At 72.5% G+C, this 50510-nt stretch carries 46 protein-coding genes and 1 pseudogene; 22 read left to right on the forward strand and 25 right to left on the reverse strand.

The features are described 5' to 3' along the window. Nucleotides 1–161 precede the first annotated feature (161 nt). Entirely contained in the window at nt 162–1751 is a 1590-nt protein-coding gene (locus ACWFR1_RS08105; protein ID WP_453547849.1) for a glycoside hydrolase family 53 protein, read from the reverse strand. Nucleotides 1752–1964: 213 nt separating this feature from the next. Then, the gene (locus ACWFR1_RS08110) at nt 1965–3998 is read right to left on the reverse strand and encodes a beta-galactosidase (RefSeq protein WP_453547851.1); all 2034 of its coding nucleotides are present in this window, start codon (nt 3996–3998) and stop codon (nt 1965–1967) included. A gap of 207 nt (nt 3999–4205) precedes the next feature. On the opposite strand from ACWFR1_RS08110, the gene ACWFR1_RS08115 reads away from it, so the two are divergent. After that, a complete protein-coding gene (locus ACWFR1_RS08115; RefSeq protein WP_453547853.1) occupies nt 4206–5522 on the forward strand; it encodes an ABC transporter substrate-binding protein in 1317 nt (438 codons plus the stop codon). A 46-nt stretch (nt 5523–5568) separates the two neighbouring features. On the opposite strand, the pseudogene ACWFR1_RS08120 reads toward ACWFR1_RS08115, so the two are convergent. Next, nucleotides 5569–6098, reverse strand: a pseudogene (locus tag ACWFR1_RS08120) (zinc ribbon domain-containing protein). Nucleotides 6099–6242: 144 nt separating this feature from the next. Here ACWFR1_RS08120 and ACWFR1_RS08125 point away from each other — a divergent pair. The 5 genes from ACWFR1_RS08125 (at nt 6243) to ACWFR1_RS08145 (ending at nt 10983) form a co-directional block, all read left to right on the forward strand. Beyond that, nucleotides 6243–7175, forward strand: coding sequence for a carbohydrate ABC transporter permease (locus ACWFR1_RS08125; RefSeq protein WP_453547855.1), 933 nt, complete (start codon nt 6243–6245; stop codon nt 7173–7175). Beyond that, nucleotides 7172–8110: a carbohydrate ABC transporter permease gene (locus ACWFR1_RS08130; RefSeq protein WP_453547857.1), complete on the forward strand. Its 939-nt coding sequence runs from the start codon at nt 7172–7174 to the stop codon at nt 8108–8110. Before ACWFR1_RS08125 ends, ACWFR1_RS08130 begins: the two co-directional genes overlap by 4 nt. A gap of 30 nt (nt 8111–8140) precedes the next feature. Next, nucleotides 8141–9166, forward strand: coding sequence for a LacI family DNA-binding transcriptional regulator (locus tag ACWFR1_RS08135; protein WP_453547859.1), 1026 nt, complete (start codon nt 8141–8143; stop codon nt 9164–9166). 243 nt (nt 9167–9409) lie between these two features. Beyond that, the gene (locus ACWFR1_RS08140) at nt 9410–9742 is read left to right on the forward strand and encodes an L-rhamnose mutarotase (protein ID WP_453547861.1); all 333 of its coding nucleotides are present in this window, start codon (nt 9410–9412) and stop codon (nt 9740–9742) included. A 95-nt stretch (nt 9743–9837) separates the two neighbouring features. After that, entirely contained in the window at nt 9838–10983 is a 1146-nt protein-coding gene (locus ACWFR1_RS08145) for a LacI family DNA-binding transcriptional regulator (RefSeq protein WP_453547863.1), read from the forward strand. 14 nt (nt 10984–10997) lie between these two features. Here the strand turns inward: ACWFR1_RS08145 and xylA are convergent, their stop codons facing one another. Next, the gene (gene xylA / locus ACWFR1_RS08150) at nt 10998–12167 is read right to left on the reverse strand and encodes a xylose isomerase (RefSeq protein ID WP_453547866.1); all 1170 of its coding nucleotides are present in this window, start codon (nt 12165–12167) and stop codon (nt 10998–11000) included. 206 nt (nt 12168–12373) lie between these two features. Between xylA and xylB the strand changes: the two genes are divergently transcribed. Together xylB and ACWFR1_RS08160 are read left to right on the forward strand one after the other, a co-directional pair. After that, nucleotides 12374–13924, forward strand: coding sequence for a xylulokinase (gene xylB, locus ACWFR1_RS08155; RefSeq protein WP_453547868.1), 1551 nt, complete (start codon nt 12374–12376; stop codon nt 13922–13924). An 80-nt stretch (nt 13925–14004) separates the two neighbouring features. Next, entirely contained in the window at nt 14005–14235 is a 231-nt protein-coding gene (locus tag ACWFR1_RS08160; RefSeq protein ID WP_453547870.1) for a hypothetical protein, read from the forward strand. A 67-nt stretch (nt 14236–14302) separates the two neighbouring features. On the opposite strand, the gene ACWFR1_RS08165 is transcribed toward ACWFR1_RS08160, so the two are convergent. After that, nucleotides 14303–15634 (reverse strand): outer membrane protein assembly factor BamB family protein, encoded by a 1332-nt coding sequence (locus ACWFR1_RS08165; protein ID WP_453547872.1) that lies wholly within the window; start codon nt 15632–15634, stop codon nt 14303–14305. Between the two features lie 239 nt (nt 15635–15873). On the opposite strand from ACWFR1_RS08165, the gene ACWFR1_RS08170 reads away from it, so the two are divergent. Beyond that, nucleotides 15874–16260: a VOC family protein gene (locus ACWFR1_RS08170; protein ID WP_453547874.1), complete on the forward strand. Its 387-nt coding sequence runs from the start codon at nt 15874–15876 to the stop codon at nt 16258–16260. Between the two features lie 68 nt (nt 16261–16328). On the opposite strand, the gene ACWFR1_RS08175 is transcribed toward ACWFR1_RS08170, so the two are convergent. Next, nucleotides 16329–16991, reverse strand: a complete 663-nt coding sequence (locus ACWFR1_RS08175; protein ID WP_453547876.1) for a response regulator — start codon at nt 16989–16991, stop codon at nt 16329–16331. Further along, the gene (locus ACWFR1_RS08180; RefSeq protein ID WP_453547878.1) at nt 16966–18138 is read right to left on the reverse strand and encodes a sensor histidine kinase; all 1173 of its coding nucleotides are present in this window, start codon (nt 18136–18138) and stop codon (nt 16966–16968) included. Before ACWFR1_RS08180 ends, ACWFR1_RS08175 begins: the two co-directional genes overlap by 26 nt. Nucleotides 18139–18313: 175 nt before the next feature. On the opposite strand from ACWFR1_RS08180, the gene ACWFR1_RS08185 reads away from it, so the two are divergent. Continuing rightward, nucleotides 18314–20599 carry an MMPL family transporter gene (locus tag ACWFR1_RS08185; RefSeq protein WP_453547880.1) on the forward strand — a complete coding sequence of 762 codons (2286 nt, stop codon included), beginning with the start codon at nt 18314–18316 and terminating at the stop codon, nt 20597–20599. A 279-nt stretch (nt 20600–20878) separates the two neighbouring features. On the opposite strand, the gene ACWFR1_RS08190 is transcribed toward ACWFR1_RS08185, so the two are convergent. The 3 genes from ACWFR1_RS08190 to ACWFR1_RS08200 form a co-directional block, all read right to left on the reverse strand. After that, nucleotides 20879–21754: a GNAT family N-acetyltransferase gene (locus ACWFR1_RS08190; protein WP_453547882.1), complete on the reverse strand. Its 876-nt coding sequence runs from the start codon at nt 21752–21754 to the stop codon at nt 20879–20881. Nucleotides 21755–21840: 86 nt separating this feature from the next. Further along, entirely contained in the window at nt 21841–22767 is a 927-nt protein-coding gene (locus tag ACWFR1_RS08195; RefSeq protein WP_453547884.1) for a ketopantoate reductase family protein, read from the reverse strand. Further along, nucleotides 22764–23333: a winged helix-turn-helix transcriptional regulator gene (locus tag ACWFR1_RS08200; RefSeq protein ID WP_453547886.1), complete on the reverse strand. Its 570-nt coding sequence runs from the start codon at nt 23331–23333 to the stop codon at nt 22764–22766. Before ACWFR1_RS08200 ends, ACWFR1_RS08195 begins: the two co-directional genes overlap by 4 nt. A 90-nt stretch (nt 23334–23423) precedes the next feature. Between ACWFR1_RS08200 and ACWFR1_RS08205 the strand changes: the two genes are divergently transcribed. Next, nucleotides 23424–24641 carry an ROK family protein gene (locus ACWFR1_RS08205; protein ID WP_453547889.1) on the forward strand — a complete coding sequence of 406 codons (1218 nt, stop codon included), beginning with the start codon at nt 23424–23426 and terminating at the stop codon, nt 24639–24641. 43 nt (nt 24642–24684) lie between these two features. Here ACWFR1_RS08205 and ACWFR1_RS08210 read toward each other — a convergent pair whose 3' ends face one another. Beyond that, the gene (locus ACWFR1_RS08210; protein ID WP_453547892.1) at nt 24685–25509 is read right to left on the reverse strand and encodes an MBL fold metallo-hydrolase; all 825 of its coding nucleotides are present in this window, start codon (nt 25507–25509) and stop codon (nt 24685–24687) included. Nucleotides 25510–25704: 195 nt separating this feature from the next. On the opposite strand from ACWFR1_RS08210, the gene ACWFR1_RS08215 reads away from it, so the two are divergent. Together ACWFR1_RS08215 and ACWFR1_RS08220 are read left to right on the forward strand one after the other, a co-directional pair. Next, on the forward strand, nt 25705–27213 hold the full coding sequence (locus tag ACWFR1_RS08215) for an ABC transporter permease (protein ID WP_453547894.1): 1509 nt from the start codon (nt 25705–25707) through the stop codon (nt 27211–27213). A gap of 34 nt (nt 27214–27247) precedes the next feature. Then, nucleotides 27248–27934 carry an ABC transporter ATP-binding protein gene (locus tag ACWFR1_RS08220; RefSeq protein ID WP_453547897.1) on the forward strand — a complete coding sequence of 229 codons (687 nt, stop codon included), beginning with the start codon at nt 27248–27250 and terminating at the stop codon, nt 27932–27934. 50 nt (nt 27935–27984) lie between these two features. Here ACWFR1_RS08220 and ACWFR1_RS08225 read toward each other — a convergent pair whose 3' ends face one another. After that, on the reverse strand, nt 27985–29094 hold the full coding sequence (locus ACWFR1_RS08225; RefSeq protein ID WP_453547899.1) for a M23 family metallopeptidase: 1110 nt from the start codon (nt 29092–29094) through the stop codon (nt 27985–27987). Between the two features lie 8 nt (nt 29095–29102). Next, nucleotides 29103–30329 (reverse strand): SPFH domain-containing protein, encoded by a 1227-nt coding sequence (locus tag ACWFR1_RS08230; RefSeq protein ID WP_453547902.1) that lies wholly within the window; start codon nt 30327–30329, stop codon nt 29103–29105. A gap of 175 nt (nt 30330–30504) precedes the next feature. Between ACWFR1_RS08230 and ACWFR1_RS08235 the strand changes: the two genes are divergently transcribed. Both ACWFR1_RS08235 and ACWFR1_RS08240 read left to right on the forward strand, forming a co-directional pair. Beyond that, nucleotides 30505–30987 carry a hypothetical protein gene (locus tag ACWFR1_RS08235; protein ID WP_453547904.1) on the forward strand — a complete coding sequence of 161 codons (483 nt, stop codon included), beginning with the start codon at nt 30505–30507 and terminating at the stop codon, nt 30985–30987. Between the two features lie 63 nt (nt 30988–31050). Next, nucleotides 31051–32079: a S66 family peptidase gene (locus ACWFR1_RS08240; protein ID WP_453547907.1), complete on the forward strand. Its 1029-nt coding sequence runs from the start codon at nt 31051–31053 to the stop codon at nt 32077–32079. 67 nt (nt 32080–32146) lie between these two features. Here ACWFR1_RS08240 and ACWFR1_RS08245 read toward each other — a convergent pair whose 3' ends face one another. The 3 genes from ACWFR1_RS08245 to ACWFR1_RS08255 all read right to left on the reverse strand — a co-directional run bounded on the left by ACWFR1_RS08245 (nt 32147) and on the right by ACWFR1_RS08255 (nt 34775). Then, nucleotides 32147–32569: a DUF350 domain-containing protein gene (locus ACWFR1_RS08245; protein WP_453547909.1), complete on the reverse strand. Its 423-nt coding sequence runs from the start codon at nt 32567–32569 to the stop codon at nt 32147–32149. Between the two features lie 146 nt (nt 32570–32715). Further along, on the reverse strand, nt 32716–33318 hold the full coding sequence (locus tag ACWFR1_RS08250) for an HdeD family acid-resistance protein (protein ID WP_453547912.1): 603 nt from the start codon (nt 33316–33318) through the stop codon (nt 32716–32718). 80 nt (nt 33319–33398) lie between these two features. Beyond that, nucleotides 33399–34775 carry a M20/M25/M40 family metallo-hydrolase gene (locus tag ACWFR1_RS08255; protein ID WP_453547915.1) on the reverse strand — a complete coding sequence of 459 codons (1377 nt, stop codon included), beginning with the start codon at nt 34773–34775 and terminating at the stop codon, nt 33399–33401. Between the two features lie 177 nt (nt 34776–34952). Between ACWFR1_RS08255 and ACWFR1_RS08260 the strand changes: the two genes are divergently transcribed. The 3 genes from ACWFR1_RS08260 to ACWFR1_RS08270 all read left to right on the forward strand — a co-directional run bounded on the left by ACWFR1_RS08260 (nt 34953) and on the right by ACWFR1_RS08270 (nt 37011). Next, on the forward strand, nt 34953–35483 hold the full coding sequence (locus ACWFR1_RS08260; protein WP_453547917.1) for a DoxX family membrane protein: 531 nt from the start codon (nt 34953–34955) through the stop codon (nt 35481–35483). A gap of 125 nt (nt 35484–35608) precedes the next feature. After that, on the forward strand, nt 35609–36520 hold the full coding sequence (opcA, locus tag ACWFR1_RS08265; protein WP_453547919.1) for a glucose-6-phosphate dehydrogenase assembly protein OpcA: 912 nt from the start codon (nt 35609–35611) through the stop codon (nt 36518–36520). Between the two features lie 59 nt (nt 36521–36579). Continuing rightward, nucleotides 36580–37011, forward strand: coding sequence for a cytochrome P450 (locus ACWFR1_RS08270; RefSeq protein ID WP_453547921.1), 432 nt, complete (start codon nt 36580–36582; stop codon nt 37009–37011). Nucleotides 37012–37136: 125 nt separating this feature from the next. Here the strand turns inward: ACWFR1_RS08270 and ACWFR1_RS08275 are convergent, their stop codons facing one another. Further along, nucleotides 37137–37967 (reverse strand): aldo/keto reductase, encoded by an 831-nt coding sequence (locus ACWFR1_RS08275; protein WP_453547923.1) that lies wholly within the window; start codon nt 37965–37967, stop codon nt 37137–37139. A 92-nt stretch (nt 37968–38059) separates the two neighbouring features. Continuing rightward, on the reverse strand, nt 38060–39280 hold the full coding sequence (locus ACWFR1_RS08280) for an MFS transporter (protein ID WP_453547925.1): 1221 nt from the start codon (nt 39278–39280) through the stop codon (nt 38060–38062). A gap of 690 nt (nt 39281–39970) precedes the next feature. Here ACWFR1_RS08280 and ACWFR1_RS08285 point away from each other — a divergent pair. The 3 genes from ACWFR1_RS08285 to ACWFR1_RS08295 all read left to right on the forward strand — a co-directional run bounded on the left by ACWFR1_RS08285 (nt 39971) and on the right by ACWFR1_RS08295 (nt 41826). Then, nucleotides 39971–40210 (forward strand): hypothetical protein, encoded by a 240-nt coding sequence (locus ACWFR1_RS08285; protein ID WP_453547927.1) that lies wholly within the window; start codon nt 39971–39973, stop codon nt 40208–40210. A gap of 1 nt (nt 40211) precedes the next feature. Then, nucleotides 40212–40778, forward strand: coding sequence for a hypothetical protein (locus tag ACWFR1_RS08290; protein WP_453547929.1), 567 nt, complete (start codon nt 40212–40214; stop codon nt 40776–40778). Nucleotides 40779–40872: 94 nt separating this feature from the next. After that, entirely contained in the window at nt 40873–41826 is a 954-nt protein-coding gene (locus ACWFR1_RS08295) for an endonuclease/exonuclease/phosphatase family protein (protein ID WP_453547949.1), read from the forward strand. Between the two features lie 97 nt (nt 41827–41923). Here the strand turns inward: ACWFR1_RS08295 and ACWFR1_RS08300 are convergent, their stop codons facing one another. The 3 genes from ACWFR1_RS08300 to ACWFR1_RS08310 all read right to left on the reverse strand — a co-directional run bounded on the left by ACWFR1_RS08300 (nt 41924) and on the right by ACWFR1_RS08310 (nt 46747). Continuing rightward, nucleotides 41924–43153: an FUSC family protein gene (locus ACWFR1_RS08300; protein WP_453547932.1), complete on the reverse strand. Its 1230-nt coding sequence runs from the start codon at nt 43151–43153 to the stop codon at nt 41924–41926. 406 nt (nt 43154–43559) lie between these two features. After that, nucleotides 43560–45725 (reverse strand): SpoIIE family protein phosphatase, encoded by a 2166-nt coding sequence (locus ACWFR1_RS08305; protein WP_453547935.1) that lies wholly within the window; start codon nt 45723–45725, stop codon nt 43560–43562. 50 nt (nt 45726–45775) lie between these two features. Next, nucleotides 45776–46747 (reverse strand): acetylxylan esterase, encoded by a 972-nt coding sequence (locus ACWFR1_RS08310; protein ID WP_453547937.1) that lies wholly within the window; start codon nt 46745–46747, stop codon nt 45776–45778. 251 nt (nt 46748–46998) lie between these two features. On the opposite strand from ACWFR1_RS08310, the gene ACWFR1_RS08315 reads away from it, so the two are divergent. After that, a complete protein-coding gene (locus ACWFR1_RS08315; RefSeq protein WP_453547940.1) occupies nt 46999–47280 on the forward strand; it encodes a hypothetical protein in 282 nt (93 codons plus the stop codon). An 18-nt stretch (nt 47281–47298) separates the two neighbouring features. On the opposite strand, the gene ACWFR1_RS08320 is transcribed toward ACWFR1_RS08315, so the two are convergent. The 4 genes from ACWFR1_RS08320 to ACWFR1_RS08335 form a co-directional block, all read right to left on the reverse strand. Next, the gene (locus tag ACWFR1_RS08320) at nt 47299–47712 is read right to left on the reverse strand and encodes an STAS domain-containing protein (RefSeq protein ID WP_453547942.1); all 414 of its coding nucleotides are present in this window, start codon (nt 47710–47712) and stop codon (nt 47299–47301) included. 91 nt (nt 47713–47803) lie between these two features. Continuing rightward, complete coding sequence (locus ACWFR1_RS08325; RefSeq protein WP_453547951.1) at nt 47804–49465, reverse strand: SulP family inorganic anion transporter; 1662 nt, start codon at nt 49463–49465, stop codon at nt 47804–47806. A gap of 56 nt (nt 49466–49521) precedes the next feature. After that, nucleotides 49522–49863: an ArsR/SmtB family transcription factor gene (locus ACWFR1_RS08330; protein ID WP_453547953.1), complete on the reverse strand. Its 342-nt coding sequence runs from the start codon at nt 49861–49863 to the stop codon at nt 49522–49524. Between the two features lie 150 nt (nt 49864–50013). Then, a complete protein-coding gene (locus ACWFR1_RS08335) occupies nt 50014–50373 on the reverse strand; it encodes a zinc ribbon domain-containing protein YjdM (protein ID WP_453547944.1) in 360 nt (119 codons plus the stop codon). Nucleotides 50374–50510: the final 137 nt, after the last annotated feature.

Genomic DNA, 50510 nt, shown 5'->3' on the forward strand with positions numbered 1-50510 from the left:
CGGCGGCGGCCGCCCCTGGCGCGGGGGGGCGGGGGGGGGCCCCCGGGGCCCCACCCCGGCGGGGCGCGGGGCCGCGGCCCCGCCCGCGTTGGGGTCGGGGGCCGGGCTGGCGGGGGGGGGGGGCCCGTGAACGGGCCCGCCCCTTCCGCCGGTTGGCGTGATCAGCGGTGTGCGAGCCAGCTCGCCGCCGGGAGCAGCTTGTCGTCGTAGCCGAACAGGGCCTGGTTCTCCCAGCCGTTGCCCGAGGAGGAGTCGGCGGGGTCCCAGCCGTTGCCCGCGACGGCCGTCCAGGTGGGCTCCCAGTAGACGACCCCGAGCCCGCGGCCGTTCGGCACGGCCTCGACGACGTTCATGATGTCCCGCAGCCAGGCCGACTGGCCCGCGCTGCTCGCCGGGTACCCGGACACCAGCTCGCTCGACAGGTCGATGATGTTCTCGTGGGAGTCCTCGCTGTCGAGGCGGAACGGGTAGGCGGTCTCGACGACCATGACCTTCTTGCCGTAACGGGCCGAGATGTCGTCGAGGTTGGTCTGGAGCGCGGACAGCGCGCCGTGCCAGTAGCCGTAGAAGGACAGGGCGATGACGTCGTAACTCACGCCCTGCGCGGTCGCGTTGTCGAACCACGTCCGGTAGAGGGCGTTGTCGCCGCCGTTCGCGAGGTGGAGGGCGATCTGCGTGTTCGACGAGACGGCCTTGGCCGCGTTGATACCGGACTTGAGCAGCCCGCCGAGCTGTGACCAGTTGGACGTCGAGCCCTCCGGCCAGAGCATCCCGGTGTTGATCTCGTTGCCGATCTGCACCATGTCGGCCGTGGTGCCCTGCGCCTTCAGGGCGTTGAGCACGTCGTAGGTGTGGTTGTAGACGTCCGTGGTGAGCTGGGAGTACGAGTGGCCTGCCCAGGCAGCGGGCTTGCTCTGGGCGCCCGGGTCGGCCCAGATGTCCGAGTAGTGGAAGTCGACGAGGAGCTTCATGCCCTGCGCCTTGATCTTCTGGGCGGTGGCGAGGACGCGCGCCTTGTTGTTGTAGCCGTCGGCCGGGTTCACCCACACCTTGAGGCGGCCGTACGTGGCGCCCGCGTTCTTGAGGATCGCGACCGGGTCGCCGGTGGCGCCGGCGGCGGTCCGGTAGGTTCCGCCGAGGTCCTCGCTCTTCTTGAGCGTGGACAGGTCGACGCCCCTGACCGCGAGTCCGGTCGTGCCCGAGGCGAAGGTGAGGTCGTCGACGTTCAGCCAGTTCCCTGCCCTGGCATCGGAGTTGACGCTGACGGTGCAGGCGCCGCCGGTGACCTTCACGGAGGTGACGAGCCGTATCCAGGCGCCGTTGGACGTCACCGGCAGGTCGGTGCGCTGCTCGGCGGAGCCGCAGTTGCGCAGGGCCAGGTAGGCGGCGTTCTGGCCGCCGCCGGAGCGGACCCAGGCGCTGAGCGTGTACGTGCCGTCGGTGAGCCCGGAGAGGTACTGGTACGTCTCCACCTTGTAGGCGGACGCCGACCAGTGGCTGAGGCGGTAGCCGCCGCTGTGGCCCCCGGCCTCGGTGAAGGAGGCGGCGTTCTGGCCGGCGGCCGAGTAGGTGGACCAGCCGGCGGGCGTGGCGGTCCCGGTGGCGCCGCTCTCGAACCCGGCGTTGGTGAGGGTGGCGGCGGCCTCGGCCCGAGGCGCGGCAGGCAGCGGAGCGAGGAGCAGGGCTCCCAGCGCCGCGGCGACGGCGGCGGCGCGCAGGCGGATGCGGCTTCTGACGGTGGTGGGGTGCATCGTCGAGTCCCTTCGACGGTGGCCGATGTGAGGTGTGGTGCGGGTGGTTCCTTACGGGTGGTGCAGCTCACCCGGGGGCGGCGCAGCGGGGCGCTGCCGCCCCCGGGGAGATCGGGGGTCCGGCCAGAAGCCAGAAGCCAGAAGCCGGAAGCCGGAAGCCGGAAGCCAGGAGGCGGAAGGCAGAAGGCAGGGGCCGGAGGGGGAGCGGTGCGGTCAGGCGTCCAGGCGGACGACCGCGACGGCACCGGCCGGGACGGTGAGCTTCCCGTCGACCGGCGTGCCGCCGAGGAGCTCCGTACCGGGGCCGTCCAGCGGCACCACGGCGTCCTCGGCGGAGTGGTTGAGCGCGAAGAGGTACCGCTGCCCGCCGTCCCCGGCGCGGCGCACGACCTCCACATCGCGCGGGAGCGCGGCGTGCGCGGCCCGGGCCGGGACTCCGGCGTCCTCGGCGGCGGCGGCGACGATCGCGTCGAGCGAGGCCGCGTCGAGCCGGGTGGAGACGTACCAGGCGGTGCCCCGGCCGAGCCGGTGCCGGGTGACCGCGGGCCCGCCGGCGGCCGGCCCGTCGGCGTACGACCACACGGTCTCGGCGCCGCACGGCCGGACGAACTCCGTCCAGACGTCGCCGGTGAGCGAGGCGCCGTCCGGCCCCGTGATCCGTACGCGCTGCTCGTCTAGGAGCGGGGACCACTCCTCGACCGTGAGGCCGAGGACGTCCCGCAGGGCGCCCGGGTAGGCGCCGGGGTGCACGGCGTCGTGTTCGTCGACGATGCCGGAGAAGTACGAGACGACGAGCGTGCCGCCGTTCTCGACGTACTCGCGGAGGTTCTGCCCGGCGGCCTCGGTCATCAGGTAGAGCGCGGGCACGACGACCAGCGGGTACGCGGAGAGGTCGGACTCGGGGTGCGCGAAGTCGACCGTGAGGTGCCGGTCGTAGAGGGTCTCGTAGAAGCTGTCGGCGCGCTCGCGGGCGTCGTGCGCCGCGTTCGGCCGCCACTCCAGGTTCTGCGCCCACCAGGAGTGCCAGTCCCAGAGCACGGCGACGTCCGGGACCGTCCGGGTGCCGCGCACCTCCTCCAGGGCCTCGAGGCCGGCCCCGAGGGCGACGACCTCACGCCAGACCCGAGTGTCGGTGCCGCCGTGCGGGACCATCGCGGAGTGGAACTTCTCGGCGCCGCGCCGGGACTGGCGCCACTGGAAGAACATGGCGCCCTCGGAGCCGCGGGCGACGTGGGCGAGGGAGTTGCGGGCCATCTCGCCGGGGCGCTTGGCGGGGTTGCGGGCCTGCCAGTTCACGCCGGACGTGGAGTGCTCCAGGAGCAGCCAGGGCGCGCCGCCCGCGACGGAGCGGGTGAGGTCGGCGGCCATGGCGAGGTTGACATGGGTGCGGCGGCCGTCGGTCATCAGGTAGTGGTCGTTGGTGACGAGGTCGACCTCGCGGCCCCAGGCCCAGTAGTCGATCGAGTCGCACTGGCTGAGGGCGGTCATGAAGTTGGTGGTGACGGGGACGCCGGGGGCGAGCCCGTGCAGGATGTCCCGTTCCGTCCGGAAGTTCTCCCGGATGGTGGTGTCGGCGAAGCGGCGGTAGTCGAGCTGCTGGGCCGGGTTGCCGACGGTCGGGGTGACCCGGGGCGGGTCGATCTCCTCGTACGAGCCGTAGCGCTGCCCCCAGAAGGCGGTGCCCCAGGCCTCGTTCACGGCCTCGACCGAGCCGTACGTCCGGTCCAGCCAGTGGCGGAAGTAGGCGGCGCAGTTGTCGCAGTAGCAGGCGCTGACGGGCACGCCGTACTCGTTGTGGACGTGCCAGAGCGCGAGCGCCGGGTGGCTGCCGTAGCGGCGGGCCAGCTCGGTGGTGATGCCGGCGGCGGCCGCGCGGTAGGCGGACGAGCTGTGACAGATCGCCCCGCGCGAACCGTACGAGTAGCGCACGCCCTCGGCGGTGACGGGCAGTGCCTCGGGGTGGGCGCGGTAGAACCAGGCGGGCGGTGCCACGGTGGGCGTGCCCAGGTCGACCCGGATGCCGTGCGCGTGCAGCAGGTCGAGGAGCCGGTCGAGCCAGCCGAAGTCGTACCGGCCCCGCTCGGGTTCCAGGAGCGCCCAGGAGAAGATGCCGACGCTCACCATGGTGACGCCGGCCTCGCGCATCAGCCGAACGTCCTCCTGCCAGACGCTTTCCGGCCACTGCTCGGGGTTGTAGTCCCCGCCGAACGCGAGCCGGTGCAGGCCCTTGGGAGTGGTCTGCGGCATGAGTCTCTCCTGAAGCGTCGGAAGATAAAAGCTTTGTTCATTTGGGAACGTGCACACACATGATCTCGATGTGACAACGCAACATAACCGCACACGAACAACCATTGACAAGTGTCCGGAACGTTTCTCTACTGTGAACGCTCACAGATGCATGGTCGGCCTCTCCGTCTGCGAGAGAGGCCCCTTTCGGTCAGGGAGAAGTACCCCATGCCCCACATCACGCGCCGCAGCCTCGCCGCCGCCATCGCCGTCCTCCTCGGCGCCACCGCGCTCACCGCCTGCGGTTCCTCCGACTCCGGCTCGGACTCCGGCGGCGAGGGCTCCGGCCCGGTCTCGCTCACCTACTGGGCCTGGGCGCCCGGCATGGACAAGGTCGCGGCCCTCTGGAACGCCAAGCACCCCGACATCAAGGTCACCGTGCAGAAGCAGGCGTCCGGCGACGACCTCGTCACCAAGATCATCACCGCGGCGAAGGCCCACAAGGCGCCCGACCTGGTGCAGGCCGAGTACCAGGCCCTGCCGACGCTCGTCAGCAACGACGCCCTCGCCGACATCGCCCAGGACGTCCAGGGCGTCAAGGACAAGTTCGCCCCCGGCATCTGGCAGCAGACCACCTTCGGCGGCGAGGCCGTCTACGCCCTGCCGCAGGACTCCGGGCCGCTGATGTTCTTCTACCGCGAGGACCTGTTCAAGCAGTACGGCCTGACCGTCCCCACCACCTGGGACGAGTTCGCCGAGACCGCCCGCGCCGTCAAGAAGAAGGCACCGAAGAAGTCCCTGACCACCTTCTCCGCCAACGACGCGGGCCTCTTCGCCGGCCTCTCCCAGCAGGCCGGCGCCAAGTGGTGGACCTTCGAGGGCGACACCTGGAAGGTCGGCATCGACGACGCCGCCACCAAGAAGGTCGGCGACTTCTGGGGCGGCCTGGTCGCCGAGGGCGCCATCGACAACCAGCCCATGTACACCCCCGCCTGGAACAAGGCCCTCAACACCGGCGAGCAGATCGCCTGGGTCAGCGCCGTCTGGGCCCCCGGCACCCTCACCACCGCCGCCCCCGACACCAAGGGCAAGTGGGCCATGGCCCCCCTCCCGCAGTGGAACAAGGGCGAGAACACCACCGGCAGCTGGGGCGGCTCCTCCACCGCCGTCACCACCGACTCGAAGCACAAGGCCGCCGCCGCCCGGTTCGCCACCTGGCTGAACACCGACCCCGAGGCCCTCGCCGCCCTCGTCAAGGAGAGCGGCATCTACCCCGCGGCCACCGCCGCCCAGACCAGCGGCGCCCTCGCCAAGGCCCCCGACTACTTCGCCAACCAGCCCGACTTCTACACCCGCGCCGCCGAGATAGCGAAGACCACCGCCCCCGCCGCCTGGGGCCCCAACGTGAACGTCGCCTACACCTCCTTCAAGGACCAGTTCGGCAAGGCCGCCAAGGCCAGGAGCGGCTTCGCCGAAGCCCTCACCGCGATGCGGGACGCCACCGTCGCCGACCTGGAGAAGCAGGGCTTCGAGGTCGCCAATTGACTCCTTCCCCTCGTGAACGAGGGGAAGGAGTCAATTGGCCTGCCACCTAGCAGGCGGCAGGTCTTACAAGATCGACACCAGCCGGGTTGAGACCAGCCCGGACGAGCATCACGCGGGCGGAGTTCTTGTCCCTGGGGGACACCGCTCCGCACGCGGTGCACGTGAAGGTTCTCTCGGAAAGGGGAAGTGCGTGCTTGGCTCTCGCTCCGCACCGTGCGCAGTCCATGGTGGTATGCGCGGGGTGGACCGGTTGAACGGCCCGGCCGTGCTTTCGTGCCATTTCGAGAAGTCCCGGATGGTCTGCTGCTGAGGTACCGAGGAACCCTCCCGCAGCCAGGCCGTCGACCGGCGTGCTTCGGTCAGCAACTTGTCCAGCTGCGCCGGACCGCAGGTCGTGTCCTCCCCCGCCGTCCGGTTGAGGGCATGGACCTTGCGGGACATGGCCACGCAGTCATTCCATACCCACCGACACCGCGCCCACTCGCCCTCCAGAGCCGTACGCGCAGTGGACGAGACCCGCAGCCGGTACGTGTACCGGGCGTGCCCGCCTCCGTCCACCCCCGCCGTCGTCGTCATACAGATCAAGCTAACGGCCACCACTGACAACGGAAGAATGCACAGGTCACCACAGATGCGCAGCAGACTCCGCCACTACGCGGTTCCGCCTCAAGTCCCCATTCCTCCCCGGCCCGACGGCCCGGGCCTCCGGGGAGACGGCCAGTGACGCAGCCCCCCCAGGGCGTGCGCCGGTCGTACGGGGTCAAAGCGGCCCCGTATGGCTTCCTCCTGCCCGCCGCCATTCTCTTCGCGCTCTTCTTCGCCCTGCCCATCGGCTACGCGGTCCGGCTCAGCTTCCACAAGATCGAGATCAAGGGCCTCGGCCTCGGCAAGGGCGCCAAGTCCGAGGTCTGGGCGGGCCTGGACAACTACACCTCCGCCCTCACCGACCCCGAACTGCTCGCGAGCGCCCTGCGCGTCCTCGGCTACGGCGCCGTCGTCGTCCCCGTCATGCTCGGCCTCGCCCTCTTCTTCGCGCTCCTGCTCGACTCCGAGCGCGTCCGCGCCCGCTCCTTCGCCCGGCTCGCGATCTTCCTCCCGTACGCCGTCCCCGGCGTCATCGCGGCCGTCCTCTGGGGCTTCCTCTACCTCCCCGACGTCAGCCCCTTCCACTACCTCCTCGACAAGGCCGGCCTCCCGCAGCCCGACCTCATGGACGGCGGACCGCTCTACCTCGCGATGGCCAACATCGCCGTCTGGGGCGGCACCGGCTTCAACATGATCGTCATCTACACCGCGCTGCGCGCCCTGCCCACCGAGGTGTACGAGGCGGCCAAGCTCGACGGCTGCTCCGAGCTCCAGATCGCGCTCCGCATCAAGATCCCGATGGTGGTGCCCTCGCTGGTGCTCACCTTCTTCTTCTCGATCATCGCGACCCTCCAGGTCTTCAACGAGCCCATGACGCTCAAGCCGCTCACCAACGGCATCCCCTCCACCTGGAGCCCCCTGATGAAGGTCTACAGCGACGCCTTCACCGGCGGGAACATCCACGCCGCATCGGCCACCGCCGTCGTGCTCGCCTTCGCCACCTTCGCGCTGTCCTTCGCGCTCCTCAGGATCTCCAACCGCCGCACCACACAAGGAGCAGGCCGATGACCGGGCTCGCCTCCCCGAAGCTCCGCAAGGCGGCCCCCGCGGCCGGCAGCACCCCCGGCACCTCCCAGGGCCCGCCCCCCGCCTCCGCCGCGGGAACCCCCGGCCCCCGCCGCACCGCCCTGCTGCCGACGGCCGCCCTCGTCCTCGGCGCGCTCTACTGCCTGCTGCCCGTCGCCTGGGTCCTCGTCGCCGCCACCAAGGCCGACGACGAACTCTTCTCCACCTTCACGTTCCTGCCCGGCAGCGGCCTCGGCGACAACATCGGCGACCTCACCGGCTACCGCGACGGCATCTACTGGCGCTGGATGGCCAACTCGGTGCTGTACGCGGGCCTCGGCGGGATCCTGTCCACCGTGGTCTCCGCGTTCGCCGGCTTCGCCCTCGCCGTCTACCGCTTCCGCGGCCGCGAGGCGTTCTTCAACATCATGCTCGCGGGCGTCCTCATGCCCCCGGTCATCCTCGCCATCCCGCAGTACCTGCTCATGGCCGAGGCCGACCTGACGGACACGTACGTCTCCGTCCTGCTGCCGCTCGTCCTCTCCCCGTACGGCGTCTACCTCGGCCGCATCTACGCCGAGGCCGCCGTCCCGATGGAGCTCGTCGAGGCGGCCCGCGTGGACGGCGCGGGCGAGTGGCGGATCTTCCTCAGGATCGCCGTCCCGATGATGGCCCCGGGCCTGGTGACGATCTTCCTCTTCCAGTTCGTCGCCATCTGGAACAACTTCCTCCTGCCGTTCATCATGCTCGGCGACGACGAGAAGTTCCCCATGACCGTAGGCCTGTTCACCCTTCTCAAGCAGGGCGCCAGCCAACCCGCCCTCTACACCCTGGTCATCACGGGAGCGCTGCTGGCCGTCGTCCCGCTGATCGCCCTGTTCCTTCTCATCCAGCGCTTCTGGAGCCTCGATCTGCTCTCCGGCGCCGTAAAGTCCTGAACCGCAGGGGATCGAGGGGAAACACACAGCATGAGCACAGCAGCGGCAAGGCGCCGCCCGGCGACCATCCACGACGTGGCCCGCGAGGCCGGCGTCTCGCGCGGCACCGTCTCCCGTGTCCTCAACGGCGGCCACTACGTCAGCCCGTCGGCGAAGGCCGCCGTCGACGCGGCGATCCGCAGAACGGGATACGTCGTCAACCGGCACGCCCGCTCGCTGATCACCGGCAAGTCCGACTCGGTCGCCTTCCTCCTCACCGAGCCGCAGGAGCGCTTCTTCGAGGACCCCAACTTCAACGTCCTGCTGCGCGCCTGCACCCAGGCACTCGCCGCCCAGGACATCCCGCTCCTCCTGATGATCGCGGGCACCGAGGACGAACGCCGCCGCAACCTCCGCTACATCGAGGCCGGCCACGTCGACGGTGTCCTCCTCGTCTCCAGCCACTCCGGCGAACCCGTCGTGGCCCGGCTGCACGAGGCCGGCGTGCCCGTCGTCGCCTGCGGCAAGCCGCTCGGCCAGACCGCCAGGATCGGCTACGTCGCCGCCGACGACCGCGAAGGCGCCCGCGACATGGTGCGCCACCTGTACGCCTCCGGGCGCCGCCGCATCGCCACCGTCACCGGTCCGCTCGACACCCCGGGCGGCGTCGAGCGCCTCGCCGGCTACCGCGAGACGCTCGCCGAGGTCGGACTGCCGGTCGACGAGACGCTCGTCGCCACCGGTGACTACAGCCGGGCGAGCGGCGAGGACGCGGCCGTCGCCCTCCTGGAGCGCGCCCCCGACACCGACGCGATCTTCGTGGCCTCCGACCTGATGGCGCAGGGCGTCCTCGACGCCCTCGCCCGCGCGGGCCGGCGGGTCCCCGAGGACATCGCGGTCGGCGGCTTCGACGACTCCCCGGCGGCCGTGTCCAGCCGCCCCTCGCTCACCACCATCCGCCAGCCCTGGGACCGGATCAGCACCGAGATGGTGCGGACGCTCCTGGCTCGGATAGCGGGCGAGGAGCCGGCGACGGTCATCCTGCCCACGGAGCTCGTCCGCCGGGAATCGGCGTAACGGAACCCTTGCGAGGAGCGGCCGGTCCCTGACGGGGGACCGGCCGCTCCTTCGTCATGTCAGGGCCCGGGGCCACGATCTGGGCGGTGACATGCGACCATGAGGTGAATCGATTCACTTCACCGGGGAGGTCCGGCCACCAGATGGGGAGCGGTCAAGACTCTTGACCGTGATCATGTCGACGCCCTAGCGTCGCGTCCTGCTGCATGGAAATGAAACATTTCAGTCGAACGAAGGGGCCGGATGTCCACGCATGAGCGGCGGGTCTGCTTCCTGCTGAAGGTCCGGGCCGAGCGGATCGAGGAGTACCGCGAGCGGCACCGGCACGTCTGGGCCGACATGCTCGCCGCGCTCTCCGCCGCCGGCTGGCACAACTACTCCCTCTTCCTGCGCGAGGACGGCCTGCTCGTCGGCTATCTGGAGACCCCGGACTTCGACCGGGCGCTCGCCGCGATGGAGGCGGCGGAGGTCAACGCCCGCTGGCAGGCGGAGATGGCGGAGTTCTTCGAGGACCTCGACGGGCGCGCCCCGGACGCCGCGATGCGCCCGCTGACCGAGGTCTTCCACCTGGCGTGAAGGGGACGGATCCGGGGGCCGCATAGGATGAAACGCGGGGCGGAAGCCCACCCGGACCGGGTGGCGGCAGGGGCAGGACGGACCAGGTGGGACGGATGACGGACACCGCGCGGACGGTCGGGAACGCCGGCGACGAGGCAGACGACGACGCCGACAGCACGGCAGGCGCCGACGGCGGCGCCAAGTCCGGCGTCAAGACAGGCACCAACGCCGGCGGCAGCAACGTCGGCATCAAGGACGTGGCCCGCGAGGCGGGAGTATCCGTCGGCACCGTCTCCAACGTGATCAACCAGCCCGACCGGGTGTCGCCCGCGACGCTCCAGCACGTGCGGCGGGTCATCGCCCGCCTCGGCTACGTCCGCAGCGAGTCCGCCCGGCAACTGCGCGCGGGCCGCAGCCGGATCATGGCGCTGCTCGTGCTCGACATGGGCAATCCGTTCTTCGTCGACATCGCCCGCGGCGCCGAGCGCACCGCCCGGGCCGCCGGCCTCGGCGTCATGGTCTGCAACAGCGACCAGAACCCCGGCGACGAGGCCGACTACCTCTCCCTCTTCGCCGAGCAGCGCGTCCGCGGCGTCCTCGTCACCCCCGCCGACCCCACCGGCGCGAACCTGCGGGACTTCCGCCGCCACGGCATCCCCTCCGTGCTCGTCGACCGGGTCGCGGGCGAGGACGGCGAGGGTGACGGCTGCTCGGTCTCCGTCGACGACGTCGTCGGCGGCTCCCTCGCGATCCGCCACCTCGCGGCGGCGGGACACCGCTCCTTCGCGTACGTCAGCGGCCCGCCCCACCTCCAGCAGATCCGCGACCGCCGCGAGGGAGCCCTCCTCGCGCTCGCGGAGGCCGGGCTGCCCGCCGCGGCCCTCCGGGAACTCCCGGCCGAGCGCCTCGACGTGGCCTCCGGCCGCGACGCGGGCGCCCGCCTCCTCGGCCTCGCCGACCGGCCGACCGCCGTCTTCTGCGCCAACGACCTGCTGGCCCTCGGTGTGCTCCAGGCGCTGTACGCGGCCGGGGTCCGGGTCCCGGAGGACATGGCCATCGTCGGCTACGACGACATCGAGTTCGCGGCGGCCGCGACCGTACCCCTGACCTCTGTACGGCAGCCCGCGCTCACGCTCGGGGCGAAGGCCGCCGAGCTGCTCCTGGAGGAGACCGGCGAGCGGGCGGACGAGCACCGGCACGAGCACGTGGTGCTCCAGCCGGAGCTGGTCGTCCGGCGCTCCTCGCTCGCCTGGCGCTGACCTCACGGAGTGGCTCAGCGGACGCCGATGAGGTGCTCCAGGGCCAGCTGGTCGAGGTGCTCGAAGGCCATGGAGCGGGCGGCGGCCGCGTCCGGGTCGAACGTCTCGTACGCCGTGGGGTCGGCGAGCAGCGCGGCGAGGCCGTCGGCGGCCGTGGGCACGGCGAGCTCGGGCAGCCGGGAGGCGGCGAGGGCGGCGACGACGTCCGGATCGGCGCGGAAGGCCGCCGCCCGCTCCTTGAGGACGAGGTAGTTGCGCATGCAGTTCTTCGCGGACTCCCAGACCCCGTCGTAACCGTCCGTGCGGACCGGCTTGAAGTCGAAGTGGCGCGGCCCCGCGTAACCGGCCGTCTCCAGCAGGTCCACCAGCCAGAACGCCTGGCGCAGATCGCCCGCGCCGAAGCGGAAGTCCTGGTCGTACTTGATGCCGGACTGGCCGTTGAGGTCGATGTGGAAGAGCTTGCCCGCCCACAGGGCCTGGGCGATGCCGTGCGGGAAGTTGAGCCCGGCCATCTGCTCGTGACCCGTCTCGGGGTTCACCCCGACGAGCTCGGGGCGCTCCAGACGCTCGATGAAGGCGAGGGCGTGGCCGATGGTGGGCAGCAGGATGTCACCGCGCGGCTCGTTCGGCTTGGGCTCGATCGCGAAGCGCAGGTCGTAGCCCTGCTCGGTGACGTACTCGCCGAGGAGGTCGAAGGCCTCCTTCATCCGGTCGAGCGCGACCCGCACGTCCTTGGCGGCGCCGGACTCGGCGCCCTCGCGGCCGCCCCAGGCCACGTACACGGTCGCGCCGAGTTCGACGGCGAGGTCGATGTTCCGGAGGGTCTTGCGCAGGGCGAAGCGGCGTACGTCCCGGTCGTTGGCGGTGAAGGCGCCGTCCTTGAAGACCGGGTGGGTGAAGAGGTTGGTCGTCGCCATCGGGACCGCGAGTCCGGTCCGCTCCAGCGCGGCGCGGAACCGCTTGACGGCCGTCTCGCGCTCGCTCTCCGACGCGCCGAAGGGGATGAGGTCGTCGTCGTGGAAGGTGATGCCGTACGTGCCGAGGGCGGCGAGCCGCTCGACGGCCTCGACCGGGTCGAGGGCCGGGCGGGTGGCCTCGCCGAAGGGGTCGCGGCCCTGCCAGCCGACGGTCCAGAGGCCGAAGGTGAAGCGGTCCTCGGGGGTGGGGGAGAAAAGCTCCGGCATGGTGGGTCCTTCCCTTGCTCTGGGGATTTGTTATCTGAGATAACTAATACGGGATGAGGGTGCCGCGGCGCCAGACCCGCTCCCGGAGCAATGGGTGAGAACCCAGATCTGCCGAACCCAGATCTGCCGAACCCGGAACCGCCGAACGCAGAACCGCCGAACCGAGAACCGCCGAACCCAGAACCCGGACACGGGACGCGAGAGAGATGAGAGGTGAGGGCGTGCGCGCCAACCGCTCCGTCGTGATCGGCGTGGACAGCTCCACGCAGTCCACCAAGGCCGTCGTCGTCGACGCCGGGACCGGCGAGCTCCTCGCCGTCGGCCGCGCCCCCCACACCGTCAGCGGCACCGGGGGAGCGCGGGAGAGCGACCCCGAGGAGTGGTGGACCGCCCTCGGTACGGCCGTCCGCGCGGCGGTACGCGAGGCGGGCGTCCCGGCCGCCTCCGTCACCGGCATCGCGGTCGCCGGACAGCAGCACGGCCTGGTCGCCCTCGGCGCCGACGGCCGGCCCCTGCGTCCCGCGCTGCTCTGGAACGACACGCGCTCGGCGCCGCAGGCGGCCGCCCTCGCCGCCGGCCTCGGCGGACCGAAGTCCTGGCTGGAGCGCACCGGTTCGGTGCCGGTCGCCTCGATGACCGCCGCGAAGTGGCAGTGGCTGCGCGAGCGTGAACCGGCCGTCGCCGCGGCGACGACAGGCGTCCGCCTCCCGCACGACTACCTCACGGAACGCCTCACGGGCCACGCGGTCACGGACCCCGGAGACGCCTCGGGCACGTGCTGGTACGGCCCGGGGGCGGGCACCTCAGACGCATCGTCCACCACTGACGTCACCGCTGACACCGCCGTTACAGCCGGCTCCTACGACCGGGAGATCCTGGACCTCCTGGGCCTCGCCCCCTCCCTGCTGCCCGCCGTCGCCCCTTCCGGCGCCACCCGCGTCGGCACCCTCGCCGCGGCCGCCGCGGAGGCCCTCGGGCTGCCCCGCACCGTCGTCGTCGCCGCCGGCAGCGGCGACAACATGGCCGCCGCCGTAGGGCTCGGCCTCGGCGCGGCGGGCCTGCTCGACCACCCGGTGGTCAGCCTCGGCACCTCCGGCACGGTCTTCGCGGCCACCCGCGCCCGGCCGGCCGACCCGGGGCTGGCCGGGTTCGCCGCCACCGACGGCACGTACCTCCCCCTGGGCTGCACCCTCAACTGCACGCTCGCCGTCGACCGGTTCGCCACGCTCCTGGGCCTCGACCGGGAGGACGCCGTACCGGGCGGAGAGGTCGTCGTGCTCCCGTACCTCGACGGCGAGCGCACCCCCGATCTGCCGCACGCCGCCGGACTCGTCACCGGACTGCGCCACGCCACCGACCCGCGCGCGATCCTCGGCGCCGCCTACGAAGGCGCGGCCTTCACCCTCCTGCGCGCCCTCGACGAACTCCTCACCGCCTGCGGCCTCGACCTGACGGATCCCGCGGTACGGGACCGGCCGCTGCGCCTGATCGGGGGCGGGGCGCGCGGCAGGATGTGGACCGATACCGTACGCAGGCTCTCCGGGCGGCCCCTCGTCGTCCCCGCCGCCGAGGAACTCGTCGCGCTCGGCGCGGCGGCCCTCGCCGGGGGAGCCGTCACCGGCGGCGATCCCGTGGCCCTGGCCACCGCCTGGGGCACGGGCTCGGGCGAGATCCTGCCACCGCTCACGCGCTCCACGGAGACCTGGGAGCGGATCGCCGGAGTCCTCGCGACGGCGAGCCCGGCCCTGCTGCGCTGAGCTCACCCTTCTCCTCGCCCTTCCCGGGACGGGAACGGGTCGTGCGGGTTACCGTGGCCGAAACGACGGGGGGAGGCACCGTGGTCGCAGTACTGATCCTTTTCGGCGTTCTCGGCGGCATCGGGGTGCTGCTGACGTTCACGCTGATGCGGCGTGGCGGCAGCCGCACGGAAACGGTCGAGGGGCTGCTCATGGAGGAGCAGGCACTGCGTCAGGCCCGCAAGGACCGGGTGTCCTTCGGTACCGACGCGGTCATGAACTCCCAGCTCACCGCGAGCGACACGTACACCCGCCGGGAAGGCCGCCGCTGAGGCGGTGTGCGCACGCCTCGCGCCCGCATCCGGAGCGACGCGAGGGTGACGGTGGTGCGGCGGCGCGTCAGCGGCGTTCGTAGACGGTGAAGGGCCTGGACCCCGTCTCGTGGGCGTCGTAGCGGGCGACGACGAGCCGGCCCTGGTGCGTGAAGATCCTGTCCACGGGACCGACACCGTCCGGCAGGTCGCGGATCTCGCGCTGCTCGCCCGTGGCCGGATCGAGGACACGGACGCGGTAGGGGTTCTTGCGGTGCGAGGTGAGGACGGTGAGCTTCCCGTTCTGGACAAGGAGGCTGTACCCGCTGTCGCCGTCGAGGCGGTCGTCGTCGGGGGTGCCGCCCCAGGCGGGGGCGCCGGTAGCCAGGTCGAAGGCGGTCAGGTGGAAGCGGCTGTCACGGGACCTCTTCGTCGGGGGTTCGGGCATGGTGTAGAGCCTGCGGTCGTCCGCCGCCGCCATGGTGAAACTGTTGCGGTAGTCGATCTCGCCGTACGGGCCGCTGAATTCGATCGGAGGGTTCGGGCGGCCGTCCCGGCCGAAGGAGAAGTACGCCCCCCGCTCGCCGTCCTCGGAGGCGGCCACGACCACCGGATCGGCCGACACGAACTCCGTGAAGTCGTCGTGGCCGACGGGGCGCCGGCCCCCGAGCGGGGCGGACCAGCGGAGCGCGCCGGTGGCCGGGTCGAAGGCGGCGGTGTGCAGTTCGGCGTCCTGCGCGATCTTGTCGTCCCCGGTACGGTCCTCGCCGCCGCAGGCGAGGAAGGCGGAGATCTGACGCTCGGCCGCCGCGGTCCGGCCCGGGACGCAGTCCATCGGCAGGGCCGCCTTCCAGCGGGGCTTCCCGGTGCGCACGTCCACGGCGCGCAGCCCGTCCTGCTGGAGGAGCACGGCGACGCCGCCGCCGGCGGACACCGAGTAGTCCTGGAGGCGGCGCTGCTCGGGCTCGCTGAGCGGGGCCCGCCAGAGCTCGCGGCCGTCCTTCATGTCGATGCCGACGGCAGTGGTGCAGGACGTGTCCTTGGCCGGGGACGCGGCGCCGTCCCCGTCGTGGACGAGGACCAGGACCGAGCGGGCGGTGTCGGCCGTGGCGTGGCAGACCGACGAGCGGCCGGGCGGCACGTACTCCCAGCTCCGTCGGCCGGTGGCGGCGTGGAAGCCGGTCACCGCGTCGAAGCGGCTGCGGACCAGCGTGTCGCCGGACAGCCAGGCTCCCGTCCCCTGCGGTTCGGCCTTGCGGTCGGCGGGGGTGTCCCAGGCGACGCCCATGGTCTCGTTCCCCCACCCGAAGAGACCGCATCCGGTGGTGAGCCAGCAGAGGGCGACCAGGGCCGCCCCCGTCGCCAGGGGGCGCCGCCCGCTCCGTCTGCCGGACGGTATGTCGTTCACCCGCGTGGTCATGTCCGCTCCCCGAGTCCTTCGCCGTCAACGGTCCACGTGAGTTCCCGTGTTGCTCAGCGGCGATCATCATAGAGAGCCGTCCGCCCGGCCAGGCGCGGATCGCTTCCGAGCGGACCCGCTGACGCGGGCGTCCTGATGTCAAGCCGGCCGGACACTTGATCGCCGGCTCCGCGAACAGCATGATCATCTGAATCCACGAGATCAGACGTACACGCAACTCCGGAAGGGTGATCCCCCACATGCGAGTCAAAGCCTTCGACCACCTGGTACTCAACGTCACCGACGTCGACAGGGCGCTCGAGTTCTACACCGGCGCGCTGGGCCTGACGCCCGAGCGCGTAGAGGAGTGGCGGGCCGGCAAGGTTCCCTTCCCGTCGGTGCGCATCGACGAGGGCACGGTCATCGACCTCTTCTCGCGCCCGCGAGGAGAGTCCAACGTCGACCACATCTGCCTGGTCGTGGACCCCCTGGATTGGCAGGAGATCATCGACGCGGGCACGTTCGACGTCCTCGAGGGCCCCGTCCCGCGCTGGGGCGCGCGCGGCTCGGCCCAGTCGGTCTACGTGAAGGACCCGGACGGCAACACGGTCGAACTGCGCTGGTACCCGCAGGACGCCGACGCCTAGGGCGCGTATCGCGTCGTGATCGTCGGGTCGTCCTGGAGAGGTCCTTGATCCAGATCGTCGAGGCGGGCTCAGGCTCCGGGGAGGATGCGGCGCGTTTCGTAGGCCCACATCGCGATCTCGACCCTGTTGCGGGCGCCGAGTTTGGCCATCAGGCTGGCCAGGTGCGTCTTCACCGTGCTGAGGCTGATGTGCAGCGCATCGGCGATCTCGGTGTTGGTCAGCCCGCGAGCGACGGCGAGCAGCACCTGCTCCTCGCGGGCGGTGACGGGGGAGACCGGCTGGACCACGGGCCGGCCGGCGGGCAGGTCCGCGAAGGCCTGGAGCAGACGGACGGTGACGCTGGGCGCGATGAGCGCCTCACCGCCGGAAGCCGACCGTACGGCCTGGGCCAGAAGGTCCGGTCCCGTGTCCTTGAGGAGGAATCCGCGGGCGCCGGCACGCAGCGCGCCGTAGACGAACTCGTCGAGGTCGAACGTGGTGATGACGACCACGGCCAGCGGGTCGGCGACGCCCGGGCCGGCGACCAGCCGGGTGGCCGCGAGCCCGTCGAGTACGGGCATGCGGATGTCGAACAGACAGACGTCGGGGTGCAGTTCGCGGGCCAGACGTACCGCCTCACGCCCGTCGGCCGCCTCGCCGACCACCTCGATGCCGGGCTGGGCGTTCAGCATGATCCGCAACCCGGTGCGGATGATCGCCTGGTCGTCAGCGATGAGGACGCGAATGGACACGGCTCTCGCTCCTCGCTCTCGGCAGTTCGGCGTCGACATGCCAGCCCCGGTCGGTACCCGGGCCGGCTCGTAGTGTGCCGCCGAGCAGCGTCGCTCGCTCGTGCAATCCGGTAAGTCCGTATCCGTCGCGACCCCGGCCGGTGCGCCGGCCGTCGTCGCGCACGCTCACCCGCACCATGTGCCGTTCCGCGGCGACCCGGACGACGACCTCGGTCGCGTCGACCGCATGGCGCAGCGCGTTGGTCACCGACTCCTGCACGATCCGGTAGACGGCCGCGTCCACGGCCGGGGGCAGCGCGCCCAGTTCGCCGTCGAGCCGCAGGTCGACCCTGAGGCGACCACCAGGAGTGCGCACCAGGCGCTCCAGATCCGCGACTCCCGCAGGCGGAGCCAGCTCGGCGCCGACCCCGCGGTCGCGCAGCGTGGCGACCATGGCGCGCATCTCCTCCAGCGTGCGCGCCCCTTCCTCCTCGACCCCCTCCAGCGCCTCGACGGCGGCGGACGGGTCGGTGCCCGCGAGCACCCGGCCCGCCTGGGCGATGATCACCATGGCCGACACGTGGTGGGCCACCGTGTCGTGCAGTTCGCGGGCGAGCTGCACGCGCTCGCGGGAGCGCACCTGCTCCAACTGCCGCTCGCGAGCGGTCACACGGAACCGCACGGCAGCCCCGACCACGCCGGGCAGCAGCAGGAAGACGAAGCCCACGACCTTTTCCACGACCGGGGACCCGTCCGTGACGACACACAGCGCGCCGACCGGGAGGATCACCGCGCCGCCCAGCACGATCTCCCGTCCCGATCCCCACCGGAGCAGCGCGTACACCAGCACGAGCACGACCGCGCCGGTGTACAGGCCGACGGGCTCGGGCGGTGCGGCGACGAGCGAGGCCACCGGAAGCAGGACCACCGAGCCGAAGGCAAGCGTCACCATCGCCAGCGGGTGGGTCCGGCGCCACAGGAGCAGCAGGCACAGCCATACGGCGAGCACCACCGCCGCCGGCCGCCACACGACGTTCTCGCGCAGGGTGGCCTCCAGTGCCGCACCGGCAAGGCCCGCGGCGAGCAGCGCCCAGTCCCGCCGCACCCGGGCGGGCGCGTCGGGCGGCCGGGGTTCGGTCCACAGGGTTCGCAGGTCGTCTCGGAGCACGGTTCTCAGCCTAGGGACCACGGCGTGCCGCGCATCGGCCGAAAGGACGGGTCGTCACTCCGCCCCAGGGCCGACGGATCCGCGGCCCGCGGGCCGATGCCGCGGAGCGCCGCGGCGACGAGCCTCGGTATCGGCGGCCGTACAAGGACGGCCGACCAGGTGGTTGGAGGACCCGATGCTCTCGAAAGCCCTGCTGCGCCTGGGCGCAAGCGCCGCCCGCCATCCCTGGCGGGTGATCGCGACATGGCTGATCGCCGCCACGCTCGCCGTCCTCGCCGCCGTCGCCTTCGGCGGGCGGACCGCGGACTCGCTGACCGCTCCGGGACTGGACTCCCAACAGGCCGCTGAACTGATCGAGCGGGCAGGCACCGGCCAGGAGGGGATGACCGCCCACGTGGTCGTCACCCCCCTCGACGACGGTGCGACGTTCTTCGACGACGACGACGACGACGACGACGGCGCGCGCACCGCTCTCACCCGGCTGCGGGCCGAGGTGAAGCGGCTGCCGCACGTGCTCGGCACGAGCGACCCGGCGGGGGCGCTCGACGCGGGCGGGGACACCGCCGTGCGCGGCGGCCTCGTCTCGGCCGACGGGCGGATCGCGGTCGTCCGGGTGCAGTACCCCGACCAGAGCCGGCTGTCGGCCGAAGACCTCGACGCCCTCGTCGATCTCGGCGACCGGCTGCGCCCCGAGCTGCCGCTGCGCATCGAGATGGGCGGGAACCTCTTCTACGCCTTCTCCGACGCCGACGGCGGCGTGAGCGAGCTGATCGGCCTCCTCGCCGCGGCCGCGATCCTGTTCCTGGCGTTCGGTTCGCTCGTCGCCGCCGCGCTGCCGATCGGCATGGCGGTCTTCGGGCTGACCGTCGGGGTCGCCACGATGACGGTACTGGCGGGGGTGACGGAGGTCCCCACCTTCGCACCGGTCCTGGGCAGCATGGTCGGGCTCGGAGTGGGCATCGACTACGCGCTGTTCGTGCTCGCCAGGCACCGGGAGTACCTCGCGTGCGGGCTCGATCCGCAGGCGGCGGCCGGACGAGCGGTGGCGACGGCGGGGCGGCCGGTGGTCTTCGCCGGCGGCACCGTCGTCGTGTCGATCCTCGGCCTGGCGGTCGCGAACGTGCCGTTCATGACGGTGGGCGGGTTTGCCGTCTCGATCGTCGTCCTGACGATGGTGCTCGCGTCGGTGACGCTGCTGCCGGCCTTCCTCGGCGCGGCGGGCCCGCGCCTGGCCCGGGCCGGCCGGATCGGCCGGGCTCTGCGGTCCAGGAAGCCGGCCCGTCTCGCAGGGCGGCGGGACCCGGCGGCAGGTGCCGCCCACGCCGCCGGGTGGCGTCGCTGGATCGGGCACGTCAGCCGGCACCCGGTGGCGTACGCGGTCGGCGCCGCGGCGCTGCTGCTGACGGCGACGCTGCCTGTGTTCGGCCTGCGCGTCGGCCTGCCCGACGACGGCTCACTGCCCCACAGCCGTACCGAGCGCCGGGCCTACGACCTCGTCGCCGAGGGATTCGGCCCGGGCACCAACGGTCCCCTCGTCATCGTCGCGGACCCCACCGGTGATCCGGGAGTGCTGGACCGGCTCGTCGGGGCGGTCGCGGCGGATCCGGGCATCGCGTCCGTCGCGCCGACGCACATCGATCGGGCCACCGGCATCGCGACCCTCGTGGTGTTCCCGACCACCAGCCCGCAGGACAAGGCCACGGCCGACACCATCGCCCGGCTGCGCACCGACGTGCTGCCCACGGCGATCGGGCCCGGCCCGGCCAGGGCCCACGTCGGCGGCGCCGCCGCGAGCCTGTCCGATGTGGGCCGACGCACCAGCCAGCGCCTGCCGGTGATCGTCGCCGCCGTGCTGGCGATGTCGTTCCTGCTGCTGATGCTGGTCTTCCGCTCGATACTCGTACCGCTCAAGGCGGTACTGCTGAATCTGCTGAGCATCGGCGCGGCCTACGGCATCATGGTCGCGGTCTTCCAGTGGGGCTGGGGAGGCGCATTCATCGGGCTGGAAGCGACGGTTCCGATCGTGTCGTTCATCCCGGCGTTCCTCTTCGCCATCCTGTTCGGCCTCTCGATGGACTACGAGGTGTTCCTCCTCTCCCGCGTACGCGAGGAGTACCTCCGCACCGGCGACAACGGCACGGCGATCGTCGAGGGCGTCTCGGGCACCGCCCGGATCATCACCTCGGCCGCCCTCATCATGGTGTCGGTCTTCCTGTCCTTCGCCGTCGCCGAGGACCCCTCCACCAAGATGTTCGGGCTCGGCCTGGCCACCGCGATCTTCATCGACGCCACGGTCGTACGCATGGTGCTGGTACCGGCGACCATGACACTCCTCGGCCGGGCCAACTGGTGGCTGCCGAAGTGGCTGGACCGGATGCTTCCCCGCGGCTCGGTCGGCACCGACGACACCGACACGGAATCCACGGGGCCCCGGCCCGTCGTCACGAGTACGGGGACCTGACGGTACGGAAGTTCGCCAGGCAGGCCGCGCCGGCGGCGAGCAGCGCGGGAGTAGACGGACGCGGCCGCACAGGCGGCGACCGCCGCCGCTCGGCCCAGCAGGTGTACCGGCCAGGGCCGCGGCCGGCCCGGGAGCGCCATCGCCGCGACGGACGCCGCGGCGGCCAGCGCACCGATGGCGCATGCCGCGGAGAGGCCGAGGCTCACGATCATCATCGGCGCCGCCACCGGAAGGCCCGCCGACTCCTCGCCGGACCGCCGGCCGGCGTCACGGCGTGGCTCATCGCTCCTCCGCGCCCCGGTACTTGTCCCGGACCTGGGGGAGTCGCCGGAAGCCGCCCGACTCGTAGGTCGCCACGGCAGCGGCGTTGGAGGCCGGGGTGCAGACGAGGGCGGCCGACGCGCCCATTTCCCGGAGGGCGGCCGCCGCGGCGAGGGTGATCGACTCGCCGTGGCCCCGGCGGCGGTGGTCGCGGTGCACGCCCATCGGTTCGAGCAGTCCCGGTCGGCCAGGGCCCGCCGACCACACCGTCACCGCCGCCACCGCGTCGCCCCGGTCGTCGTACGCGAGCAGCGACCGCGCGTCGGCGAACGGCGATCCGGACGCCATCGCGTGCCAGCCCTCGTCCGTGAACCTCGCCCCCTCGAACGCCGCCCGGATGACGGCGGCGAACTCCCGCGCCCGCTCCGGCCCGACCACCTCGATCCGTACCCCCGGGTCGTCCACCGGCTCCGTGAGGTCGCGTCGCAGCGGCGTCCACGGTTCGTCGACGCCCCAGCCGGCCTCGGACAGCAGATCCTGGACCAGCGCGTCCATCGGCGCCTCGATGTTCGCCTTCCCCCGGGGCAGCACACCGCGCTCCGGGTCGTTCACGTCGTCGACCAGTCGCCGCGCCAACTCCTCGTCCTGCCCGGCGTCGGGCGCGATCGTCAGCCGCAGCAGCCCCGGACCGTCGAGCAGCCCGACGGCGAGGATCCGGCCGTCGCGGCTCCATGTCCTGACCGCCGCGGCCGTCGCCTCCGCGCCCGTCCGCCAGAACCAGCCCACGTCCCCCGGATGCAACTGCGTCGGAGCCCCGTCGTGCTGCCACTCGCGCAGGACGCCCACGGCCTCGCCCAGCCCGTCGACTCCCGGCTTCCCCGTCTCTATCGTCACGTCCCCGATCAGACACCACCGCACCGGCGGTTCGCACCCCAGTTTGCGCGGAGGGGACATCGGCCGACCCGAGCGGCCCGACACGCCTATGACACTGCCGTCACCCGGCGCTGGTGCACCCGCAGGTGGAGCGTCGCCAGGTCGAGCAGCGGGGTCGCCACACCGAAGGCACGCGCACGCTCGGTCAGGTCGCCGAAGAGGTGCTCGACCTCGGTCGGCCGCCCCGCCGCCAGATCGCGGTACAGGGACGGCACCATCGGCGAGCCGGCCGCGGACACCACGGCCAGCGTCGCCGCCCGCTCCGCCTCCGGTACGGGGTGACCCGCCGCGGCGGCGACCGCGGCGGCCTCGCCGAGGACCGCCGGGCCGAGGGCGGGGCCGCCCGGGGTGTCGTACACGTCGCCGACCGTGCCGCGCATCAGGCTCGTCACGGCGCCGAAGGTCGTGATGAACACCCACTTGTGCCACATCGCGGTCAGGATCCGCTCCGGCACCGGCGCCTCGATCCCCGACGCGTCGAGCACGGCCCGGATCCTCTCCACGCGCGGGGAGACCGTCCCGTCCTGCTCGCCGAACGCCAGATGGGCGAGCGGGGCCAGCCTGCGGATGTCGCCGGATTCGTCGAGGGTCGTGACCACCTTGGCCACCCCGCCGAGGACGGCGGACGCGCCGAAGCGGGCGTTGAGGACGTCGAGGTGGGCGAGGCCGTTGAGGAGCGGGACGATCGCGGTGTCCGGGCCGACGGCCGGCGCGATGTCCTCGACGGCCCGGTCGAGCCCGGTGGACTTCACCGAGAGCAGGACGAGGTCGTACGGGCCGGTCAGCTCGTCGGCCGTGACGAGCGGAGGCGTGAGGATCCACTGCTCGCCGGGAGCGACGACCTGCAGCCCGCGCTCGCGCAGCGCGGCGGCGCGGGCCGGACGGACCAGGAAGGTGACGTCCTGTCCGGACCGGGCGAGCAGGGCGCCGAAGTAGCCACCGGTGGCGCCGGCGCCGACGACCAGGATCTTCATCGTTGGGGACCTCTCGTGGGGCGCCGCTGGGGCGCGGTGGTGAGCAGAGGGGTGAGCAGCTGGTGCGGGCGGGCGAGCGCCGCCGTCACCGGGTCGGCGTTCTCGGCCGGGGGCGGCAGCCCCGGGCCGGGGGTCACCAGGACGTCGGCGACCGGTACGTCCGTGCCGCACCCGGTGCACCGGCCGTCGGCGTCGATCGGGGCCTCGTCGCCGACGTGCCGGAACACGCGGCGCGGGCCGCCGTCCGCCGCGTAGAACTCCTCGCCCCAGGCGGTGAGCGCGCGCACGGCCGGCCAGAGGGCGATCCCCTTGGGCGTCAGGACGTAGACCTCGCGGCGGCCGGTGCCCGTCTCGGGGCGGCGCTCCAGGACGCCGGCCCCGACGAGCGTGGCGAGCCGGTCCGTGAGGACGGCCCGGGGGACCGTCAGATGCGCCGCGAACTCCCCGAACCTGCGGACCCCGTAGAAGGCGTCGCGCAGGACGAGCAGCGTCCAGCGCTCGCCGACGATCTCCATCGAGCGGGAGAGGGCGCAGGTCTGGCCGCGGTAGTCGCGCGGAAGCGTCATGGGGAGACTCTAACCCGGAAAATCGTCGAAGGGTTCGGTCACCGAACTGTTTTTCGGTGGGCGAAAGAGGCGGCTAGGCTCTCGCTCACCATGAACCAGCCCACAGAACCCAAGGCCGACAAGTCGGGCGTGCGTCGGCACAACCTGAGCCTGGTCCTGCGGACCGTCCACGAGGCGGGCGAGACGACCCGGGCCGTCGTCGCCTCCCGTGTCGGACTCACCCGGCCCGCCGTCTCCTCGCTGGTCGAGCAACTCCTCGACCTCGGCCTCCTCGTCGAGTCGGGCAAGACGTTCAGCGGCCAGGCGGGGCGGCCCGGCACCGTACTGAAACCGGCGGACACCGGGCCCGCGGGACTCGGCGTCGAGATCAACATCGACTACGTGACGGCCTGCGTCGTCGACCTGACGGGCAGCGACCGCGTCCGCCGCACCGAGCGCCTCGACAACCGCGCGGCCGGCGCCGCCGAGGTCCTGGACCGCGCCGCCCGCATCGCCGCGGAGGCGCTCGACGCGGCGGCCGCCCGGGGGCTGGTCCCGGCCGGAGCCGGGCTCGCCCTCCCGGGGCTCGTCACCGGCGGGACCGTCCGACAGGCGCCCAACCTCGGCTGGAACGAGGTCGACGCCGAACGCCTCTTCGGCGAGGCCCTCGCCGCGCGGCGCCCCGGCACCGGCGGACCGGCCGGCCTCGCGCTGACCTCCGACAACGAGGCCAACATGGCGGCCCTCGCCGAGCTGTGGTTCGGCGCCCTCGGTGACCTCCGCACCTTCCTCCACCTGACCGGCGAGATCGGCGTCGGCGGCGCGATCGTCGTCCACGGCGAACTCCTGCGCGGCGCGCACGGCTTCGCCGGCGAGATCGGGCACCTGGTCGTCGACGCCGAAGGACCCCGCTGCCGCTGCGGATCGCGCGGCTGCCTGGAGCAGTACGCGGGCCAGGCGGCGCTGCTGCGGGCCGCGGCGGCCTCCGACGTCGCGGAGCTCGTACGCCGTGCCGAGACGGAGGACCCGCGCGCCCTCGCCGCGCTCGCCGAGGCGGGCCGCATGCTCGGCCGCGCGCTGTCAGGTGCCGTGAACCTCCTCGACCCCGAGGCCGTCGTCCTCGGCGGCATCTACCCGCACCTGATGCCCTGGCTCGCCCCGGCCGTCGCGGAGGAGCTCTCCGCCCGTGTCGTCTCCGGCCTCTGGACCCCGGAGGCGGGCCGCCTCCGCGCGTCCGACCCGGCGGCCGACGCCGCCCGAGGCGCGGCGGCCCTCGTCCTGCACGACGTCCTGACCGACCCGCTCGCCTACGCCACGACGGGCGCCTGACCACCCCCCGGGGCCTGTCCGGCGGATCGGGGCCGGACAGGCCCTAAGGAGCGTGTGGTTCGACGAACGGGCGGGTCAGGTGGGCCGTCGCCAGGACCGCGCCGCGTTCGGCGGCCCGCGCGAGGAGCTTCTCGCGGGAGGCCCGGGCCGTGGCCGGGTCGCGTTCGTGGGCGTACGCGACCGACGGGTTCGCGAGCTGGACGGCGTGGACGAGGAGGTCGCCGGTGACCAGGACGTCCCGGCCGCCCCGGCCGTCGGGGTCCTCGACGAGGACCGACTGATGGCCCGGCGTGTGCCCCGGCGTGGGCAGCAGGGTGAGACCGGGGCGGAGCCGGTGCGTGCCCTCGATCTCGGACAACTGCCCGGTGGCCCGCAGTGGTTCCACGACCCAGGACCACACCGGGTCGTCCCGGTCGAGCGCGGCGGTCTCCGCGCCCTGGACGACGTACCGCGCCTGGGGGAAGAAGGGCTGCCCCGCGGCGTCGGAGGCCCAGCCCGTGTGGTCCTCGTGCAGATGCGTCAGGACCACGGTGCGGACGTCCTCCCGGTCGATCCCGGCCTCCGCGAGCAGGTCCGGCAGCCGGCCGGGCACGGGACACCAGGGCGCCCCAGGACCCTCGGCGGGGCCGACGCCGGCGTCGATCAGGGTCCAGCCCGTACTGCCAGGGCCGGCGACGGCGAAGCAGCGGAAGTCCAGCCGCCACGCCCCGTCGGGACCGACGGCCCCCGGGTCCAGGGCGGCCGCCGCCGCCCAGTCGGCCGCACCCGCTCCGGGAAACGCCTCCCGGGCCGGCTTGAAGAACAACCCCGTGGCGTCGAGCAGGGCCGTCACCGGTCCCCGTCGCGCCGTTCCCCCGCTGTCGGACATGACGCCGACTCTGCCACCACGAGACGCCGCCCGCCCAGGAGACGGCCGATTCCCGCTGTCCCTGGGGCGCCGCCCGGCTCGTAGACGGCCGATTCCCGCCGTCCCCCTGGGCGGGCGCGACCGAGGTGACGCGCTCTCATGCCGCTCTCACGCGGGCCTTATCCCACCATCACACGCCGCCCCTACCGTCACGCCATGTTCTTCACCTACCTCCGGCGCGAGCTGCGCCGCCGCAGAAAGGCGGCGCTCGTCGTCGCCTCCGGGCTCGCGCTCGGCATCGCGCTGGTCATCGTCGTCAACTCCGTCTCCTCCGGCATGAAGGTCGCCCAGGGCAAGGTGCTCGAGTCCTTGTACGGGCTCGGTACGGACCTGACGGTGACCAAGGCCCAGGAGCGGCCCCAGGAGGGCGGACAGCCGCAGCGGCCCCGGTTCGAGTTCCAGGGCGAGGAGGACGGCGAGAAGGAACAGAGCAGTGACCGGCTGATGGTCCAGGGCTTCCAGACCCTCGCCGACTCCACCGTCGCCACGGTCGCGAAGCAGCAGGGCGTCGACCGGGCCGTCGGCGGTCTGAGCCTCGTCAACCTCAAGATCGACGGCGAGTTCACCCGCGGCCGGATCCAGCGCGGGCAGGCCCAGCCCGCCCAGCCGGGCGAGGGCACCGGCGGCGCGGCGGGCGGCTCCGGCGCCACGGGCGGCGGCCCCGGCCCCGGCGACACGGTCACCGGCGGCGGCGCGGCCTTCGACGTCAACTCCTTCACGCTCTACGGCACCGACGTCACCGCCCCCGACCTCGGCCCCCTCACCACCTCCACCGTCTCCACGGGCCGCACCTTCAAGACCACCGAGACCGACGCCGAGGTCGTCGTCCTCGACAGCGCCTACGCTCAGCAGGAGGGCCTCGCGGTCGGCGGGAAGCTGACGGTCAAGGGTGTGACGTTCGAGATCATCGGGATCGCGACCGCCGACAGCGGCCAGTCCGCCGCCCAGGTCTACCTGCCCCTGAAGCAGGCGCAGTCGCTGTCCGCCTCCACCGGGAAGATCACCACGATCTATGTGAAGGCCACCGACTCGACGAAGATCGAGACGGTCAGGACCGCCATCCAGAAGAACGTCTCCGGCACCACCGTCACCACCTCGGCCGACCTCGCCCAGACGGTCTCCGGCTCCCTCGACACCGCCGCGAACCTCGCCTCCACCATGGGCAAGTGGCTCTCGTACGCGGTGCTCCTCGCCGCCGTCCTCGTCGCCGGCCTGCTCACCTCCTCGGCGGTCGGCCGCCGCGTCCGCGAGTTCGGCACGCTCAAGGCGCTCGGCTGGACGAGCGGCCGCGTCACCCGCCAGGTCGTCGGCGAGGCCCTCGTCAACGGCGTCGTCGGCGGCGCCCTCGGCATCGCGGTCGGCCTCGCCGGCGCGTACGCCGTGACTGCCGTCAGCCCGAACCTCACCGCCGAACTCGGCGCGAGCGTCGGCGGATTCGGCGGCAGGGGTGGCGGCATGGTCTTCGGCGGCGGCCCCGGCGGCCCCGGCGGAGCCCGTACGGCCGTCGGCAAGACCGTCGACATCGCCCTGACGGCCCCGGTCGGCGTCACCACCGTCGGCCTCGCCGTGCTCCTCGCCCTCGGCGGCGGTCTCGTCGCGGGCGCCTTCGGCGCCTGGCGCGCCTCGCGCCTGCGCCCCGCCGACGCGCTGCGCCGCGTCGAGTAGCCCGTACCGCACCACCTCACACAGGAGTCGCACCATGTACGAACTCATCGGCGTCACCAAGCAGTACCGGCGCGGCCGGACCAGAGTCGACGCCCTCGCCGGGGTCGACCTCGCCATCGGTCAGGGGGACCGACTGGTCATCCAGGGCCCCACGGGCGGCGGCAAGTCGACCCTGCTCCAGATGCTCGGCGGCCTCGACCGCCCCACCTCCGGCAGCGTCCTCCTCGACGGGACCGACCTCGCGAAGCTCTCCGAGAGCCGCCTCACGGCCGTACGCGGCCAGAACATCGGCTTCGTCTTCCAGAGCTTCAACCTCATCCCCACCCTCACCGCCCTGGAGAACGTCGAGACCGCCCTCGTCCCGCTCGGCGTCAAGACCGCCGACCGCCGGAACAGGGCGGCCGAGGCGCTGGACTCGGTCGGGCTCGGCGAGCGCCTCGGGCACCTGCCGTCCGAGCTCTCCGGCGGCCAGCAGCAGCGCGTGGCCATCGCCCGCGCGCTGGTGAAGCGACCGAAGGTGCTGCTCGCCGACGAGCCCACCGGCAATCTCGACGAGTCGATGCGCGACGAGATCGTGGACCTGCTCGAAGGGCTCTGCGAGGAGCACGGACTGACCTTCGTCATGGTCACCCACGACAGTGCCGTCGCGCGTCGCGCGCCCCGCCTGGCCACGATCCGCAAGGGCCGGATCACCGTGAAGGAGAACCGTCCGGTCGGCTGAGACGGGCACCACTCCACAGCAGCGGTGCCCGTCTCCTCTCTTCTCCTCCCCTACACGGGTACGCCGTGGCCGCGCAGATAGGCCAGCGGGTTGACGTCCGAGCCGAAGTACGGCGTGGTCCGCACCTCGAAGTGGAGGTGCGGGCCCGTCACCCGGCCCGACTTCCCCGACCGGGCGATCCGCTGACCGGCCGACACGCTCTGCCCGGGGGACACGTCGATCCGTGAGAGATGGGCGTACTGGGTGTAGCGGCCGTCGGGGTGACGGATCACCACCTCGTAGCCGTACGAGCGGTTGTACCCGGAGCTCACCACCCGGCCCGGACCGACCGAGCGGACCGTCGTCCCCGTCGGCACCGCGAAGTCCTGGCCCGTGTGATAGCCCTTCGACCACGAACCCCGCTGCCCGTAGTACCCCGTGAAGACGTACGAGGAGACCGGCGCCGTCCAGCTCCGCGAGGGGGGCGCGGTCGGGGCCGTCGGGCCGGTCGGCTTCGAGGGCTTCCCCGATGTGCCCGTCCGCTGCTCGTACTTCGCCCGGTGGCTGGTCCAGTACCAGTGGCCGCGGTACTTGTACCAGTAGACGCGGTCCTGGGCGTCCCAGCCCTGCCGCCCCCGGAAGACGGGCTCACCGGTGCGTCCGCCGCCGGACGAGACGGTGCTCGACGTGCCGGACGCCGACGAGCCGGTCCTCGACGTGCCGGACGCCGACGAGCCGGTGCCGGCGGTGCGCTGGACGTACGTGGAGTGGTGACTGGTCCAGCGCCACTCGCCCGCGGCGTTTCGGAACCAGTACTTCGAGCCGTCCCAGCCGGCGTGCGCGGGGGCGGGCTCGGCGAGGGCCGTGCCGCTGCCCGCAGCCACCAGGGCGACCGCGCCGACGGTCGCGACGACGGCGCGGCGCATGCCGTAAAGGGCGGCCGTACCGCCGCGCACGCCGCCCGTGCCCCGGTTCCTGGCGGCTTCGGCGCAGCCCGCGCAGGCGCAGTCGAGCGGTATCTCGTCGGTGAAGCCAGGTGCGTCGAGCTCCGGTGCGGTGAGCTCGGCGGCGTCGAGTCGCGGTGCGGTGAGGTCGGTCGCGTTGAGTTCGGGTGCGTTGAGTGAGGGTGCGCTGAATTCGGATCCGGTGCGTTCGGGTGCGGTGAATTCGGGGGTGTCCACGATCCTCGTCACTCCTGATTCTGGGGAACCGGCCCGCCACGCCGGGTGTAGAAGGCCACGGTCAAGTCCTTGACCAGGGCCTGGCGTTCGAAGTCGTCGAGTTCGACGAGTCCGCGTGTGGTCAGCCGCGTCACCGTGTCGTCCACGGCGTCGATGACACCGGTCAGGACGGAGTCCCGGTGCTTGGCGTCGAGCGCGGCGATCTGCCGCCGCTGCATCGCGGCGGCCACCTCGGGGGCGTACTCGATCCGGGTCGGCTGGGCGGAGAAGACCGCGATGCCGACCGGCTTGCACTCGGCCGCGAGCATGCGGGTGAGGGCGTCGCCGACGGCCTCGGCGTCCCGCAGGGTCGGCGCGTCGCCCCGGAAGGCGTCGGCGGGCAGCTGCGAGAGCACCCGCGCCGCGGCCGCCTCCACCTGCTCCCGCAGATAGGCGAGATGGTCGTCCACGGCGAACAGCGCGCGGGCCGTGTCCCGCACCGACCAGACCACCAGGACCACGACGCGCAGCGCCGAACCCTCGGCGTCGACGACGGCGAGGGGTTCGCTGCGCCAGTGGCGCAGCCTGACGTCGATCCGGCGGCGCAGGACGAAGGGGCTGACCCAGGCGAGGCCGGTGCGCCGCACCGTGCCGCGGTAGCGGCCGAAGAGCGAGAGCACCCAGGCGGAGCCCGCGCGGCCGCGGGTCAGGCCGCCGAAGGCGACGACGGTGACGACGGCGCAGCCGGCGAGCACGGCCCACTGCCAGGGCGGCAGTTGCCCGCCGGTCAGGGGGTGGCCCCGTCGGAGCGTCTCGGCCGCCCCGGCGAGCGCGGTCAGTCCGGCGAGCACGGCGAGCCAGCCGGGGACGGCGGGCCCGCGGCACTCGACGAGGTCGGGGTCGGAGGGCGGCGGGCGCCGGGAGGCGACGACCGCCGGGGCGGACCGCAGGGGCCGTGCCCTCGGCCCCGCCGCCGTCTCCGTGGTCGCCCCCGGGCCCGTCTTGGTGACCGGTGTCATCCGGCCGGTCCGGTCCGGGAGTTCGGCGAGTTCCGTAAGTTCCGCGAGGTCCGTGAGTTCGGTGAGGTCCGTGAGTTCGGTGAGTTCCGTCGGTTCTGCCGCCTCGGGCCGGTCGCTCGGCCTGGGCAGAGTGCCGGTCGGCCGCGCGGGATCCGACCGGAAGAGGTCGTCCATCGGTATGCCGTCGGGATGGCGACGCACTCGGACGGGCAGGGGCCGTTTCTGTGGCTCGGTCATGAGGCCCTTCCGGCCGTCCGGGAGATGACGGCACGTCGGATGATCTTCAAAGACCATCGTCACAGGGGTTAATGTCCGGAATGCCGCGACGAAAGTCCCGAATGTCCGGGACTTTGGTCCCTTGGCCAAGGCTTCCTGGCGGGCAGTTGTCAGTGGCGGCCCCTACGGTTTTCGTATGACGACGACGAGCGGTGGGGGAACGTTCGAGGCGGCCACGGGCGACGGCCCTCCGCTGCCCGTGGCCGGGACCGAGGCCGAGCAGCGTTCGCGGGAGGTGCGTGCGGCCCGGGACGGGCTGCTCCAGATCAGACGGCTGACGAACGGTCCGGGCGGTGACCCGAAGGCGGTGCCCGCCGACTGGGAGCGGGGGAGGCCGGTCCGCGCGGTGGCCCTGGCCCTGGAGTCCGGCGGGCTCGTCCCCTCGTCCGTGGACGCCTCGGGCGCTCGGGTCGCCACCGGCTACCGGGTCCGGGCGGGGGACCGGCCGGCGACCGCCGTGGTGGAGTGGCTGGGCCCGCCCGGAGCGGGCGCCGCGCAGGAGGAGGCGGAGGCGCTCGCCGCGTGCGTGGCCGCACTGGCAGCACTGGGCTGGGACGCGCTGCTCTACCGGGGGCCGCGAGGGCGCCGCTTCCTGGAGGTGGAGCCCATGACGCCGTAGGGGAGCCGGAGTTCACCGGAATTCGATGTCGCTCCGTCATGACGGCGTGTGAGGATCACGGGCATGCCGATTCGCTACCCGAACCCCCTGCGCCCCGGTGACCGTATAGGTGTCACCTCCCCTTCGAGTGGCGTACCGAAGGACATGAGGGCGCGCCTCGATGTCGCGATCCGCGATGTGGAGACCCGCGGGTACGAGGTGGTGGTCGGCGACTGCATGGACGGCGCGGGGCACGTCAGCGCCCCCGCCGCCGAGCGCGCGAGGGAGCTGATGGCGATGCTCACGGACCCCGGCATCCGGGCCGTCGTGCCGCCGTGGGGCGGCGAGACCGCGATCGACCTGCTCCCCCTGCTCGACTGGGACCGGCTGCGGGCCGCCGAGCCCACCTGGCTCGTCGGGTACTCCGACATGGTGACCGTCATGACGCCGCTGACCCTCCTCACGGGGACGGCGACCGTGCACGGGAACAACCTCATGGACACGCCCTACCGCACACCCCACGGGCTGCTGCCCTGGCTCGAGATCGTCACGTCCGCACAGGGGCAGCGGTTCACGCAGGTCTCGCCGAACCGCTACCGCGCCGCGGGCTGGGACGACTACCGCGTCGATCCCGAGGTACGCGAGTTCACGCTCGACGCGCCCGGCAGGTGGACCAGGCTGGACGGCGACGGGGACGTCGACGTCGAGGGCCGCCTGATCGGGGGCTGCATCGAGACGCTGTGCAATCTCACGGGAACGCCCTACCTGGACCTCTCGCGCTTCGCGCGGGCCGAGTCCCCCGAGGGGCTCCTCGTCCACGTCGAGGCGGGAGGCGACGACGCCTTCGCCATCTGCAGGTACCTGCACGGGATGCGTCTGGCGGGCTTCTTCGACGCGGCGAACGCGGTCCTCGTCGGCCGCACCTCGGCACCCGGCCACGACTCGCTCAGCCAGCACGAGGCCGTCCTCGACGCGCTCGCTCCGCTGAACGTGCCGATCATCGCCGATGTCGAGTGCGGGCACGTCCCGCCCCACCTGTCGATCGTCAACGGAGCCCGTGGCCGCGTCGTCCACACGGCGGAGCGCAGCGAACTGACCCAGACGCTGGACTGACTCGGACGTCGCCGGACACGCGGAGAGGACGCGGCCCGACGGGCCGCGTCCTCTCCGTGCGGGGTCGTCAGGCGATCGACGCGGAGACGATCGCCGAGACCGCGATGTTGCAGGACGCCGTCACCCACACCGCCGGGTGCGGCTCCGGGTCGACGAGCGTGGCGCCGAGCCGGCCCGGCGTGACCAGGTCCACGACGAGGAAGGCGACCGCCATCATCACGAGGCCGAGCAGGCCGAACGCGGCGGTGGAGGCGAGCCCCTTGCCGAAGTTGTCGTACGTGGTCCAGATCGAGGTGAAGACGATGCCGCCGATGCCGAGCAGCGCGGAGCTCAGCAGGATCGCGGCGTTGCGGTTGCGCTCTTCCCAGATCTGCCGGCCGAGCTTCCCCGGCGTCAGCAGATCCACGAGCACGATGCCGAGGATCAGCAGGACCACGCCGAGGGCGCCGTAGGCGCCGGCACGGCCGAGGCCGTTGACGATGTCGCTCATGGGATGCCGACTCCGGAAGGTTGCGATCGCGGGGGATCGGTGGTCAAGGACCGGCAAAATGTAGCGCACAGGTCAACTGCGCCCGCCGCCCACCCGGGACATCGGGCGAACGGCGGGCGGGACTCGGGGATCGGCGGGGCCTTCCGTCAGGCCCCCTGCGGCAGGTTCTTGGCGCGCGAGCGGATCATGAAGGCCGTGACGAGCTCGGCCACGCCGACCGCGAGCAGCCAGACACCGACGAGGACGGTGAGGACCGTCGCCGACTCCAGCGGCGACACGATGAGCACCACGCCGGCGACCGCGCTCACGATGCCGAGGAAGATCTGCCAGCCGCGCGCCGGCATCGCGGGGTCGGAGGCCGCGGCCACCGTCTGCGTGATGCCCCGGAAGAGCCAGCCGATGCCGATCCACAGTGCGAGCAACAGGGTCGACTGCATCGCGCCCCGGAAGCAGAACAGACCGAGGAGGATCGAGAGCGCTCCACTGATGAACGCCATGACCCGCAGCGCCGTGGTCGCGTGGGTGCCGAAGGCCGCGACCAGCTGCATCACACCGCTGAAGAGCAGATAGAGGCCGAAGAGAATACCGGCCACTCTCAGGGAGGCATCCGGCCAGGCGAGCACCATGATGCCCAGGATCATCGAGACGAGCCCGGCGACGAGCAGCGCCTGCCAGGCCGCTCCCGCCAGCGCGCCGAGCGGACCGGGCGGTACGTCGTGTCGCGCGGGTCCGTCATGAGTCTGTGTCATGGAACCATCGGTCCCTTTCCGTTCGGGTGCATCGGGTGCACCGGGTGCGTCCGATGCGCCGGGTTCACAGGGGGCATCGGTCAGTGCGCGGTCGCGTAGCCGCTGAGGAACAGCGCCTCGGCCAGCGCCATGTGCTCGATCTCCGAGGGGTCCACGCTCTCGTTGGGCGCGTGGATCAGGCAGCCGGGCTCCTCGACGCCGATGAGCGCGATCTCCGCGGCCGGGAACCGGTCGGCCAGCACGTTGCACAGCGGGATCGACCCGCCCTGCCCCGACTGGACCATCTCCTTCCCGTACGCCTCGCCCAGCGCCGAGGCGAGGGCCCGGTAGGCCGGGCCGTCGGTGCGCGCCCGGAAGGGCTGACCGGCGCTCTCCGCCTCCACCTCGACCCGGGCGCCCCAGGGCGCGGCCGAGGTCAGATGGTCGGTGAGCGCGCGGAGCGCGTCGTCCGCGTCGATGCCCGGCGGGACGCGGAGGCTGACCCGGGCCCGTACCTTCGCCTGGATCGCGGCCGACGAGCCCACGACCGGCGGGCAGTCGATGCCGAGGACGGTGACGGCCGGCCGGGCCCAGAGCTCGTCGGCGACCGAGCCCGTACCGATGAGGGACACACCGTCCAGGACGCCGACGTCGGTCCGGAACTGTGCGGCCGGATAGTCCACGCCGTCCCAGGAACCGTCGCCCGGGAGCCCCTTGACCGCGGTGTTGCCGTGCTCGTCGCGCAGGCTGTCGAGGATGCGTACCAGCGCGGCCAGCGCGTCGGGCGCGGGGCCGCCGAACATGCCGGAGTGCATCTCGCCCTTGAGCGTGGAGACGGTGACCACCACGTTGGTGAGCCCCCGGAGCGACGTGGTCGCGGTGGGCAGCCCCAGCGCGAAGTTGCCCGTGTCGCAGATCAGGAGGGCGTCGGCGTCGAAGAGGTCCGGCTGCAGCGGCACCAGCCGCTCCATGCCGCCCGTCCCCTGCTCCTCCGAACCCTCCGCCACGAACTTGATGTTCACGGGGAAGCCCGTGCCGTCCGGCCCGCCCAGCGCGCGCAGGGCCGTCAGGTGCATGGCGATGTTGCCCTTGCAGTCGGCTGCTCCCCGCCCGTACCAGCGGCCGTCGCGCTCGGTCAGCTCGAAGGGAGGCGTCTCCCAGGCGGCGTCGTCCAGCGGCGGCTGGACGTCGTAGTGGCAGTAGAGCAGCACCGTGGGCGCGCCCTCGGGGCCGGGCGCGTGACCGACCACCGCGTCCGTGCCGTCCGGCGTCGTCACCCGCCGCATGTCGCGGAGCCCGGCCTCGGTGAAGGCCCGGACGAGGAAGTCGGCGGCCTTCGCGCACTCCTCGGGCGGGAACTGCCGGGGGTCGGCGACGGAACGCATCGCGACCAGCTCGGTGAGGTCCTCCTTCGCCCGGGGCATGAGAGCCCGGACCTTCTCCCGCAGGGCGGCGGTCTCGGGGGACTCGGCGGTCATGCGTACCCACTCTCTTCGGGACGGCCACAGCCCCCTCACTAAAGCAACACGGAACAAATGCCGCAAAAGATGACTCCGATGGAGCAAGGGCCCTGATCCCGGGCGGCGCGGCCGGGGGAGGGGGCCGAGAGTGGACGGCGTACGAGTCCGCCTCCCCGCACGTTACGGAGACCTCCCATGGCCCAGCTCAACCGACGCGACCTCGGGCTGCTCGTGCTGCGGGTCGGCACCGGCGCCGTACTCGCCGCGCACGGCACGCAGAAGCTCTTCGGCTGGTTCGGCGGCGGTGGCATCGAGGGCACCGCCCGGGGCATGGAGGCGATGGGCTTCTCGCCTGGCCGGGAGAGCGCGATCGCCGCCGGGCTCGGCGAGGCGGGCGGCGGCGTCCTCCTCGCCCTCGGTCTCGCCACCCCGGCGGCCGGTGCCGCCGCGGCCGGCGCCATGGCGGGGGCCGTCGCGGTCCACGCCCCGGCCGGCTTCTTCGCTCAGGCCGGCGGGTACGAGTACCCGGCCTTCCTCGGCTTCACCGCCGCCGCGATCGGTGTCGCGGGCGCGGGACGGTACTCCCTGGACCACGCCACCGGCCATGTCCTCGACCGGCCGTGGGTGGTGGCGACCGCCTTCATCGGCACCGCGCTCGCGGCCGCCGCCGTCGTCGGCCGCCGCAACCAGGATCAGGGGTCTCCGGCCGGCGACGAAACCGGCTGACGGCGGACCGCGCGCCGGTTGACCGTGAACGGGGCTGACCGCGAACGGGCCGACCGCGCACCGGCGGACGCCGCACCCGTCGAGGAGGGTTAGGCTCGCCGCAGAGGAAGGGACGGGCGCCGCGCATGAAGATCGATCTGACGGACACCAACTCCAGCAAGATCAACAAAGCGATCCTGGAGGGCCGCCGGGCCGTCGGCACGCCTGCCGTCGGCGTCGTGCTCACCCTGCTCGTCGTCACGGACGAGGAGAACGCCTACGACGCGGTCAGGGCCGCCAACGAGGCCTCCCGGGAGCACCCCTCCCGCATCCTCGTCGTCATCAAGCGCCATGCCCGCTCGCCCCGCGAGCGGCACGAGACCCGGCTCGACGCCGAAGTCAGGCTCGGCTCCGACGCCGGTTCGGGCGAGACGGTCCTGCTCCGTCTCCACGGCGAACTCGGCGCCCGCGCCGACTCCGTGGTCCTGCCCCTGCTCCTGCCGGACGCTCCGGTCGTCGTCTGGTGGCCCGTGGACGCCCCCGAGGTCCCCTCCCGGGACCCGCTGGGCGCGCTCGCGCAGCGCCGTATCACCGACATGTACGCGGTCGAGGACCCGCTCGCCGCCCTGGAGGCGCGGGCCGCTTCCTACGCCCCCGGCGACACGGACCTCGCCTGGACCCGCCTCACCCCGTGGCGCTCGATGCTGGCCGCCGCGCTCGACCAGGCCCGGGCGACCGTGACCTCCGCCGCCGTCGAGAGCGAGGCGGAGAACCCCAGCGCCGAACTGCTCGCCCGCTGGTTCGAGGTCCGGCTCGGCGTCCCCGTCGACCGGGTCGTCACCGAAGGCCCGGTCGTCACGGCCGTCCGCATGGGGACGCCTGACGGGGAGATCCGCATCGACCGGCCCGAGGGCCCGGTGGCCCGCCTGGCCATCCCCGGCCAGCCCAGCCGGGTCCTCGCCCTCAAGGTCCGGACGACGGCCGAGCTGATCGCCGAGGAACTGCGCCGCCTCGACCCCGACGACGCCTACGCGGCCGCCCTGCGCGGCCGCGCGTGACCCTGCGGAAGTGACCCCTCGGCAACGCCGCGGCCGCGCTCCTCACCACCCCCGGCGCGATGGCCGCCTTCCCGGCGACCCCGGCCTCCGCCGTGGACGAACTCATCCGGTACGACGCACCCGTCCAGGCGGACGCCCGGGTCTGCGTCGCCGACACCGAACTGGGTGGCGTCACCATACGGGCGGGTGATCCGGTCACGCTCTTCCTGGGCGCGGCCAACCACGACCCGCTCCGCTTCGACCACCCCGCAGAGCTGCGACTCGACCGCGCCCCGAACCCGCACCTCGGGTTCGGACGCGGAGCCCATGCCTGTCTGGGCGCGTCCATGGCGATCCGGCTCGCCGGATCGGTCCTCGGGGCCCTGGCCAGGGACTACCCGGACGCACGGGGAGTCGCGGAACCGGACCACCGGCGCAATCTGACCCTCCGCGGTCTCGACCGCTTCGAGGTCACTCTGCGCCCGAGAGCGGGGGAGGGGGTACGACCATGAAGTACTGGCACTGACACCAGTGAGTGTGGCGCCCGTCCGGGAGGCGCGCGCCACGCCTCGTGCACCGCGGTGCACGACCTGAAGCCCGAGCCTGCTTTACGGCTCGGGCTTCAGCCCTGTCCGGATCAGTCGAGGGTGTCGGGATCCGGCCCCGTGCGCAGCCCGCGGTCGAGGCGCTCGATCGACCGCATCTCGTCGTCGGCCAGGACGAATCCGGGGTCGAAGACGTCGATGTTCGCGCGGATGCGCTCCGGAGTCACGGACTTGGGGATGACGACGTTCCCGAGCTGAAGGTGCCAGCGCAGGACCACCTGGGCGGGGGACTTCCCGTGCCGGGCGGCGATCGCGGCGATCACGGGATCGGCGAGCACAGCACCCTGGGCGAGCGGACTCCACGCCTCGGTGGCGATCGAGTGGACGGCGTGCAGCTCACGCAACTCCCGCTGCTGGAGAGCCGGGTGGAGCTCGATCTGGTTGACGGCCGGGACCAGGGCGCTGCTGTCCAGGAGCCGACGAAGGTGCGCGGGCCGGAAGTTGGAGACCCCGGCGGTGCGGACCCGCCCGTCGGCGACGAGCGTCTCGATGGCCTTCCAGGTGTCGACGTACAGATCACGGGCCGGGGCGGGCCAGTGGATCAGGTACAGGTCGACATGGTCGAGGCCGAGCCTCGCGAGACTGTCGTCGAAGGCCCGCAGGGTGGAGTCGTACCCCTGGTCGGCGTTCCACACCTTGGTGGTGACGAAGAGCTCGCCGCGGGGGATCCCGGAGGCGGCGAGCGCACGGCCGACGCCGGCCTCGTTGCCGTAGATCGCGGCGGTGTCGACGGACCGGTATCCCGCGTCGAGGGCGTGGGTGACGGCGGCGGTGGTCGCGTCGTCGGGCACCTGGAAGACGCCGAAACCGAGCTGGGGGATCTCCGTGCCGTTGTTGAGCGCGACGGCGGGGACGTGGGACATGGGGTACTGCCTTCTCTGCGGTGGGCGAGGCGCGCGAGCGCGCGGAGGAGGATCGGCAGGAGACGCCGGCCGGCGAACCTGCCGCCGAGGGGTCAGCGGTGTACGGGGATACGGGCAACGACCTCGGTCTCGGCCCCCGTGTCGGTGTCGGTGGCCCCGGTGCGAGCGAAGGCGCGGCGGTCCAGTGCGGCGGACCAGAAGGCGAGGCCGAGGGCGGCGGCGGCGAGGACGGCGCCGACCCAGCTGGGGGCGGTGTAGCCGAGGCCGGCGGCGATGACGACGCCGCCGAGCCAGGCGGCGAGGGCGTTGCCGAGGTTGAAGGCGCCGATGTTGACGGCGGAGGCCAGGGTCGGTGCGCCGTGGGCCTGGTCGAGGACGCGCTTCTGCAGCGGCGGCACGGTGGCGAAGCCGAGTGCCCCGACGAGGAGGATGGTGATCGCGGCGAGGACCTTGTCGTGGGCGGTCAGGGTGAACAGCGCGAGGACGACGGCCAGCCCGCCGAGGGCGGCGTACAGCAGGGGCATCAGAGCGCGGTCGGCGTACCGGCCGCCGATCAGGTTTCCGAGGAACATGCCGACGCCGAAGAGGACGAGCAGCCAGGTGACCGCGCCGGTGGAGTAGCCGGCGACCTCGGTCATCATCGGTGCGATGTAGGTGATCGCGGCGAAGACCCCGCCGAAGCCGAGGACGGTCATCGCCATCGCGAGCAGCACCTGCGGGTTACGGAACGCCCTGAGCTCCCGGCCTAGCCGGGCTCCTTCGGGGCGGGGCATGGCGGGGACGAGCCTGGCGATGCCGAGCAGCCCGACCACGCCGAGCGCGGCGACGACGGCGAAGGTGGTGCGCCAGCCGACCGCCTGCCCGATGAAGGTGCCGAGCGGCACACCGACGATGTTGGCGACGGTCAGCCCGGTGAACATGGTGGCGATGGCCCCGGCCTTCCTGTCCGGGGCGACGAGGCCGGCGGCGACGACGGACCCGATGCCGAAGAACGAGCCGTGGGCGAGCGAGGCGACCACGCGGCCGGTCAGCATCAACCCGAAGCTCGGGGCGAGGGCGGAGACCAGGTTGCCGAGCACGAACAGCCCCATGAGCGCCATGAGCATCCGCTTGCGGCTCACCTTGTTGCCGAGAACGGTCAGCAGCGGCGCGCCGACGACGACGCCGAGCGCGTAGCCGGTGACGAGCAGGCCGGCGGTGGGGATGGAGACGCCGTAGTCGGTGGCGATCTCGGGCAGCAGCCCCATGACCACGAACTCGGTCGTGCCGACGCCGAAGGCCCCGACTGCCAGAGCGAGGAGTGCGAGCGGCATGGCTCAGTCCTTCCGCGTTTGCTTGAGTGAGCTTCTTACGTGCTGCAACAATAATTGCAGACGCGCTATAAGTGCAAACGCGGATAGCAAGCCGCAGTCGAGCATGTCGGGCATCCCCAAGATGTCGCGCTACGAGGCTGCGCCGCCACGCGGAAGGCTGAGCAGTAGAAGCCGCACAGTCGGGTGCTCGGCGTTCCAGCCCCGGCGGTGGGCGCCCAGGCTCGAGGACACGCGAGCTGTGAGAGGAGGTCGTGCGCCACGCGAGCCGGCATGAGGTTCGCTTGTTGAGCCCGGGAAAACCGTTGGACCCGCTGATGGGGGCGCCTCGTAGGGTGCGGACGCAGAGATGCGGTCAGCGGAGGCCGGCTCCGTGGGCGGGTGCGTCGTGGGAGCCATTCCCACCGTCGGCACGGTCTGCGTCGCCAGCGCGGCCGGCGTGGTCGCCGGCGCCGGGCTCATCACGGCGGGCGCGTTCGTCTCCGTGCACGGTGCCATGGGCCTCGGCGACAGCATCGCCCGCATGGAGAGCACCGGCGGCGGCGGTGGTGGTGGCGGGGCTCTTCCTCGAGCGGCGGCGTCACCATCACCGATGGGGTCAAGAGTTACATCGACAGCAAGCACACCGTCGGCGGCCCGGACAGGAGTCCGGACGGCACGGCGTGGACCATCGACTGGGACGCTCGCACCCGTGTGATCGATGATGTCCTCCAGCAGGACCCGACCGGCGTGCCCAACACCCAGAACAGGACGGGCACGATCCACCGTGCGGAGATCGGTGATGAACTGCTCGACGAGCTGGGTATCGACCGCGTCGGTGTCGCAGGTCAGCGGCAGGGCGAGTACGACATCTACGATGTCGAGGTCGTCCTCAATCCGGACGGCACGCTGCGTGACGCCTACCCCCACAATCCCAACCTTTTCGGGAACTAGCATGGATGCAAACGGCAACAGCGGCGAAGGCCGCGGAGACGTCGCCTTCACCTGGGTACCGGTGGGCGACGGCGGGGAAGCAGCCAAGATCCTCGCCCGCGGAGTGCTCGGCGATCTGGTGAACCTGCCGGAATGGCAGATCAGGGAGCGAAGCTTCTTCGGGGACATCTCGCTCGAGATCGCCGGAGTCGAGTTCCACTACCGGAACGTTCCGGTCTTCGACTTCCTCTTCTCCTGGAGGTATTCGCTGGACGCCCTGGCGCTGGACGGCACGGCCGAGATGGAACTGGCCGAGCGGGCCGGTCCGACCCGGCTCGCACTGTCCGGTCCGGACGTGTCGCTGCGACACCTCTCCACCGGGGCGTCCGCCTCGTGCGGCTACCTGGAACTGCTCAGGGCGGTCCTCCGTTTCGGCAGAGACGTACTGGAGGACCTGACCCGCGCGCATCCGGACCTGCTGGTCAACGACACCGTGGAACAGCTCTACCGCGACCTCGGAATGCGGGGCCTCGGCCAGGAGCAGTTCGCGCGTCACAGTGCGGCGATGGCCAAGCGCCATCAACGCTGACAGTAGGTGAGTGAAGGGGGCCCTGTTCCCGCCGATTCCGGCGAGAGCAGGGCCCCACCCAGTGTGATGGCAACGTCACGGTAATGTCGTGAGCGTGCGTGGAGGGGATGCGAGGGGCCCGTCGGTCTGGACGCGGGGGCCGGTGACTGCCGCATGCGCTGTGCTGACGGCCGGGCTGTTGGCGTTCCACCGGGCGGTGCCCAACTCCGCGGGTCGCCTGGGCAGTCTGCTGGAGACGTTCCTGCCTTGGCTCGGTCTGGCCGTCGTGGCCTTGTTCGGCCTGGCGCTGCTGCGCCGTTCGGCCACCGCGCTGGTGGCCCTGCTGCTGCCGACGGCGGCCTGGACGTATCTCTTCGGCGGCTTGCTCCAGCCTGGCGGGGAGCCCGGCGCGCACGACCTGGTGGTGGTCCAGCACAACGTCAGCGACGAGAACCCGGACCCCGCGGGTACGGCCCTTGCCCTGGCCGACGCCGAGCCCGATCTCATCGCGCTGCAGGAGCTGGTGCCGGCGGCGCTGCCGGTCTACGAGAAGACACTCGCCCCGGCCTACCCGTACCACGCGGTCCGGGGCACCGTCGGGCTGTGGTCGAAGCACCCGCTGACCGGTGTCCGGGCGCTGGACGTCAAACCGCAGGGGATCTCCGGCCCCTGGAGTCGCGGGCTGCGGGCCGTGGTCCACACGCCACGTGGGGAGATCGCGACGTACGTCGCGCACCTGCCATCGGTCCGCGTCCGGGCAAGCGGCCTCGCGTCTTCCTGGCGTGACGAGAGCGCCGGTCTGCTGGGCAAGGCCGTCGCGGCCGAGGACGTGGCAGCGGTGATCCTGTTGGGCGACCTCAACGGCACGGTCGACGACCGCGGGCTGGCCCCGCTGACATCGCAGCTGAACGTCGCGGAGCGGGGCTTCGCCTTCAGCTTCCCCGCTGCCTTCCCGCTGGCCCGGATCGACCAGGTCATGGCCCGCTCAGCCACCGTCGGCCTGCTCCGCACCCTGCCCGCCACCGGCAGCGACCATCTGCCGGTCGCCGGCAGCGTCACACTGCGCTGAACTCCGGCAGCGTCACACTGCGCTGAACTCCGGCAGCGTCACACTGTACGGAGCTCCGGCAGCGTCACACCTCGCTGAGGAGCCGCGCTGTGAGCGGTCATCCGTCGGCGCGGGCGCGCCGGCGCGTGTTCCACCGGTCGCGGAGGGCGAGACGGCGTCTGCGGTCACTGCGCTCGCGGACCCGCCGATCCAGCTCCTCCATCAGGCGCTGGCCGCGGTGCTCGGGGTTCAGTTCGTCGAGGATCCGGTCGACCTCCGTGAGCAGTGCCCCGTACAGCTGCCAGCGGCCGGCATCGGCGAGGGCGAGGGCGAGGAGCCGGTCGGCGGCGTGGTCCCTGCAGGCCCTGGCCGCCCGCAGCTCGCCCGCGAGCCGTGTCTCCGCGGCCTCGGCGTCCTCGCTGCCCGGCGCGGTGACCAGGACGGCGTAGCTGACCAGTGCGTCGGCGGTGTACTGGGCGGTCTCGCGGACGGCCAGGGCGGCCCCCTCGTCCAGCAGCTGATGCCCGGCACGGTGTTTCGCCAGGTCGGTGAGGGTGCGGGCGAGGACTCGCAGGACGACGGCGCAGATTTCCAGGGTGTCGAGGCCGGTACGCAACACCACCCGGTGCAGGAGGCCCTCCTTGATGCGGGGGTTGAACCGCAGGCTGTCCTCGGCGGTGCGCAGGGCCCCGTCGACGTCGGCGACGTCGTTGTCGAGGCGGCGGGCCTCGTGGAGCCGGGTGGCGGCCTTCTCGACGGCGGGCGCGCCGGTGAACTCGTCCGCCACGTCGAGGAGCAGCAGCCGCATCCGTCGGGCGAGGTCCTCGATGGAGTCGCCGGCGGTGTCGACCCAGACCGGCGGCGCCAGAAGCAGGTTGAAGAGCATGCCGACGACGGCGCCGATGAGGGTCTCCAGGACGCGGTCCCAGGCGGTGTCGGAGACCTGGGTGACGCCGAGGACGAGCATGGCGCTGATGGCGACCTCGGGGATGAACTCCTCGACCCTCACGACCCGGCCGACGAGCAGCGAGGCGAGGATCACGAGGGCGAGACTCCACCAGGAGAGGCCGACGACGGCGCTGAACGCGATGGCGATGAGGACGCCGACGACGACCGAGTTCACTCGGCGCAGGCTGGTGGTCACGGTGGAGTAGAGCGTGACCTGGACGACGAGGAGGGCGGTGAGGGGTGCGGTGAGGGGAACCGGTTCGCTGCTGAGTCGGAGGGCGACGACGTAGCTGAGAGTGGCCGCCGCCGTGGACCGTACGGTCTGGACGGCGAAGGGGTCGCGCCGGAGGCGCGCGATCAGGCCTTCGCCCCGGTCATGCCGTCCTTTGCCGCGTGCCACGCCGCACCTCGTCCCGTCGCCACCCCGCAAGGGTCGTCTGGACGACCGCCTGCCCGGACGGCCCCGGTCTCATGCGCGGGTACACCCGGGCGGACGAGGGATCGTCCCCGCTTCGGGGTACACCGGTCGCCGTGGCCGTCCCGGCGGGCTTCAGCTGCCTGTGTCCTGATCAGGCGGGGGCGGCCGCGTGCGGCAGACGCGCCGCCCGCCCCTCGGCTTGACAGCTGTTCGCCAGGGCCAGGATTTTCCCGCTTGTACCGGCCGCCCATCGCCCTGCAAGCGGCTTTGAGATCGGCGGCCAGGGTCGAGGCGTCATTGAAGACGTGCTCCCCCTGCGCGTGCTCGACTCCGGCCGACGTGACCCCGGACTCCGGAGGAGTCCGCCGCCGCCTCCCCCCGCGGCCCGTCAAGCAGGCGGCGTCCGGTCCGTGGAAGACGCCGGGAGCGGTTGCTCCGCCCAGATCGTCTTGCCCCGGGCGCCGGGCCGGACGCCCCAGTGCTGGGTGAACTGGGCGACGAGGTAGAGGCCGCGGCCTCCCTCGTCGTCGTCCTGGGCGTGGCGCAGGTGCGGCGCCGCGCTGCTGGAGTCGGTGACGTCGCAGATCAGGACGTGGTCCCGGATCAACCGCAGGCCGATGGGCCCGGTCGAGTAGCGCACGGCGTTGGTCACCAGCTCGCTGGCGATCAGCTCGGTGGTGAAGTCCAGTTCCGCGAGTCCCCAGTCCTCCAGCCGGCGGCGAACCAGTTCGCGTGCCTCGGCGGCGCTTTCGGGGGCGTGCGGCAAGGTCCAGGAGGCCAGGCGGTCAGGACCCAGGACGCGGGTGCGGGCGAGGAGCAGCAGGACGTCGTCGGCGGGCGGCTCGGGGACCAGGGCTGAGACGAGGGCGTCGCACATGTCCGACAGGACGTGGTCGTACGCGGCCGGGTGCCCGAGGACGTGGTCGGCCGTCGGCCCGTCCAGCGGGAGGCCGCGGCTGTGGAGCGCGAGGACGCTGCCCTCGGGCAGCTCGGTCGTCGTCACCTCGTACGAGGGGATGCCCTGGCCCAGGGCCGGTCCGGCCGCCGCGTCCATCACCCGGGTGGTGCCGTCGGGGAGGGCCAGGACGGCGGACGGGTGCCCGGCCCGGGCCGCCGTGCAGTGCCGGGTGGCGGGGTCGTAGGTGAGGTAGAGGCAGCCGGCCGTGAGCGCCGGTCCTTCGGAGGCCTTGGTGGGAGGCCGCCCGTCGGGGCCGATGGCCGGCTCGTACCGCTCGTGGTGTTCCTGCTGCTCGTCGGCGAGGTCTCGGGTCAGATCGTGGAGACGTTCGAGGAGTTCGTCGGGCGGCAGGTCCATGGCGGAGAGCGCGCTGATCGCCGTGCGCAGGCGGCCCATCGTCGTCACCGCGCGCATGCCGTACCCCGCGACCTCGCCGACGACGAGCGCGACGCGGGCGCCCGACAGCGGGATGACGTCGAACCAGGTGCCGCCGGACGCGGCGGGCAGATAGCTGTGCGCGGTCTGCACCGCGCTGTGGGACGGCAGCCGTGTGGGCACCAGGCTGCGCTGGGTCAGCCTGGCTAGGGTCTGCTCACGGGTGAAGCGCCGGGCGTTGTCCACGCTCAGGGCGGTGCGGTCGGCCAGTTCGGAGGCCACCGCGAGGTCGGCTTCCATGAAGGGCTCCGAGTCGCCTGACCGGTAGAAGGCGGCCAGCCCGAGCACGACACCCCGGGCGGCGAGGGGGACGGCCATCAGCGAGTGGACGCCGCCCTTCCGTATGAGCGCAGCCCTGCCGGGATCGCGGGTCAGCCACGGATCGTCGCTCCGCAGCCGCCTGATCAGCCGCGGCCGCAGGTCGGCCAGGCTCTGGGCGTACGGCGTGGCCACCCGCATGACCCGGACGTCCCCGATCTCGTACGCGCCACCGGCGCCGTCGGTGGCGCCACGGAATCCGGCCCGGCGCACCACCACCGGGTCCGTCAGGGGACCGCCCGCCGGCGCGTCACCGTACAGGACGCGGTCCAGGACGTCGACGGCCACCGCGTCGGCGAGCTCGGGCACGGTCGCCTCCGCCAGCTCCTGCGCCGTACGGAAGACGTCCAGCGTGCTGCCGATCCGCGCGCCGGCCCGGCGGAGCAGGTCCAGACGCCGCTGGGCACGGTTGCGGTCCGTGACGTCGACGACCGTCACCACCACGCCCAGCGTCCTGCCGCCGCCGTCCTGGAGCCGGGACGCCGAGAGCGCGTACGACCGTGCGGATGTGGCATCCGCACCGGAGGGCACCCGCACCGGTACGGCTGTTCGGAACGGGAGATCGTGGACAGGATCACCGCTGACCAGCACGTGGCGCAGCGCCTCCGCGACCACGCCCGAGGCGAACCCGAGTTCCCGCCACGTCCGGCCGACCGCCTCCGCCGGGTCGACCCCGTGAACGCCGGACGCGGCGGTGTTGAAGCGGACGATCCGCAGATCGGGGTCGAGGACGTGCAGACCGACCGGCGAGCTGGTGAACAGGGCGCCCAGCAGGGCTGTGTCGAGGTCGTCGTCGGGGGTGCCGAGGTCATGGGGCTGGGTACGCCTGTTCGAGCCTTCCACGCTTAGATCGTAGTGACCATGACGCCGGTCCGCTCGCCAGACCGGTCGCGCTACTCGCGCAGCCGCCCGGGCAGCCAGCGGAGCTGGGCCGCCTGCTGGAAGGCGCCGCCGCCCTCGTGGTCGTTGAAGTCGTAGACCTCGATCTCCTTGTCCTCCACCGCGTACGCGTTGAAGGCCGCGAACACCGTCGACGGCGGGCACGTCTGGTCCTCGAGCGCCGTCGAGAACAGGGCCGGCGCGGTGGCACGGGCCGCGAAGTGGACCCCGTCGAAGTACGCCAGGGTGTCCCGCGCCCGCTGGACGCGGCCGCGGTGGGCCTTGAGGTAGTTGCCTATCTCGCGGTACGGCGTACGGTCCGTGACGGTCGTCGCGCGCGGGAAGTCGCAGAGGAACGGCACGTCCGGGGCCACGGCCACCAGGTCCCGCACCAGTCCCGCCACGGCCAGGGTGATGCCCCCGCCCTGGCTCCCCCCGGTCACCGCCGTGCGGCCCGCGTCCACGAGCGGGTGCGAGCGCGCCGCCTCGACGGCGCGGACCGCGTCCGCGAAGAGCCGCCGGTAGTAGTAGGTGGCCGGGTTCTCGATGCCCCGGGTCATGAAACCGGGGAAGGCCGGCGCGCTGCCGACCGGGTCGGGGGTGTCGCCGGTGGCCCAGCCGCTGCCCTGCCCCCGGGTGTCCATCACGAAGTGCGCGAACCCGGCGGAGGCCCAGAGCAGATGTGTGTGCGGCAGGCCGCGCCCGCCTCCGTACCCGAGGAACTCGACGACCACCGGCAGCGGTTCGGACGTGCCCGCCGGGAGGACGAACCAGCCTCTGACCGGCTGGCCGTCGAACCCGGCGAACGTCACGTCGTACGTCTCCACCGTCGCGAGCCCCGTCGCGACGGGATCGAACCGCGCGTCGAGCGCGTGGGCGCGCGTCTCGTCGAGGGTCTTCGCCCAGAAGGCGTCGAAGTCCGCCGGTTCCACGGACACGCTGCGGTAGGTGCGGAGTTGATCGAGGGGCAGGTCGAACTGACTCATGGGAACCGCCTGGTGGGTAAGGGTTCGCGTTCGAAATCTCGACCGGTCGCTCCGGTCCTCCCCACCCTAGTCGGCGACCCCCGCCGATTCATATACGTGAATCCCCGTGGTCGCTCCGGAAGGACGCCCCACCCGACACTCCACGCCGAGCGCGCCACGAGAACGTCCCAGGCCCCCTCCCCGTGGCATCCTCGGACGATGCCCCACCGCGTCCGGCTGCGGGCCCTCGTCGTCCTGCGCGGAGGGACACCATGCTCATCAGCCACACCGTTCGCCACGACGTCCTGCACGTGACGCTCCACCGCGACCTGGACGTCACCAACAGAGCCGCGGCCGCCCTCCAGATCCAGGCCCTGGTCCAGGCCCACCGGCCGGCCCGCGTGATCATCGCCCTCCCGGCCGCCGACCCCGCCCCCGCCACCCTCAGCGCCCTGGCCCGCGCGCACCGTATGTGCGGCAGCCTCGGCATCCCCCTCGCCCTGACCGGCGCGAGCACCCGCACGAGCCGCCTCCTGGACGTGAACACCGCCTAGGGGGGCGTCACTCGGCGGTCAGGTCCGACGTGCGGCGGTGCCGCTACGAGAGCCGGGCCAGTCGTCGCTGTACCATTCGCGCCGTTCGTCCCCGAGATGACGGTGGGTGGCGAGCGCGGTGGGCAGGTCGCAGTGCACGGGGATCTGGGGGTTGTCGCCGGTGGGGACGAGTGATCCGTCCGCGGGGATGGCGGCGAGTTCGAGCCCGCGCCCCTCGGTCGCCAGTTGCCGGGCCGCCGTCGCGACGGCCAGCTGTCCGCCGGCTGACCAGCCCCGGAGGCTGGTGAGGTCGAGGATGACCGGGCCCGTTCCCCGTGCCAGCACCCAGCCCACGGCACCGCTGAACCGCCCGACCGCGTCCGCCCCGAGGTACCCCGAGAGGGAGAGCACACTGAGGCCGGGGTGGGTGGTGTAACGCCATTCGATGGTCATCGTTGTTCTTGCCTTAGTCGTCGCAGGGGGAGGGTGATCCGCACGGCTCTGCCGCTGCCGTCCGCACGCGGGAGACGGGTCGGTTCGGTGGTCATCGGGCGCGTTCCTCGGCGCTCTCGCGGGATTGGCGCGCTGGTGTGACGGCCAGGACGCCGGTGCCTTGAAGGTGCGCGCGGGCGGCGGCGATCGCCTCCGGAGTCGTGGCGAAATCCCTTCCTTCGACACGCAACAGGCCGAGCGGCCCCACGGATTCGAGAGCCTGGCGCTGCCCCGGGCGAATTCCGGAAGCCATGACGGCGATGCCGCGCCGGTCGAGCTTCTCGACCGCGTCCTTGAGCACGAGGGCGCCGGTGGCGTCGATCGTGGTGACCCGGGACATCCTCAGGATCACCACGCGGACGTCCGCCACCTCGGTCAGCTCCAGGAGGAAGCGGTGGGCGGCGGCGAAGAAGAGGGGACCGTCGATCCGGTACGCCACGATGTGCTCGGCCAGCAGGGCGTGCTCCTCCTCGCTGTGCTCGCCCGGCAGGTCGGCCTTGAAGTCGACCTCGGCGAGACGGGCCTGCTTGGCCACGGCACGAAGGGCGAGGGCGCCGGCGACGACGAAGCCGATGATCACCGCGTACACGAGGTCCAGGGCGAGGGTGGCGACGGCTGTCAGGACCAGGACGACGGCGTCGGAGCGGGTGGCCTTCGCCATGGCCCGCAGCGAGCCGACCTCGACCATGCGGACGGCGGTGGCGAGCAGGACACCTGCGAGCGCCGCGAGGGGGATCCTCGACACGAGCGGGGCGGCGGCGAAGACGATGACGGCGAGGACCGCCGCGTGCGTCAGTGCGGCGAGCCGCGAGGACGCGCCGGTACGGACGTTGACCGCCGTACGGGCGATGGCGCCGGTCGCCGGGACGCCACCGAACAGGGGCGCCGCGAGGTTGGCGAGCCCCTGACCGAACAGCTCACGGTCCGGGTCGTGCTTCTGCCCCACGGTCATGCCGTCGGCGACCTGCGCCGAGAGCAGCGACTCCAGGGCGGCGAGGGCGGCGACCGCCACCGCCGGCGCGAGCAGGGAACCCAGTTGCGACAGGTCCACGAAGGCGAGGGAGGGGACGGGCAGCCCGGCCGGCAGATCGCCGATCGGTGCCGCCTCGTCGAGGTGGAACGCCTGGGCGACGACGGTCGCGGCGATCACCGCCACGATCGAGAAGGGGATCGCCGGCCGCCACCGGGCGCCGACCAGCATCACGGCGGCGACCCCCAGCGCGAGTGCGGCGGCCGTCCAGTTCGGAGCCCGGACGAACTCCGCGACGGCGCGCCACGTCACCTCCAGGACCCGTTCGCCCTCGGGCTGGGGAACGCCGAGGGCGCTCGGCACCTGCTGGAGCCCGATGACGAGCGCGATCCCGAGCGTGAAGCCCTCGACGACGGAGGCCGGGATGTACGCCATGTACCGGCCCGCCCTCGCCACGGCGAGGCCGACGACGATCAGCCCGGCGATCAGCCCGACCGTGAGCACACCGCTGGGGCCGTACTGCGCGACGATCGGGACGAGGACGACGGTCATGGCCCCGGTCGGCCCGGACACCTGCAGGTTCGAACCGCCGAAGAGGGCGGCGAGCGCCCCGGCCACGACCGCGGTCGCGAGGCCGGCCTCGGCGCCGAGGCCGGAGGAGACACCGAAGCCGAGCGCGAGCGGCAGCGCGACGATGGCGACGGTCAGCCCGGCCAGGAGGTCCCGGCGCGGGTTGCGGGCCATGGCGGTGAAGTCGGCGCGCACGGGCAGGAGGGACCGCAACCTCGTCAGCACCGTGGTCACCGGGGTGAGACCTCGGCCTCCCGTAGTTCCGCGAGGAGCTCGTTCTGCCCCGCCAGCATCTCGGTGAGGATGCGCCGCGCGGCCTGCATGAGGTCGGCCACGTCGCCGCCGGCGAGCCGGTAGACGACGGTCGCTCCGTCACGGGTCGACACCACGATTCCCGATCGTCGCAGGACCGCCAGTTGCTGGGAGAGCGAGGGCGGTTCCACTTCGATCGCCGCGAGGAGGTCCCGCACGGCCATCGGCCCCTCCTGCAGGAGCTCGAGGATGCGGATGCGGACCGGGTGCCCCAGCATCCGGAAGAACTCGGCCTTGGCCTGGTACAGCGGAACCGACACGCTCAAGCACTCTCCTCATCGCCTCGCACGTGCTAAGGCGCCAGTGGGCGCCGTGCCCGCGGCTACCGGCGGGCACGGCGAGAACAGCATGTATGAAATTGCAGAATTATGCAATTCGTAGGGATGGGTGATCGTGGCGAGGAAGCCCGGTCAGGCCTTCTTGACCACGCTGGACTTGAGCTGCATGGGCCCGAACCCGTCGACCTTGCAGTCGATGTCGTGCCCGTCGACGCCGTCCACGAGGCGGATGTTGCGCACCTTGGTGCCGGCCTTGATGCCCGACGGGCTGCCCTTGACCTTCAGCGTCTTGATGACCGTGACCGTGTCGCCGTCGGCCAGCACGTTGCCGACGGAGTCCTTGATCACGTTCTCGCTGCTGCTGCTGCTGCTGTCTGTGGCCTGGGTGGCGGCCGACCATTCATGGCCGCACTCCGGACAGACGAGGAGGGCGCCCATCTCGTAGGTGAAGGTGCCGGAGCACTCGGGGCACGGGGGGAGGTTCTCGTTCATCCGGCAATTTTACGTTCCGTGCCGGCCTCTCTCGCGCCACGGCAGGAGCGTTGGTTCCGTCTGTGATGAGGTGGTTCATTCGAAGCTGAGTACTTCGGAGGCGGGCCGTCGGGGTGTGGCTCGCCCCTGGGGACCGT

It is taken from the genome of Streptomyces sp. NPDC055103, assembly GCF_053607625.1.

Excerpts from the sequence above, each read along its gene's own strand:
- ACWFR1_RS08135 (WP_453547859.1), top strand. The coding sequence starts at position 8,141 with ATGAGCACAGCAGCGGCAAGGCGCCGCCCGGCGACCATCCACGACGTG.
- ACWFR1_RS08250 (WP_453547912.1), bottom strand. The coding sequence starts at position 33,318 with ATGACACAGACTCATGACGGACCCGCGCGACACGACGTACCGCCCGGT.
- ACWFR1_RS08105 (WP_453547849.1), bottom strand. The coding sequence starts at position 1,751 with ATGCACCCCACCACCGTCAGAAGCCGCATCCGCCTGCGCGCCGCCGCC.
- ACWFR1_RS08270 (WP_453547921.1), top strand. The coding sequence starts at position 36,580 with ATGGCCGCCTTCCCGGCGACCCCGGCCTCCGCCGTGGACGAACTCATC.
- ACWFR1_RS08240 (WP_453547907.1), top strand. The coding sequence starts at position 31,051 with ATGCCGATTCGCTACCCGAACCCCCTGCGCCCCGGTGACCGTATAGGT.
- ACWFR1_RS08200 (WP_453547886.1), bottom strand. The coding sequence starts at position 23,333 with ATGACGCTTCCGCGCGACTACCGCGGCCAGACCTGCGCCCTCTCCCGC.
- ACWFR1_RS08220 (WP_453547897.1), top strand. The coding sequence starts at position 27,248 with ATGTACGAACTCATCGGCGTCACCAAGCAGTACCGGCGCGGCCGGACC.
- ACWFR1_RS08245 (WP_453547909.1), bottom strand. The coding sequence starts at position 32,569 with ATGAGCGACATCGTCAACGGCCTCGGCCGTGCCGGCGCCTACGGCGCC.
- ACWFR1_RS08255 (WP_453547915.1), bottom strand. The coding sequence starts at position 34,775 with ATGACCGCCGAGTCCCCCGAGACCGCCGCCCTGCGGGAGAAGGTCCGG.
- ACWFR1_RS08195 (WP_453547884.1), bottom strand. The coding sequence starts at position 22,767 with ATGAAGATCCTGGTCGTCGGCGCCGGCGCCACCGGTGGCTACTTCGGC.
- ACWFR1_RS08145 (WP_453547863.1), top strand. The coding sequence starts at position 9,838 with ATGACGGACACCGCGCGGACGGTCGGGAACGCCGGCGACGAGGCAGAC.
- ACWFR1_RS08315 (WP_453547940.1), top strand. The coding sequence starts at position 46,999 with ATGCTCATCAGCCACACCGTTCGCCACGACGTCCTGCACGTGACGCTC.
- ACWFR1_RS08235 (WP_453547904.1), top strand. The coding sequence starts at position 30,505 with ATGACGACGACGAGCGGTGGGGGAACGTTCGAGGCGGCCACGGGCGAC.
- ACWFR1_RS08260 (WP_453547917.1), top strand. The coding sequence starts at position 34,953 with ATGGCCCAGCTCAACCGACGCGACCTCGGGCTGCTCGTGCTGCGGGTC.
- ACWFR1_RS08205 (WP_453547889.1), top strand. The coding sequence starts at position 23,424 with ATGAACCAGCCCACAGAACCCAAGGCCGACAAGTCGGGCGTGCGTCGG.
- ACWFR1_RS08110 (WP_453547851.1), bottom strand. The coding sequence starts at position 3,998 with ATGCCGCAGACCACTCCCAAGGGCCTGCACCGGCTCGCGTTCGGCGGG.
- ACWFR1_RS08130 (WP_453547857.1), top strand. The coding sequence starts at position 7,172 with ATGACCGGGCTCGCCTCCCCGAAGCTCCGCAAGGCGGCCCCCGCGGCC.
- ACWFR1_RS08290 (WP_453547929.1), top strand. The coding sequence starts at position 40,212 with ATGGATGCAAACGGCAACAGCGGCGAAGGCCGCGGAGACGTCGCCTTC.
- ACWFR1_RS08210 (WP_453547892.1), bottom strand. The coding sequence starts at position 25,509 with ATGTCCGACAGCGGGGGAACGGCGCGACGGGGACCGGTGACGGCCCTG.
- ACWFR1_RS08115 (WP_453547853.1), top strand. The coding sequence starts at position 4,206 with ATGCCCCACATCACGCGCCGCAGCCTCGCCGCCGCCATCGCCGTCCTC.
- ACWFR1_RS08230 (WP_453547902.1), bottom strand. The coding sequence starts at position 30,329 with ATGACCGAGCCACAGAAACGGCCCCTGCCCGTCCGAGTGCGTCGCCAT.
- ACWFR1_RS08325 (WP_453547951.1), bottom strand. The coding sequence starts at position 49,465 with ATGGCCCGCAACCCGCGCCGGGACCTCCTGGCCGGGCTGACCGTCGCC.
- opcA (WP_453547919.1), top strand. The coding sequence starts at position 35,609 with ATGAAGATCGATCTGACGGACACCAACTCCAGCAAGATCAACAAAGCG.
- ACWFR1_RS08185 (WP_453547880.1), top strand. The coding sequence starts at position 18,314 with ATGCTCTCGAAAGCCCTGCTGCGCCTGGGCGCAAGCGCCGCCCGCCAT.
- ACWFR1_RS08170 (WP_453547874.1), top strand. The coding sequence starts at position 15,874 with ATGCGAGTCAAAGCCTTCGACCACCTGGTACTCAACGTCACCGACGTC.
- xylA (WP_453547866.1), bottom strand. The coding sequence starts at position 12,167 with ATGCCGGAGCTTTTCTCCCCCACCCCCGAGGACCGCTTCACCTTCGGC.
- ACWFR1_RS08310 (WP_453547937.1), bottom strand. The coding sequence starts at position 46,747 with ATGAGTCAGTTCGACCTGCCCCTCGATCAACTCCGCACCTACCGCAGC.
- ACWFR1_RS08320 (WP_453547942.1), bottom strand. The coding sequence starts at position 47,712 with ATGACCATCGAATGGCGTTACACCACCCACCCCGGCCTCAGTGTGCTC.
- ACWFR1_RS08275 (WP_453547923.1), bottom strand. The coding sequence starts at position 37,967 with ATGTCCCACGTCCCCGCCGTCGCGCTCAACAACGGCACGGAGATCCCC.
- xylB (WP_453547868.1), top strand. The coding sequence starts at position 12,374 with ATGAGAGGTGAGGGCGTGCGCGCCAACCGCTCCGTCGTGATCGGCGTG.
- ACWFR1_RS08335 (WP_453547944.1), bottom strand. The coding sequence starts at position 50,373 with ATGAACGAGAACCTCCCCCCGTGCCCCGAGTGCTCCGGCACCTTCACC.
- ACWFR1_RS08165 (WP_453547872.1), bottom strand. The coding sequence starts at position 15,634 with ATGACCACGCGGGTGAACGACATACCGTCCGGCAGACGGAGCGGGCGG.
- ACWFR1_RS08215 (WP_453547894.1), top strand. The coding sequence starts at position 25,705 with ATGTTCTTCACCTACCTCCGGCGCGAGCTGCGCCGCCGCAGAAAGGCG.
- ACWFR1_RS08280 (WP_453547925.1), bottom strand. The coding sequence starts at position 39,280 with ATGCCGCTCGCACTCCTCGCTCTGGCAGTCGGGGCCTTCGGCGTCGGC.
- ACWFR1_RS08140 (WP_453547861.1), top strand. The coding sequence starts at position 9,410 with ATGTCCACGCATGAGCGGCGGGTCTGCTTCCTGCTGAAGGTCCGGGCC.